The 56096-nt window shown below is 66.0% G+C and carries 56 protein-coding genes, 1 tRNA gene and 1 riboswitch (2 of these 58 cut by a window edge); of the genes, 15 read left to right on the top strand and 42 right to left on the bottom strand.

Features of this window, described 5'->3' with window-relative positions; genetic code table 11:
* The 13 genes from CP958_RS15115 to CP958_RS15055 all read right to left on the bottom strand — a co-directional run.
* Positions 1 to 654: the 5' portion of a transglutaminase-like domain-containing protein gene (locus tag CP958_RS15115; RefSeq protein ID WP_096702892.1), read on the bottom strand. The gene continues 15 nt to the left of window position 1, outside the view; 654 of the gene's 669 nt are visible here — the first part of the coding sequence; the start codon lies at positions 652 to 654; its stop codon lies off the left edge, out of view.
* A gap of 36 nt (positions 655 to 690) precedes the next feature.
* A complete protein-coding gene (locus CP958_RS15110; protein ID WP_096702890.1) occupies positions 691 to 1014 on the bottom strand; it encodes a hypothetical protein in 324 nt (107 codons plus the stop codon).
* Positions 1015 to 1058: 44 nt separating this feature from the next.
* Positions 1059 to 2231: a Na+/H+ antiporter NhaA gene (gene nhaA, locus CP958_RS15105; protein WP_096702888.1), complete on the bottom strand. Its 1173-nt coding sequence runs from the start codon at positions 2229 to 2231 to the stop codon at positions 1059 to 1061.
* A complete protein-coding gene (locus CP958_RS15100; RefSeq protein ID WP_096702886.1) occupies positions 2221 to 2994 on the bottom strand; it encodes an MBL fold metallo-hydrolase in 774 nt (257 codons plus the stop codon). Before CP958_RS15100 ends, nhaA begins: the two co-directional genes overlap by 11 nt.
* Positions 2991 to 3770 (bottom strand): TatD family hydrolase, encoded by a 780-nt coding sequence (locus CP958_RS15095; protein ID WP_096702884.1) that lies wholly within the window; start codon positions 3768 to 3770, stop codon positions 2991 to 2993. Before CP958_RS15095 ends, CP958_RS15100 begins: the two co-directional genes overlap by 4 nt.
* Positions 3771 to 5321, bottom strand: a complete 1551-nt coding sequence (gene metG / locus CP958_RS15090) for a methionine--tRNA ligase (RefSeq protein ID WP_096702882.1) — start codon at positions 5319 to 5321, stop codon at positions 3771 to 3773.
* A gap of 33 nt (positions 5322 to 5354) precedes the next feature.
* A complete protein-coding gene (locus CP958_RS15085) occupies positions 5355 to 6446 on the bottom strand; it encodes a DNA polymerase III subunit delta' (RefSeq protein WP_096702880.1) in 1092 nt (363 codons plus the stop codon).
* The gene (tmk, locus tag CP958_RS15080; protein WP_096702878.1) at positions 6443 to 7087 is read right to left on the bottom strand and encodes a dTMP kinase; all 645 of its coding nucleotides are present in this window, start codon (positions 7085 to 7087) and stop codon (positions 6443 to 6445) included. Before tmk ends, CP958_RS15085 begins: the two co-directional genes overlap by 4 nt.
* A 3-nt stretch (positions 7088 to 7090) precedes the next feature.
* Entirely contained in the window at positions 7091 to 8260 is a 1170-nt protein-coding gene (locus CP958_RS15075; protein ID WP_096702877.1) for a D-alanyl-D-alanine carboxypeptidase family protein, read from the bottom strand.
* Between the two features lie 19 nt (positions 8261 to 8279).
* Positions 8280 to 9251: a septal ring lytic transglycosylase RlpA family protein gene (locus CP958_RS15070; protein WP_096702876.1), complete on the bottom strand. Its 972-nt coding sequence runs from the start codon at positions 9249 to 9251 to the stop codon at positions 8280 to 8282.
* Positions 9252 to 9291: 40 nt separating this feature from the next.
* A complete protein-coding gene (locus CP958_RS15065) occupies positions 9292 to 10293 on the bottom strand; it encodes a lytic murein transglycosylase (RefSeq protein ID WP_242442914.1) in 1002 nt (333 codons plus the stop codon).
* Positions 10294 to 10382: 89 nt separating this feature from the next.
* Positions 10383 to 11183, bottom strand: coding sequence for a YdcF family protein (locus tag CP958_RS15060; protein ID WP_096702874.1), 801 nt, complete (start codon positions 11181 to 11183; stop codon positions 10383 to 10385).
* 90 nt (positions 11184 to 11273) lie between these two features.
* On the bottom strand, positions 11274 to 12491 hold the full coding sequence (locus CP958_RS15055) for an ABC transporter substrate-binding protein (RefSeq protein ID WP_096702872.1): 1218 nt from the start codon (positions 12489 to 12491) through the stop codon (positions 11274 to 11276).
* Between the two features lie 167 nt (positions 12492 to 12658).
* Here CP958_RS15055 and CP958_RS15050 point away from each other — a divergent pair.
* Positions 12659 to 12746: transfer RNA gene (locus tag CP958_RS15050), tRNA-Ser, on the top strand.
* Here the strand turns inward: CP958_RS15050 and CP958_RS15045 are convergent.
* From CP958_RS15045 to CP958_RS15020, 6 genes are all read right to left on the bottom strand, one after another.
* Positions 12747 to 13598: an aldo/keto reductase gene (locus CP958_RS15045; protein WP_096702870.1), complete on the bottom strand. Its 852-nt coding sequence runs from the start codon at positions 13596 to 13598 to the stop codon at positions 12747 to 12749.
* Between the two features lie 66 nt (positions 13599 to 13664).
* The gene (locus CP958_RS15040; RefSeq protein WP_096702868.1) at positions 13665 to 14369 is read right to left on the bottom strand and encodes an ABC transporter ATP-binding protein; all 705 of its coding nucleotides are present in this window, start codon (positions 14367 to 14369) and stop codon (positions 13665 to 13667) included.
* Positions 14369 to 15100: an ABC transporter ATP-binding protein gene (locus CP958_RS15035; protein ID WP_096702866.1), complete on the bottom strand. Its 732-nt coding sequence runs from the start codon at positions 15098 to 15100 to the stop codon at positions 14369 to 14371. Before CP958_RS15035 ends, CP958_RS15040 begins: the two co-directional genes overlap by 1 nt.
* The gene (locus CP958_RS15030) at positions 15097 to 16089 is read right to left on the bottom strand and encodes a branched-chain amino acid ABC transporter permease (protein ID WP_096702864.1); all 993 of its coding nucleotides are present in this window, start codon (positions 16087 to 16089) and stop codon (positions 15097 to 15099) included. Before CP958_RS15030 ends, CP958_RS15035 begins: the two co-directional genes overlap by 4 nt.
* Positions 16086 to 16952, bottom strand: a complete 867-nt coding sequence (locus tag CP958_RS15025) for a branched-chain amino acid ABC transporter permease (protein ID WP_096702862.1) — start codon at positions 16950 to 16952, stop codon at positions 16086 to 16088. The genes CP958_RS15030 and CP958_RS15025 overlap by 4 nt, the downstream gene beginning before the upstream one ends.
* A gap of 55 nt (positions 16953 to 17007) precedes the next feature.
* Positions 17008 to 18252 carry an ABC transporter substrate-binding protein gene (locus CP958_RS15020; RefSeq protein ID WP_096702860.1) on the bottom strand — a complete coding sequence of 415 codons (1245 nt, stop codon included), beginning with the start codon at positions 18250 to 18252 and terminating at the stop codon, positions 17008 to 17010.
* Positions 18253 to 18391: 139 nt separating this feature from the next.
* On the opposite strand from CP958_RS15020, the gene CP958_RS15015 reads away from it, so the two are divergent.
* Together CP958_RS15015 and CP958_RS15010 are read left to right on the top strand one after the other, a co-directional pair.
* A complete protein-coding gene (locus CP958_RS15015) occupies positions 18392 to 19699 on the top strand; it encodes a diguanylate cyclase (RefSeq protein ID WP_096703085.1) in 1308 nt (435 codons plus the stop codon).
* Positions 19700 to 19718: 19 nt separating this feature from the next.
* Positions 19719 to 20366 (top strand): DsbA family oxidoreductase, encoded by a 648-nt coding sequence (locus tag CP958_RS15010; protein WP_096702858.1) that lies wholly within the window; start codon positions 19719 to 19721, stop codon positions 20364 to 20366.
* 250 nt (positions 20367 to 20616) lie between these two features.
* Here CP958_RS15010 and CP958_RS15005 read toward each other — a convergent pair whose 3' ends face one another.
* The 4 genes from CP958_RS15005 to CP958_RS14990 form a co-directional block, all read right to left on the bottom strand.
* Positions 20617 to 20811 (bottom strand): hypothetical protein, encoded by a 195-nt coding sequence (locus tag CP958_RS15005; RefSeq protein WP_096702856.1) that lies wholly within the window; start codon positions 20809 to 20811, stop codon positions 20617 to 20619.
* 156 nt (positions 20812 to 20967) lie between these two features.
* Entirely contained in the window at positions 20968 to 22170 is a 1203-nt protein-coding gene (locus tag CP958_RS15000) for an alanine--glyoxylate aminotransferase family protein (RefSeq protein ID WP_096702854.1), read from the bottom strand.
* Between the two features lie 38 nt (positions 22171 to 22208).
* Positions 22209 to 25682, bottom strand: coding sequence for a transcription-repair coupling factor (gene mfd / locus CP958_RS14995; RefSeq protein WP_170958984.1), 3474 nt, complete (start codon positions 25680 to 25682; stop codon positions 22209 to 22211).
* A complete protein-coding gene (locus tag CP958_RS14990) occupies positions 25679 to 25945 on the bottom strand; it encodes a succinate dehydrogenase assembly factor 2 (protein ID WP_242442913.1) in 267 nt (88 codons plus the stop codon). The genes mfd and CP958_RS14990 overlap by 4 nt, the downstream gene beginning before the upstream one ends.
* A gap of 71 nt (positions 25946 to 26016) precedes the next feature.
* Here CP958_RS14990 and recG point away from each other — a divergent pair, with 71 nt between their 5' ends.
* Positions 26017 to 28098, top strand: coding sequence for an ATP-dependent DNA helicase RecG (gene recG / locus CP958_RS14985; protein WP_096702850.1), 2082 nt, complete (start codon positions 26017 to 26019; stop codon positions 28096 to 28098).
* A 107-nt stretch (positions 28099 to 28205) separates the two neighbouring features.
* Here the strand turns inward: recG and CP958_RS14980 are convergent, their stop codons facing one another.
* Positions 28206 to 28787, bottom strand: coding sequence for a TMEM165/GDT1 family protein (locus CP958_RS14980; RefSeq protein WP_096702848.1), 582 nt, complete (start codon positions 28785 to 28787; stop codon positions 28206 to 28208).
* A gap of 23 nt (positions 28788 to 28810) precedes the next feature.
* Positions 28811 to 28982, bottom strand: a riboswitch (yybP-ykoY riboswitch).
* 99 nt (positions 28983 to 29081) lie between these two features.
* Here CP958_RS14980 and uvrA point away from each other — a divergent pair.
* The 4 genes from uvrA (at position 29082) to rocD (ending at position 35176) form a co-directional block, all read left to right on the top strand.
* Positions 29082 to 31925: an excinuclease ABC subunit UvrA gene (gene uvrA / locus CP958_RS14975; RefSeq protein ID WP_096702846.1), complete on the top strand. Its 2844-nt coding sequence runs from the start codon at positions 29082 to 29084 to the stop codon at positions 31923 to 31925.
* 208 nt (positions 31926 to 32133) lie between these two features.
* On the top strand, positions 32134 to 32838 hold the full coding sequence (locus CP958_RS14970; RefSeq protein ID WP_096702844.1) for an OmpA family protein: 705 nt from the start codon (positions 32134 to 32136) through the stop codon (positions 32836 to 32838).
* A gap of 278 nt (positions 32839 to 33116) precedes the next feature.
* Positions 33117 to 33980 (top strand): arginase, encoded by an 864-nt coding sequence (locus CP958_RS14965; protein ID WP_170958983.1) that lies wholly within the window; start codon positions 33117 to 33119, stop codon positions 33978 to 33980.
* Positions 33977 to 35176, top strand: a complete 1200-nt coding sequence (gene rocD / locus CP958_RS14960; RefSeq protein WP_096702840.1) for an ornithine--oxo-acid transaminase — start codon at positions 33977 to 33979, stop codon at positions 35174 to 35176. The genes CP958_RS14965 and rocD overlap by 4 nt, the downstream gene beginning before the upstream one ends.
* Here rocD and CP958_RS14955 read toward each other — a convergent pair.
* Positions 35112 to 35711: an rRNA large subunit pseudouridine synthase E gene (locus tag CP958_RS14955; protein ID WP_096703081.1), complete on the bottom strand. Its 600-nt coding sequence runs from the start codon at positions 35709 to 35711 to the stop codon at positions 35112 to 35114. The genes rocD and CP958_RS14955 overlap by 65 nt on opposite strands.
* Before the next feature lie 35 nt (positions 35712 to 35746).
* Here CP958_RS14955 and CP958_RS14950 point away from each other — a divergent pair, with 35 nt between their 5' ends.
* The 4 genes from CP958_RS14950 (at position 35747) to CP958_RS14935 (ending at position 38497) form a co-directional block, all read left to right on the top strand.
* A complete protein-coding gene (locus CP958_RS14950) occupies positions 35747 to 36550 on the top strand; it encodes an RNA methyltransferase (protein ID WP_096702837.1) in 804 nt (267 codons plus the stop codon).
* 36 nt (positions 36551 to 36586) lie between these two features.
* Positions 36587 to 36907, top strand: coding sequence for a peptidylprolyl isomerase (locus CP958_RS14945; RefSeq protein ID WP_096702834.1), 321 nt, complete (start codon positions 36587 to 36589; stop codon positions 36905 to 36907).
* 157 nt (positions 36908 to 37064) lie between these two features.
* Complete coding sequence (ppk2, locus tag CP958_RS14940; protein ID WP_096702832.1) at positions 37065 to 38066, top strand: polyphosphate kinase 2; 1002 nt, start codon at positions 37065 to 37067, stop codon at positions 38064 to 38066.
* Positions 38067 to 38110: 44 nt separating this feature from the next.
* Positions 38111 to 38497 carry a cereblon family protein gene (locus CP958_RS14935; RefSeq protein ID WP_096702830.1) on the top strand — a complete coding sequence of 129 codons (387 nt, stop codon included), beginning with the start codon at positions 38111 to 38113 and terminating at the stop codon, positions 38495 to 38497.
* On the opposite strand, the gene CP958_RS14930 is transcribed toward CP958_RS14935, so the two are convergent.
* Together CP958_RS14930 and CP958_RS14925 are read right to left on the bottom strand one after the other, a co-directional pair.
* Positions 38460 to 39161 (bottom strand): pseudouridine synthase, encoded by a 702-nt coding sequence (locus tag CP958_RS14930; RefSeq protein WP_096702828.1) that lies wholly within the window; start codon positions 39159 to 39161, stop codon positions 38460 to 38462. The two genes, CP958_RS14935 and CP958_RS14930, sit on opposite strands and share 38 nt — an antisense overlap.
* A 51-nt stretch (positions 39162 to 39212) precedes the next feature.
* The gene (locus CP958_RS14925) at positions 39213 to 40253 is read right to left on the bottom strand and encodes a methyltransferase (protein WP_242442912.1); all 1041 of its coding nucleotides are present in this window, start codon (positions 40251 to 40253) and stop codon (positions 39213 to 39215) included.
* 50 nt (positions 40254 to 40303) lie between these two features.
* Here CP958_RS14925 and CP958_RS14920 point away from each other — a divergent pair, with 50 nt between their 5' ends.
* Positions 40304 to 40663 carry a hypothetical protein gene (locus tag CP958_RS14920; protein ID WP_242442911.1) on the top strand — a complete coding sequence of 120 codons (360 nt, stop codon included), beginning with the start codon at positions 40304 to 40306 and terminating at the stop codon, positions 40661 to 40663.
* A gap of 41 nt (positions 40664 to 40704) precedes the next feature.
* On the opposite strand, the gene CP958_RS14915 is transcribed toward CP958_RS14920, so the two are convergent.
* The gene (locus CP958_RS14915; protein ID WP_096702826.1) at positions 40705 to 41040 is read right to left on the bottom strand and encodes a (2Fe-2S) ferredoxin domain-containing protein; all 336 of its coding nucleotides are present in this window, start codon (positions 41038 to 41040) and stop codon (positions 40705 to 40707) included.
* A gap of 79 nt (positions 41041 to 41119) precedes the next feature.
* A complete protein-coding gene (locus tag CP958_RS14910) occupies positions 41120 to 41527 on the bottom strand; it encodes a DUF4170 domain-containing protein (protein ID WP_096702824.1) in 408 nt (135 codons plus the stop codon).
* A gap of 201 nt (positions 41528 to 41728) precedes the next feature.
* Between CP958_RS14910 and CP958_RS14905 the strand changes: the two genes are divergently transcribed.
* Positions 41729 to 41995 (top strand): hypothetical protein, encoded by a 267-nt coding sequence (locus CP958_RS14905; protein WP_096702821.1) that lies wholly within the window; start codon positions 41729 to 41731, stop codon positions 41993 to 41995.
* Positions 41996 to 42051: 56 nt separating this feature from the next.
* A complete protein-coding gene (gene trmFO, locus CP958_RS14900) occupies positions 42052 to 43395 on the top strand; it encodes a methylenetetrahydrofolate--tRNA-(uracil(54)-C(5))-methyltransferase (FADH(2)-oxidizing) TrmFO (RefSeq protein ID WP_096702819.1) in 1344 nt (447 codons plus the stop codon).
* Between the two features lie 399 nt (positions 43396 to 43794).
* Here the strand turns inward: trmFO and CP958_RS14895 are convergent.
* The 13 genes from CP958_RS14895 to CP958_RS14835 all read right to left on the bottom strand — a co-directional run.
* Positions 43795 to 44555, bottom strand: a protein-coding gene (locus CP958_RS14895) for an IS5 family transposase (protein ID WP_096700057.1) whose coding sequence is annotated in 2 segments (ribosomal slippage) — positions 43795 to 44228 and positions 44228 to 44555 — 762 coding nt in all. Because the reading frame shifts where the segments join, the coding sequence is not laid out codon by codon here.
* A 214-nt stretch (positions 44556 to 44769) separates the two neighbouring features.
* Complete coding sequence (gloA, locus tag CP958_RS14890; protein ID WP_096702817.1) at positions 44770 to 45162, bottom strand: lactoylglutathione lyase; 393 nt, start codon at positions 45160 to 45162, stop codon at positions 44770 to 44772.
* Positions 45155 to 46342: a lipid-A-disaccharide synthase gene (lpxB, locus tag CP958_RS14885; protein ID WP_242442910.1), complete on the bottom strand. Its 1188-nt coding sequence runs from the start codon at positions 46340 to 46342 to the stop codon at positions 45155 to 45157. Before lpxB ends, gloA begins: the two co-directional genes overlap by 8 nt.
* Before the next feature lie 3 nt (positions 46343 to 46345).
* Complete coding sequence (lpxI, locus tag CP958_RS14880; RefSeq protein WP_096702815.1) at positions 46346 to 47164, bottom strand: UDP-2,3-diacylglucosamine diphosphatase LpxI; 819 nt, start codon at positions 47162 to 47164, stop codon at positions 46346 to 46348.
* Positions 47154 to 47945, bottom strand: coding sequence for an acyl-ACP--UDP-N-acetylglucosamine O-acyltransferase (lpxA, locus tag CP958_RS14875; RefSeq protein ID WP_096702813.1), 792 nt, complete (start codon positions 47943 to 47945; stop codon positions 47154 to 47156). Before lpxA ends, lpxI begins: the two co-directional genes overlap by 11 nt.
* A complete protein-coding gene (gene fabZ / locus CP958_RS14870) occupies positions 47942 to 48421 on the bottom strand; it encodes a 3-hydroxyacyl-ACP dehydratase FabZ (RefSeq protein ID WP_096702811.1) in 480 nt (159 codons plus the stop codon). Before fabZ ends, lpxA begins: the two co-directional genes overlap by 4 nt.
* Before the next feature lie 22 nt (positions 48422 to 48443).
* Positions 48444 to 49463, bottom strand: coding sequence for a UDP-3-O-(3-hydroxymyristoyl)glucosamine N-acyltransferase (lpxD, locus tag CP958_RS14865; protein WP_096702809.1), 1020 nt, complete (start codon positions 49461 to 49463; stop codon positions 48444 to 48446).
* 4 nt (positions 49464 to 49467) lie between these two features.
* Complete coding sequence (locus tag CP958_RS14860) at positions 49468 to 50100, bottom strand: OmpH family outer membrane protein (RefSeq protein WP_096702807.1); 633 nt, start codon at positions 50098 to 50100, stop codon at positions 49468 to 49470.
* 43 nt (positions 50101 to 50143) lie between these two features.
* Complete coding sequence (gene bamA, locus CP958_RS14855; protein WP_096702805.1) at positions 50144 to 52411, bottom strand: outer membrane protein assembly factor BamA; 2268 nt, start codon at positions 52409 to 52411, stop codon at positions 50144 to 50146.
* 44 nt (positions 52412 to 52455) lie between these two features.
* Entirely contained in the window at positions 52456 to 53613 is a 1158-nt protein-coding gene (gene rseP / locus CP958_RS14850; RefSeq protein WP_096702803.1) for an RIP metalloprotease RseP, read from the bottom strand.
* Between the two features lie 3 nt (positions 53614 to 53616).
* Complete coding sequence (locus CP958_RS14845) at positions 53617 to 54780, bottom strand: 1-deoxy-D-xylulose-5-phosphate reductoisomerase (RefSeq protein WP_096702801.1); 1164 nt, start codon at positions 54778 to 54780, stop codon at positions 53617 to 53619.
* 10 nt (positions 54781 to 54790) lie between these two features.
* Complete coding sequence (locus CP958_RS14840) at positions 54791 to 55615, bottom strand: phosphatidate cytidylyltransferase (RefSeq protein ID WP_242442909.1); 825 nt, start codon at positions 55613 to 55615, stop codon at positions 54791 to 54793.
* Positions 55587 to 56096, bottom strand: the 3' portion of a protein-coding gene (locus tag CP958_RS14835; RefSeq protein ID WP_096702799.1) for an isoprenyl transferase. The gene runs 222 nt beyond the window's last position; only the last 510 of its 732 coding nucleotides appear in the window; its start codon lies off the right edge, out of view; its stop codon occupies positions 55587 to 55589. The genes CP958_RS14840 and CP958_RS14835 overlap by 29 nt, the downstream gene beginning before the upstream one ends.

The following is a 56096-nucleotide window of genomic DNA, read 5'->3' as shown; positions in this document are numbered from 1 at the left end:
CTCGGCGGCGAAGTCGGCGCCAGTCCCCCAGGGATCGTCCACCATCATCAGCGGGCAACGCTCGCGATAGGTGGCGGTGATCTCATCGTAGGGCACGTCATAATAGCTGCCGCGCTCCTGGACATATTCCATGTGCCGGCGGTCCTGCTTGTCGAACGGATGAAAGACCGAGTCGGTTTTTCCATCCCATTCAAGGGGATGGACGCCGAACTTCTCGCATAGAGCAAGGTTGAAGGCGGGGGTGGCCTTGACCCATCGGTCCTCGGCCCTGATCTCGGCGAAGGAATGCCAGCAGAAGACGTCGCCGCCGTTCTTTTCGATCAGCTTGGGAGTGGCGAGGTGGTTACGCACATCGGCGAAGCCCAGGCGGGCGGGAATGCCGACCGCCCTGGCGCAGGCGGTGAGCAGGGCGGCCTTGGGGATGCAGAAGCCGCGTCCCCGGGCCAGGATATCGGCGGCGGAATAGGTTTCCGGCGCGTTGAAGCGCACATAGGGATCATAGATCACCGTGTCGCGGACGGCGTAATAAAGGCGGATGGCGGCATCCAGGCGGTCGGCGGCGCCGGCGGCGGCGGCCTTGGCGAAGGCGACGATGGCCGGGTTGTCGCTTTGGATGAACTTGGCGGGCTGCAAGGCGCGGGGATCGATGATCATGATGCTTCCGGTTGGTTGGGCCGCGCCAGCATAGAGCTAATCCTGCCTGGGGGGAACGCTGCAGCACTGGTGAACGATGGCCGCCTGATCTCGGCGATTGTCGTCCTTGAACGCCAGCCAGCGCCGCCGCAGGCGGGCGAAGACGGAGGCCGAGAGAGGCAGGCGGTTGGCGGCCAGCCAGCTTTCGATGGCAAAGATCGTCACGCGGCGCAGGTCATAGGTGACGGCGATACGGCCTTGGCCCGTGGCCCGCAGGTCCAGGATTCCTTCCGGGCGGACCAGGGACACGATTGCGGCGGCATCGGCCGCAGGGGCGAGGGAGAGGCTCAGTGTGCGGATCAGGCGGTCGGTTTGGCTCATCTTATCCTCCAAACACCCTATACCCATTTGTCGCATAATGTATATTATGACGATGAATATCGACACCTCAGAAGTACGATCGAACCCAGGATGGCGGAAAGCCCCGAGCCAGCCAAAACGCCGATTTTAACGGCGTCCGACGATTCGGCGTGTCCGCCGAAGGCCAGTCCGCCGATGAACAGGCTCATGGTGAAGCCGATGCCGCACAGGATGGCGATTCCGTAAAGCTGGGCCATGCTGGCGCCCTCGGGCCGCTCGGCGAAGCCCAGGCGGATGGCTGCCCAGGCGGCGCCGAACACGCCGATCTGCTTGCCGAAAAACAGGCCCAGCGCGATGCCCAGCGGCAATTGCCCGAGAACGACCCGGGGCTCCAAGCCGGCGAACGACACGCCGGCATTGGCGAAGCCGAAGATCGGCACGATGCCGTAGGCCACCCATTTGGCAAGGGCATGCTCCAGGTGATGAAGCGGCGAATGCGGATCGTCGCCATTCTCGCCGCCGGCACGCATGGGAATGGTCATGGCCAGGGCAACGCCGGCGATGGTGGCATGGATGCCCGATTGCAGCGTGGCCGCCCACAGCCCCGCCCCCAGCAGCAGATAGGGCCACACCTTTCCGACCCCAAGCCGGTTGAGGGCCACCAGCCCAGCCAGCAGGGCCGCCGCCGCGCCCAGGGCCGGCAGCGACAGGTCGGCCGTGTAGAACAGCGCGATGATCAGAACCGCGCCGAGATCGTCGATAATGGCCAGCGCGGTCAGAAAGACCTTGAGCGAGACCGGCACCCTTGATCCCAGCAGGGCCAGCACCCCAAGGGCGAAGGCGATGTCGGTGGCGGTGGGAATGGCCCAGCCCCGCACGCTTTCCGGCGATTGGGCATTGAGGGCCAGATAGACCAGGGCCGGCATCGCCATGCCGCCCAGGGCCCCAAGCCCAGGCAGGACGCGCCGCGACCAGCTGGACAATTGCCCGTCCAGAACCTCGCGCTTGATCTCCAGGCCCACCAGCAGGAAAAACACCGCCATCAGCCCGTCATTGATCCAGTGCTCGACGGACAGTCCGAAGCCCTTGGCCCGCAGGGTGGAGAAATAGGCGCCGGACAGCGGCGAATTGGCGACGGCCAACGCCAGGGCGGCGGCAATCATCAGGATGATGCCGCCTGCCGCCTCGCTTTCCAGGAAGTCGCGCAGGACGGAAAAAGGCTTCTTCTCAGCGGTCATGCTCGATCACCAGCCCGTCGTGGGCCGGTATCACGTGCGGCGGAACGGCCCGCCGCACCGCCTCGTAATCGAGCCGGGAGCCCATATGGGTGATATAGGCGCGTCTGGGCCTGACGCAATCGATCCACTCCAGAGCCTTGGCGATATGGGCGTGGGTCTGGTGGGGATAATCCACCAGGCAGCCGATGATCCAGGTATCAACCCCTTCCAGTGCCTTGAAGGCTTCCGGTGGCAACTCGACCACGTCGGTGCTGTAGGCGATCGGCCCGAAGCGCAGACCCAGCGTACGGCAATAGCCGTGGTCCTGGTCGAAGGGAATCACCTCAATATCGCCGATACGGAACGGTCCACTGATCTCGTGGGCCTCCAGCAGCGGGCGGTAGATAAACTCGCCCATCTCCACCATCGGCTCGAAGGCATAGGCGAAGCGGTTCCGGGCGGTGGCCAGCGTTCCGGCATCGCCCCATATGGGCAGCCACTTGCGGGTGGCGCGATTGATCTCGCGCAGGTCGTCGATGCCGTGCAGATGGTCGGCGTGGTCGTGGGTGTAGATCACCGCGTCGACGCTGCGCACCTTCGCCGCCAGCAACTGGTCGCGCAGGTCGGGCGAGGTGTCCACCAGGATACGGGTCTCCCCCTCCTCGACCAGGATGGAGGACCGCAGACGGCGGTTGCGCGGGTTGGCGGGGTCACAGGCTCCCCATCCCCCGGAGATGGTCGGAACGCCGGCGGCGCCGCCACAGCCGAGGAAGGTCACCTTCATGGCCGCGCCACTTTCTTGAACAGGCGGTGGAAGTTGCCGGTGGTGGCGGCTTCCACCTCGGCCATGGAGACGCCCTTGACCTCGGCCAGCCGGGCGGCGGTGTGAGCCACGTAGGCGGGTTCGTTGCGCTTGCCGCGATAAGGAATCGGCGCCAGATAGGGGGCGTCGGTCTCCACCAGCAGGCGGTCCAGCGGTACGCCCGCCAGGGTATCGCGCAAGATGTCGGCGGTCTTGAAGGTCATGATGCCGGACGCCGAGATGAAAAGGCCCAACTTCACAGCCTTTTCAGCGAAGTCGGGGCCGGAGCTGAAGCAATGGACCAGCCCGGTGAAGGCCCCCTTCCCCATCTCCTCGGCCAAAATCGCCCCGGTATCGTCGTCGGCGTCGCGGGTATGGACGATCACCGGCAATCCTGAGCGCCGCGCGGCCTCGATATGGATACGGAACGAATCTTGCTGCCGCTCGCGCGGGCTCTTGTCGTAGTAATAATCCAGCCCGGTTTCGCCGAACGCCACCACCTTGGGATGCTCGGCCAGACGCAACAGGGTGTCGAGGTCGGCATAGGGCGCCACGCCGGCCTCGTGCGGGTGGATACCCACCGTGGCCCAGACGTTGTCGAAGCGCTCGGCCACCCGGACCACCTGTTCATAGCGGGTGATATGGGTGCCGATGGTCAGCAGCACCCCTACCCCGGCATCCTTGGCCCGGCCGACCACGCCGTCCAGATCGTCGGCGAAGTCGGGGAAGTCCAGATGGCAGTGACTGTCGACCAGCATTTAGGCGGAGGCCTCTTCCACATAGCGCGGGAACACGCCCTGGGGCGCCGGCAGGGCGATCCCCGCCTTCAGCGCGTGGTCCGGACCGAAGAAAGCGAAGCTGCGCTCCGTGTCCGCCACCGCCAACTGGTCGAGGATTTTCCCCGAGGCGGCGGGCATGAACGGCTGGGTCAGCAGGGAAGCCGAACGGATGGTCTCGGCCAGCACCCACAGCACCGTGCCCATGCGGGCGGGATCGGTCTTCTTCAGCGCCCAGGGCGCCTGCTTATCCACATAGGCATTGGCGGCGCGGACGACCACCCAGATGGCCTCGATGGCCTCGTGATAGAGCTGGCGGTCGATGGCGTCGCGGACCTTGGGCAGCATGCCGTAGGCGGCGCCCAGCATTTCCCTGTCGTCGTCGGTGTCGGGGGAATGCTCGGGCGTCACGCCGCCGCAATTCTTGCCGATCATGGACAGCGAGCGCTGGACCAGATTGCCGTAATCGTTGGCCAGTTCGCTGTTCATGCGGCCCATCATGGCGCGCCGGGAGAAGTCGCCGTCATTGCCGAAGGGAACCTCGCGCAGCAGGAAATAGCGCACCTGGTCCAGGCCATAGGTCTCGATCAGCTCCAGCGGGTCGATGACGTTGCCCAGCGACTTGGAGATTTTCTGGCCTTCGTTGGTCCACCAGCCGTGGGCGAAGACCCGCCTGGGCGGGGCCAGATCGGCGGCCATCAGGAAGGCCGGCCAATAGACGGCATGGAAGCGGACGATATCCTTGCCCACCATATGGATGACGTTGGGCCAGTAGCGGGCGAAGTCGCCCGAGGTGTCGGGATAGCCGACGGCGGTGATGTAGTTGGTCAGCGCGTCCAGCCAGACATACATGATGTGGGCGTCGTCGCCGGGCACCGGAATGCCCCATTTGAAGCTGGTGCGCGACACCGACAGGTCCTGCAGCCCGCCCTTCACGAAGCTCATCACCTCGTTGCGCCGCGAGTTGGGCGCCACGCAATCGGGATTGTCCTCGTACCACTTGAGCAGACGGTCCTGCCAGGCCGACAGGCGGAAGAAGTAGCTGGGCTCCTTCACCCATTCCACCGGCGCGCCGGTCGGCGCCAGCTTGGCGCCGCCCTCGCCCTTGATCAGCTCGTCCTCGGCGTAGAACGCCTCGTCGCGCACCGAGTACCAGCCCTCGTAGGCGCCGAGATAGATGTCGCCCTTTTCCACCAGCTTGTCCCACAGCGCCTGGCAGGCGACCTTGTGGCGCGCCTCGGTGGTACGGATGAAATCGTCGTTGGTGCAGCCCAAAATCTTGGCCAATTCGCGGAAATTGGCCGAATTCTGGTCGGCCAGGGCCTGCGGCGTCATGCCGAAGGTCTCCGCCGACTTCTCCACCTTCTGGCCATGCTCGTCGGTGCCGGTCAGGAACTTGACGTCGAAGCCGTCCAGGCGCTTGAAGCGCGCCAGCACATCGCAGGCCAGCGTGGTATAGGCGTGGCCGATATGGGGCTTGTCATTGACATAATAGATCGGCGTGGTGACGTAGAAGGTCCCGGCCCCGGTCATGGGAAATGCTCCGCTAAATCAGGTTGTTGCCCGCTATCTTGAACCCTGGCGGGCGAGGCGTTCCACCGCCATGAAGGCGCCGAGAACGGCCTGCTTGCGGTCGAGGTGGACCGCTTCGGTGCGGGCGAACAGGGTGGTGATCTTTTCCCACACCTCCAGCCAATGTTCAAGGCTGGCCGCCGCCAGCAAGCGCTCCATCAGGGCGCCCTCGCCCGCCACCACCTCGGCCATGCCGTGGCCCTTGCGCCCGCCGGCCCGGATCAGGCGGGCCAGCCACCAGCCCAGCAATTCGGTAACGGTACGGAACGATCCATCGTTCTCGGGTCGCGCCACCTTGTCGCCAAAGGCATGCAGGGCCGGCACGTCCAGACGCGGCAAGCCGTGCAGCAGGTCGAGAAGCTCGCGGTAGAGATCGAGGCCGCCCTCGTCGGCCAGGGCCAGGGCCTTGCCGATGCTGCCCTCTCCCAGCTTGGCCAGGGCCGCCACTTCCGTCGGACCCAGCTCGGGCCGCTGGCGGGTCAGCAGGTCGGCGACCACGTCTTCCGCCAACGGCTGAAGCATCAGGCGGCGACAGCGCGAGCGGATAGTGGGCAGCAGACGGCCCGGCGAGTGGGATATCAGCAACATCAAGGCATTACGCGGCGGTTCTTCCAGGACCTTCAGCACCGCGTTGGCGGCGTTGCGGTTCATTTCGTCGGCGGAATCGATGATCACCACCCGCCAGCCGCCCTCGGCCGGGGTCAGCGACATGAAGTGGCCGATGCCGCGCACATCCTCGACGACAATCTCCGAGCGCAGCTTGCTTTTCTTGTCGTCGGCCCAGCCGCGCTCCACCGTCTCGAGATCGGCGTGCCCCTGGGAGGCGATGCGGCGGAACACCGGATGATCCGGGCGGATTTCCAGGTTGTCGGGCGCATCGCCGAACAGTCCGCCGCCCTCGCCGCCGCCGGCCAGTACGAAGCGGGCGAAGCGATAGGCCAGCGTCGCCTTGCCGATGCCCTTGGGGCCGCACAGCAGCCACGCATGGGCAAGGCGGCCCGAGTTCCAGGCATCCAGCAGCGCCGTCTCGGCGGCCGCATGGCCGAACAGGTCGGAAGTCTCGCGGGGATGGGGCGACTCGCTCATGGCACCGGCAGCCGGGCCCTTACCGTCGCCATGATGTCGCCGTGCACCTCGTCCGGGCTGTGGGTCGCGTCGATCACGGCGCAGCGGACGGGATTGGCGGCGGCGATCCCCAGGAAACCCTGGCGCAGGCGCTGGTGAAACCCCAGCCCCATGCGCTCGTAGCGGTCCTCGGCCCCGCCCCTCAGCCCGGCCCGCTCCAGCCCGTTTTCCACCGGCAGGTCGAGCACCAGGGTGAGGTCGGGGGCGAAATGACCCACGGCGACACGGTACAGATTGGCGATGACATCGGGGTCGAGGCCGTGGCCGAAGCCCTGATAGGCCAGGGTGGAATCGGCGAAACGGTCCGAGATCACCCAGGCGCCGCGCTCGAGCGCCGGCCACACCGTCTTGACCAGATGGTCGCGCCGCGCCGCGAAATGAAGCAGCGCCTCGGTCACTCCGTCCCAGCGATCGGGATCGCCCTCCACCAGCAGGGCGCGGATGGCCTCGGCCCCGCTCGAGCCGCCGGGCTCGCGGGTGGTGACCACCATCAGCCCTTCGTCGCGCAGGGAATCGGCCAGCAGCCGCACCTGGGTCGACTTGCCCGCCCCCTCGCCGCCCTCGAAGGTGATGAAACGTCCACGGGGCGGGCTGGCGATCATGGCTTAGCCCTTCTTGCCCCAGATGACGCGCTTGAAGGCGGTGGACATGCGGCCGGCAAAGCCCAGCTTCTCCACGTCGGCTCCGGCCACCATGGGCACCTCCACCGGCGTCATGCCCGGAGCGGTGATCACGACCTTGCCCACTTCCTGGCCGGCCTTGACCGGCGCGGCGATGGGGCCGTTATAGATGGTGGTGACCTTCATGTCGGGGCGGTTGCGCCGCTGCATGGTGACCTCGATGCCGGACTTGATGAGCAGCGGCACGGTCTCGGCCTGACCCAGCCAGACCTCGGCGTCGGGGATCACTTCCTCGCCGGCCTTGAACAGGGCGTAGGTCTCCCACTCGCGGAAGGCCCATTCGGTCAGGCGGCGCGATTCCTCGGCCCGCTCCTTCATGGAGGTCATGCCGTTCAGAATCATGACGATGCGGCGGTTACCCCGCTTGATGGAGGCGGTCAGGCCGTAGCCGGCGGCCTCGGTATGGCCGGTCTTCAGCCCGTCGGCGCCCGGCGTGTTGTAGAGCAGCGGGTTGCGGTTGCCCTGCTTGATGCCGTTGAACACGAACTCCATCTGGCTGAACAGCGGATAGTATTCCGGGAAGTCGGAAATCAGGTGGCGCGACAGCACCGCCAGATCGCGCGCCGTCATCAGGTGGCCGGGCTCGGGCCAGCCGCTGGCGTTCTTGAAGGTGGAGTGGGTCAGGCCGATCTGGCGGGCCTTGCGGGTTTCCTCCTCGGCGAAGGCTTCCTCGGTGCCGGAATGGGCCTCGGCCAGCACCGAACAGGCGTCGTTGCCCGACTGGATCACCACGCCCTTCAGCAATTCCTCGACGGAGGCCGTGGAGTTGACGGGCAGGAACATCAGCGAGCCTTCGGACTTGTAATGCTTCTTCCAGGCGGTCTCGCTGACCGGCAGGCGGTCGCTGGGCTTCCAGGCGCCGCTTTTGAGCTTGTCGAAGACCATGTAGACGGTCATCAGCTTGCTCATGGAGCTGGGGACCATCAGTTCGTCGGCGTTCTTTTCCATCAGCACCTGACCACTGGCGTGATCGATGATGATGGCCTGCTTGGCGGCGGTCTCGATGGACTGGGCCTGGGCCGGAAGCGACGAGAAGGCCGCCAGGGGAACGGCGGCCAGGGCCGCGACCAGCGAACGGCGGAAGAGAGCGAGCATCACATCGGCCTTTTCGTTGTTAATCGACGACCACGCGGGCGTCCTGCGCCCCCGCGGCGACCACGGAATCGAGAATGCGATCCGCCTCCTCGACACTGGCCACGGGGCCCAGACGGACCCGGAACAGGGTCTTGCCCTGGATGTTGACCTGCTGCAACTGGGCTTTGCCCACCCGCGACAGGCGCGCCACCATGCGGTTGGCGTTGTCGTGGCGGCCGTAGGAGCCGGCCTGGACATAGATGGAGGTGGGGTGCACCGGCACCGATTTCACCTCTTGGGTGGCGATTTCACGCTCCACCGCCTCGGCGGTCATGCCGCGCTGCTTGGGCTGGGCCGACGAGGCCACCACCACTTGGCCGTTGTCGCCGTTCTTGACGCCGGGAGGGGGCGGCAGGGATTCGGCCGAGACCGAGCCGCGCGGCGCGGCGCTCGCCACCTTGGGCTCGTTGCCGGCGGTGTCGGGCTTGAGCTTGCCGGCCAGGACCCGGCTTTCCTCGGTCAGGACCTGAACCCGCACCTTGGCGGTGCCCTTGCCCTCCATGCCCAGAAGCTGGGCCGAGCGGCGCGACAGATCGAGGATACGGCCGTTGACGAAGGGGCCGCGGTCGTTGACGCGCACGACGATCGACCGCCCGTTCTCCAGGTTGGTCACCCGGGCGATGGACGGCATCTGCAGCGTCTTGTGGGCGGCGGTGACGGCGTTCTGGTCGAAGACCTCGCCGTTGGCGGTCAGCTTGGCGTGGAAGTCGGGGCCGTACCACGAGGCGATGCCCGTCTCGTCATAGGCGAAGTCTTCCTGGGGATAGTACCAGACGCCGGCCACCTGATAGGGCTTGCCCACCTTGTAATTGGTGGCGGCCGAGGACGAGGGCGGCGGCGGATTGTCGCCGCCCACCGACTTGGCCACGTGGCCGAACAGATTCATCTCGGCGCAGCCCGTGAGCACGGTTCCGGACAGCAGCAGCATAGCCAAGCGCGTCTTCCGCGACATCTAGTCCCCTCCCCGCATGTCCGGCCAAAGATGTGGTAGTCTACTTGCCACCGATGCGGTCCGCAAGATGCCCTGCCGCCAGGGCGAAAAAGGTGGAGCGGTTCCACTTCATGATGGTCCGGAAATTGTCGTAGACCAGGAAGGCCGGTCCCTTGGTTCCTTCGGCCAGCACGATGGAGGCCGTGATGTCGCGGGCGGGCAGCGCCTTGCCGTCGGCGGCCTTGACGCCCAGCGCCGCCCATTCCTTCACCGTCTTGCGGGTCTCGACACCCAGCAGGGAGCGGGAGAAATCGGCGGGCAGCCTCACCGCCCGTCCCCAGGTCTGGTCGCCCCTCCAGCCTTCCGACGACAGGTAGTTGGCGGCCGAGGCCAGGGCGTCGGAGCGGTTGGTCCAGATGTTGCGTTTGCCGTCGCCGTCCCAGTCCACCGCGAATTTCAGGAAGGTCGACGGCATGAACTGGCACTGGCCCATGGCCCCGGCCCACGAGCCGATCATATTGGCGGGCGCGATGTGGCCCTGGTCGAGGATGGCGAGCGCATTCATCAGCTCGGTGCGGAAATACTTGGAGCGCCGCCCGTCATAGGCCAGGGTCGCCAGGGACGAGACCACCGACATGCCGCCGGTGTTCTTGCCGAAATTGGTCTCGATGCCCCACAGCGCCACTACGAAGCGCGGCTGCACGCCGTAGCGGCGCTCGATCTCGGTGAGCAGCGCCTTGTTCTCGGCCAGCTTGCGCCGCCCCTCCTCCACCCGGGCCGGAGAGACGATGCGGCTCAGATACTCGTTGAAGGTCAGGGTGAATTCCGGCTGCTTGCGGTCCAGTTCGATCACCCGGTCGATATGGGTGACGTTGGCCAGGGCCGCGTCCAGAATCTGGGGGCTGAGGCCCTTTTCCAGGCCTTCGGCGCGCACCCCGGCCAAAAAGGCGGTAAAGCCGCTTTCCGCCGTGGCGACCTGAGGCTCGGCCTGGGCGGCCGGCTCCTCGGCCGAGGCGGCGCAGCCGCCCAGCGACAGAGCGGCCACCGCCAATCCGGCCATCATCCAAGATTTCGTCGCCCTAGCCATGCGCCAAACCCCAAATCTGGTAAGCATCCGGGTGTTGTGCCACACTTTGACCGGCCACTGCAATCTCAAGGCTTCGGCAGCAGGGCGTCGGTCCAGCCCATCAGGCGGTATATCACCAATCCCAGACCCTCATGAATCAGTGACTGGAAGCCGGAAAATCCCTGCTGAGGGTCGAAGCGCAGTTCGGCCCACCAGGGCTTGCGCAGGCCGGTGGTGGCGTAATCCACCGGAATCGGGATCACCGGCCACCCCACCGCCCGGAAACAACCCACGGCACGCGGCATGTGCCCGGCCGAGGTGATCAGCAGCCAGGTTTCGCCTGACTTGGGCCGCATGAGGTCCTTGGAGAGGGTGGCATTCTCGCGGGTGTTGCGCGAATCCCGCTCGAAGACGATCCGGTCGGTATCGAACCCGATATCGCGGTAGAAGATCCTGGCGTAATCGGCTTCCCGGTATTCCTGCTCGAAGGCGCTCCCCGAACCGCCGGTGAAGACCAGCCGGGCCTCCGGATAGCGCCGCGCCAGGGGAATCAGGGTGGTCATGCGGGTCGCGCCGCCGCCCACCGCCACCTGTCCTCGCGCCGCGCTGAGGAGCGGGTTGATGGCTCCGCCCAGCACGATGATGCCGTCCACCTTGTCCGGCAGAGGATCGGGGGCGGTGAACCGTTCCTCCATCCGGGTCATGATCCATCGGTCCACCGGCACCACGGTGAGGACGCTCACCACCAGCAACGTGAGGCCGAGGATCGCCCGTCCCCGGCGCAGCCAGCGCCGCGACAGGGTCAGCAGCCAGCCGACCAGCAACAGCAGCAGGACGATGGTGGCCGGATCGGTGGCGATACCGAGCAGTTTGGACAGCAGGAACATGCAAGCCTACATGACACGCCGGATGCGGAGAGTCACGGGCCTTATCCGGGGAGAAGGCGGCACGGCGCCGCCCCCTCCCCGGTCTGAACGCTACTTCTTCACCGCGGGGCAGGCCGAGGTGGCCAGTGGCTTGAACGCCTCGGCCGCCGGAATGGTCGCCTGGATGGTGTAGAAGTCCCAGTCGCCCTTGGATTCGGCCGGGCTCTTCACCTTGACCAGCAGCATGTCGTGGATCACCCGCCCGTCGGGACGGATGGCGGCATGGCGCATCACCGCGTCCGAGATGGGCATCTCGCGCATCTTGGCCGATACCGCCTTGGCCTCGGTGGTCTTGGCCGCCGCCACGGCGCGCAGGTAATGCAGCACGCTGGAATAGGTGCCCGCCTGGACCATGGTCGGCTTGCGGTCCTTGAAGGCCTTCTGGAAGCGGGCGGCGAAGGCGCGGGCCTGATCGTCCTGGTCCCAGTAGAAGCCTTCGGTGAAGGTCAGTCCCTGGGCGACGTCGAGGCCCAGGCTGCGGATGTCGGTCAGGAAGATCAGCAGCGGCACCACCTGCTGACCGCCCTGGACGATGCCGAATTCGCGTGCCGTCTTGATGGCGTTGATGGTGTCGGCGGCGCCGTTGGCGAGCGCGATCACCTGGGCCTTGGAGCTTTGCGCCGACAGCAGGAACGACGACATGTCCGCCGAGTTGAGCGGGTGGCGGACGCTGCCCAGAACCTTGCCGCCCAACTGGTTGACCATGGCCATGGAATCGGCCTCCAGCGAATGGCCGAAGGCGTAGTCCACCGTCAGGAAGTACCAGCTCTTGCCGCCCATCTTGGTGATGGCCTGGGCCGAGCCCGCCGCCAGGGCATAGGTGTCGAACATCCAGTGGAAGCCGGTGGCCGAGCAATCCTCGTTGGTCAGCTTGGTGGTGGCCGGCCCGGAGTACATGGCGACGAAATCGTGGTCCAGCGTCAGCTTCTGCACGCCCAGCGCCACCGCCGAATTGGTCAGGTCGGCGATGGCGTTAACCTTGTTGACGTCAGCCCATTCACGGGCCTTCTGCACGCCGATATCCGGCTTGTTCTGATGGTCGATGGACAAAAGCTCGATCTTCATGCCCTTGCATTCCTTGGCCAGGCAATCGTCGATGGCCAACTGGGCCGCCGCCACCGAGCCGGGACCGCCCATGTCCGAATAAGGACCCGACATATCCGACAGAATGCCGATCTTGACGGTCTGCTCCGCCGCCACGGCCGGCAGGGCGGCAAGCGCAAGGGTCATGGCGCCGGCCAGGGCCGGAATCCGTACGTTCCTGATCATGAGAGCGTTTCCCCTTTTGTGAAGTCCGGCGGGGGCTTCGCCCCTCGTTGCCTTCATCAAATCACAGCACGGGCCCCCAAAGAAACGAATATATGTTCGTTTAAAAAGTAGGGCTGCTCCCCCATTGCGCCTCCGGCCCCGGTGCGCTAAATCTGCCTTTAGCCAGCGGATGGGTGGCAGAGTGGTCTATTGCACCGGTCTTGAAAACCGGAGGGGCGCAAGCCTCCGTGGGTTCGAATCCTACCCCATCCGCCATTAGCCCAGCAGGTTTGCCATTGATCGGCACTCCTCATCCGCCAGCGCGAAATCGACGATCTGCAAATCCTCGCGCATATGCTCGGCCGAACTTGTTCCGATCAGTGGGATGATCTCCATCTGACTGAGAAAGCGGAAGAAGATCTGCGCCGCAGTGCGCCGATGCCTGTCCATCAGCGTCTTGACCGTGTCATGGGCCAGGATGTCCGGATTGGCGGTCAGGGTCCAGAAGCTCTGGTAAAGAATGCCGTGCTGGCGGCAATAGGCGCGGATGGCGCGGTCATGGCCGGTGGCGGCGTAGAAGCGGTTCTGGACCACGGCGGGTTTCGCCCTGGATGTCTCGCAGAGATGGCGCAGAACCTCGGGATCATAGCAGTTGCTGATCCCCAGTTGCCGCACACCGCCGCTCTCGAAGAGGGCTTCCATGGCCCGCCACACCTCGGCGAAGTCGGACGGATCGGCCAGGGGGGAGTGGAGCACCAGACAGTCCAGGACATCCGTTCCCAGGTTCGCCCGCGACCGCTCGAAGGACTGCGCCACCTGCCGGGCCAGACTGGCTGTGGGGTCATAGGGAATGCGCTGGGGGTCCTGGCCGGCCAGGGGCGTGAACTTGGTTTGCAGGTAGATGTCCTGGCGGTGCAACCCCTTGGTCAGGGCTGCGGCCAATCCGGCACCCACGCCGGCTTCGTCGTAATGCTTGGGCTGGCAGGCGGTATCGATACCGCGAAAGCCGGTCGCCAGGGCGAGTTCGACCAGACCGGCCGTCCGCTCCTTCTTCCAGGCGGTGCCGTAGAGAATCCGGGGAAGCCTTACGCCGTGGATGGATGTCCAGGTGTCGTCGGCGGCAATCATCCGGTCCCCCCCCTGCCCTTGCGCCTTCCTTGCACAAGGTCGGGCCGCTGCCGCCCGGATTCAAGGCTACAGTCCCAGATAGGCGGCCCTGACGCGATCGTCGCCCAGCAGGTCGGCTCCCCTCCCCTCCATCACCACGTGGCCGTTCTCCAGCACGCAGGCGTGGTCGGCCATGTGCAGCGATACCGCCACGTTCTGCTCGACCAGGACGATGGTCATGCCGTCCTCGTGCAGGCGGCGGATGATGGCGAAGACCTCGTGGACCATGGCGGGCGACAGGCCGAGCGAGGGCTCGTCGAACATGATCATGCGGGGCATGCCCATCAGGCAGCGGCCGATGGCCAGCATCTGCTGCTCGCCACCCGACAGCGTTCCGGCCATTTGCTTGCGGCGTTCCAGCAGGCGGGGGAACATGGCCCACACCCGCTCCAGGCTTTCGGCCGCCTGTTTGCGGGCACGCGGTACCATGGCGCCCAGTTCCAGGTTGTCCTGCACGCTCATGGTCGGGAAGACCTGGCGGCCCTCGGCCACCTGCCCCAGGCCGAGATCGCAGATCTCGAAGCTTTCCCGGCCCGTGATGTCGTGGCCGTCGAAACGGATGGAGCCGGCGCGCGGCGTTTCCATGCCGGCGATGGCGCGGATCAGCGAGGTCTTGCCCGCCCCGTTGGCGCCGACGATGGCGGTGATGGAGCCGTCGGGCACGGTGAAGCTGACGCCCGCGAGGGCCTGGGCGTCGCCGTAGAACAGGTCGAGCTCCCGCACGTCGAGCATCAGAGCTTCTCCTGCCCCAAATAGCAGTCCAGCACCCGGGGGTCGCGCACCACCTCTTCCGGCGTGCCCTCGCAGACCGGCTTGCCGGTGTTGATCACCACCACCCGCTGGGAGAGCGCCATCACGGCGCGCATGACGTGCTCGATCAGCACGATGGTCAGGCCGGTCTCGCGGTTGAGCTTGCGGAAGATGTCCACCATGCGGTCGGTCTCGGCGGGACGCAGACCGGCCATGACCTCGTCCAGCAGCAACAGCTTCGGCGCGGTAGCCAGGGCGCGGGCCACCTCCAGGCACTTGCGGTCGGGCAGCGTCAGGCTGCGGGCCATCTGCCGGCGCTTGTCGGCCAGCCCCAGCAGGTCCAGCACCTCGCGGGCCCGGCGGCGCGCGGCGCCGAGGTCGTGGGTCCAGCGCAGGGCGCCGATCAGCACGTTTTCTTCCACCGAGATGTTGCCGAACGGCTTGACCAGTTGGAAGGTGCGGCCGATTCCCGCCCGGCAGACCTGATCGGGACGCAGGCCGACCAGCGAGGCCCCCGCCAGTTCGATCCGCCCGCCATCCGGTTCAAAGACCCCGGCGATCATGTTGAAAACCGTGGTCTTTCCCGCGCCGTTGGGACCAATCAGCGCGACGACCTCGCCGGCTTGGACGCTGAACGACACGCCGTCCACGGCACGCAGGCCGCGGAAATTCTTCACCAGCCCCTCGACCAGCAGCAGCGGCGCGGCGCTCAAGACTCGTCCTCCCCGTCCGGTCCCCGGTCCAGCCCCAGACGGCCGCGCAGCCACGGCCAGACGCCGTCGGGCAGGAACTTGACGATGGCCAGCAGCGACAGGCCGTAGCACAGCTGCTTGATGCCGGCCGCCTTGAAGCCCATGGCCTCGGTCACGGCGGTGATCAGCTCGCCCAGCGGGGTGAGGATCAGCGCTCCCAGGATCGGTCCGAACAGGGTCCCCAGCCCGCCGACGATAGGCGCCAGGATGATCTCGATGGACCGGTTCATGCCGAAGGCCTGATTGGGGAACAGGTTGTTGTAGTAGAAGGCGAAGAACACCCCGCCCAGCGCGGTCAGCCCCGCCGACAGCATCACGGCGGTGAGCTTGGCGCGAAAGACGTTGATGCCGAGAGCGGCGGCGGCCTCCTGATCTTCCCGCACCGCCAGCCAGGTGTAGCCGAGGCGCGAGCGCACCAGCCGGCGGCACAGCAGGAAGATGCCCGCCGTCATGGCGAGGATCAGGTAATAGAACATCAGCGGATGGCCGCGCAGGTGGATCAGGTCGAAGCTGTCGCGGCTGCCCACCGGCAGGAACAGTCCGGCCGGGCCGCCCAGGCCGGGGATGTGCTCGAACAGGATGCGGGTGAACTCGGCGAAGGCGATGGTCAGCAGGGCGAAGTAGACGCCCTTGACCCCGAAGCGGAAGCCCAGCGCCCCGACGATGCCGCCCACCGCCGCCGCCACCGCCACCGCGGCGAACAGGCCGAGGGCCGCCGGCACGCCCAGATGGACGAACAGCGCGGCCGCCGTATAGGCGCCGAGCCCCACATAGAGGGTATGGCCGAGCGACAGTTGGCCGGCGAAGCCCATCATGATGTTCCACGCCTGCCCCACATAGGCGAAGTACATCACCACCACCAGGACCGAGAGCAGGTAGGGCCCGGCCACCAGGGGCGCCAGGGCGAAGGCGGCGGCAAGCCCGCCGAGCAGGATGGCCTGGCGGCTCATTTGCGCGCCCCCATCAGCCCCTGGGGCCGCAGCACCAGGATCAGGATCAGGATGGCGAAGCTGAACATGCCCTTCATGGAGGGCATCAGGAAATAGCCGGCCAGCACCTCGGATACGCCGATCAGCATGCCGCCCAGCAGGGCGCCGCCCATGCTGCCCAGCCCGCCGACGATGACGATGATGAAGGCCAGCATGGTCAGTTCCGGCCCGGTCGAGGGCATGACGTCGATCAGCAGCGAGAGCAGCGCCCCGGCGGCGCCGACGCAGGCCGCGCCGATGCCGAAGGTAACGGCATAGAGTTGCTTGACGTTGAGCCCGATCACCTTGGCGCCCACCAGATTGTCGGCGCAGGCGCGGATGGCCTTGCCGGTCATGGTGCGGCGGAAGAACAGCATCAGCAGGCCGGAGATGCCGAGCGCGGCGGCGGCGGCCAGCAGGCGGACCTTGTCCACCAGCAGCGGCCCCACCTCATAGGTGTCGAAGCCGTAGGACACCTGGACGCCATGGGCGTCGGGACCGAAGGTCAGCAGCGAGCCGTTGACCATGATGATGGCGATGGCCACCAGCAGGATGAATTGGATGTGCTCGGGCTTGGACACGAAGGCGTCGATCAGGCCGCGCTGCATGATGTAGCCGAGGACGAACAGCATCAGGGCGATCAGCGGCATGCCGACCAGCGGGTCAAGCTCCAGCCAGGTAAACAGCGCCCAGGCGGCATACATGGCCAGCGCCGTCATCTCGCCGTGGGCGAAATTCACCACGCGGACGACGCCGAAGATGACCGACAGGCCGAGTGCCATCAGGCTGTAGACCAGCCCCGTCAGCAAGCCGGTGAGGATCTGGTTGGCGAGGTCAATGCTCATGCGAAAGAAACATCCGACGGCCGTCCTTAGGCGACGGCCGTCGGCTTGTACAACATCAGCCGCGCTGTTGCCAGCCCGGAGCGGGGAATACCGGCTTTGCCTCGGCCACATCGCTGGGCAGCACCACCAGCGGCTTGCCGCCGAAGTTCTGGATGGTGGCCGAGCGGGTATTGGTGTTCTGGCCCTTGGCGTCGAACACGATGGGGCCGCCGATCATCACGTGCTCGGCGATATTGGTGGCGGGCAGCGCCGCCAGGATCGCCTTGGGATCGGTGCTGCCGGCCCGCTTGGCGGCGTCGGCGGCGATCAGGATCGCCTCGAAGGTGTAGCCGATGTTCATCTCGAACAGCGCGTCGGGATAGGCCTTGGAGAAAGCCTTGAGCAGCGCCTGCGACATGGCGGTCTTGGGATTGATCCACGGCAGGTTGGTCATGCAGTAATCCGAATACTTGCCGAGCGTCTTGTAGAACTGGACCTCGTACATGCCGGGGCTGCCGGGCGACACCACCGCCTTGGGCTCGAAGCGCTGCTTGACCATCTCGCGGATGACGCGGATGCAGTCGTCGCCATGGGGCACCAGCAGCACCAGATCGGCGCCGGTGGCCTTGGCCTTGCCCACTTCCACCGCCAGATCGCGGGCGTTGCCGTCATAGGCGATGGTCTCCACCAGCGGGAACGGCATGTCGAGGGTGGGGAACAGCTTGTTGACCGCGCCGGCCATGGCGGTGCCGAAGGTGTCGTTGTTGTGCAGGAACACCGCCTTGGTGGGCGTGGTGCCGGTGATCTTGAACACATCCTTCATCAGGGCCAGGCCCTCGCTCACCAGCTTGGGCGCCGTGGGAAAGTTGCGGAAGACCGTCTTGAATCCCTGCTCGGTGATGTTGGGAGCGGCGGCGATGTTGATCACCAGCGGCACGCCGCGCTGCTCGCAGACCTGGGCCACCGCCAGGGTATGGGCGGAATCGAAGGCGCCGATCAGCACCTGGGCGCCGTCGGCGATCAGCTTCTCGGCCCGCGTCCGGGCGGTATCGATGTTGGTCTCGGTATCGGCGATCATCAGCTGCACCGGCATGCCCATGTCGGCCAGCAGGCCCGGCGTGACGTCGGCGCCGCGCTTGCAGCTTTGGCCTTCGCGGGCGAGACCGCCGGACAGCGGCAGCAGCAGGCCGATCTTCAGCGGTTGCGCGGCCTGGGCCCGTCCACCGAGCCCCCGATCACCCAGACCCAGGACGGCGGCACCGGCCGCGCCGGCGGCGAGAAAATCGCGGCGGTTGACCATCGGCGAGGAATGCCCGGACATGACTTGCTCCTTGCAGGAAATTGAGGGGCGCAAGACTAGCCTTTCGGCGCCAATGCGGCAATGAGGTCATACCCCCTTATGGCGGACGGCGATCCGTATTATGCTGGGCGGCAATTCCGTAATCGAAGGTTCATCTTCCATGATCCGTCTGGCCAACGTCATTGTAGCCCATGCCGACGCGGGCGCCGCCGAAGCGATTCTGGCGCGTCTGTCGCACAACGGCTATCACGCCATGCACGCCACCAGCCGCGAGCAGGTCCTGCAACTGGCCAAGGACGAACATCCCGACCTGATCCTGGTGGGGGACGTGGGCGAGGATGCCATCGGCCTGGGCGGCGTTTTGAAGCAAGAACCCCTGCTGGCCGACATTCCCATGGTCCTGCTGGTGGAGAAGGTCACGGCCGACGCGGCGGAAAAGGCCTGTACCGCCGGCATGGACGATACCATTTCCATCCATGACGACGACGTGGAGCTGCTGTCGCGGCTGCGCCCGCTGGTCCGCCTCGCCACCATGCATGCCGAATTGCGCCATCGCGCCTGCGCCGCCCGGCAATTCGGCGTCGCCGCCAGCGAGCGGGCTTCGGTGCAGGACGGTATCCGCCCCTGCATCCTGGTGGTTGGCCACGACCATGACGGGGTCGGCGCCATTCTCGGCGCCTCGGCCGAGGTGATCAGCAGCGCCAACCTCTACGATGCCGAAAGCCTGCTGGAGCACCGCAATTTCGACGCCGCCGTGGTCACCGCCGATGGAGATATCGAGGGTTATCTCGCTTTCGCCTCCCAGGTCCGCAACAATCCGCGCCTGTTCAACCTGCCCATGGTGGTGGTGGTGGACAAGGGCGTGCCGGCGGTGGACGTCTACCGCCGGGGCGCCAGCCGCGTGCTGCCGCGCCCCCTCGATTCCGGCATCCTGCGGGCCTCGGTGCTGAGCATGGTCCGCCGCCAGCAATTGCGCTGGTCCATCCGGGGCGCCCTGTTCGAGAGCCTGAAGGAACAGACCCGCGATGCCCTGACCGGGCTCTACAGCCGCGCCTACCTCGACGCCTATCTGGCTGAGCGCCTGGAAATCGCCAAGACCCATGACCGCCACTTGGCCGTGGTGTTCTTCTACATCCCCAATATCGAAGGGGTGCGCAGCCATTTCGGCGACGATGCCGCCGAACATCTGGCCCAGCAATTGGGCCAGTGGATCAGCGGCCTGCTGCGGGCCGAGGATCTGACCGCGCTCTACGCCAAGAATCAGTTCTGCGTGGTGCTGCCCGATACCCCCACCGTCGAGGCCGAGGTGGTGATGCACCGCATCGCCGGCGTGCTGGCCTATACGGATTTCGCGGTGCGGGAAGTCTATCAGCCCATCAAGGTCTGGGTTCAGGTGGCTTGCACCGATGCCAAGACAACCGATACGCTGGAATCGCTGCTGGCCCGGGTGCAGGCCAAGCTGGACTGATTTCCGGAAAGGAACGCCGGTGAGGATCGAGTACGTCTTCGACACCGTCTGCCCCTGGTGCTACGTGGGCAAGCGCCGCCTGGAGCGTGCCCTCGCCCAGCGTCCGGAGACCCGTGCCCGCATCGTCTGGCGCCCGTTCCTGCTCAATCCCGATCTGCCGCCCGAAGGGATCGACCGCCGGGTCTATCTCGACCGTAAGTTCGGCGGCAACGCCCGCGTCCAGCGGGTCCACGCCGCCGTGGCCGCCGCCGGCAAGAGCGAAGGCATCGAATTCGATTTCGAGTCCATCACCCGGATGCCCAATTCGCTCAATTCCCACCGGCTGATCCGCTATGCCAACGCCACCGGCCGCGAGGCCGAGGTGGTCGAGGCCCTGTACAAAGCCTATTTCTCCCAGGGGCTGGATATCGGCGACGTGGCGGTGCTGACCGATCTCGGCGCCTCGTTCGGGATCGAGCGGGAGGCGCTGGCCGCCTATCTGGCCTCCGACGACGACGCGGCCGGCGTACTCAACGACAACGCCCGCGCTCACCGCCTGGGGGTCAACGGCGTACCTTGCCTGATCCTCGACGGCTCTTACGCCCTGGCCGGCGCCCAGGAGCCCGACATCCTGCTGCGCCTGATCGACATCGTGCGCGAAAGCCAGCCGGAAGCGGCGTTCTCCTGAATCGTACCGGTTCGGGGGCACGGAAAAGTCGGTCCGACCACCAAGACACCAAGGACACCAAGAGGGCGGAGCCGAGGACGGGCCTCTCTCTCGCCGTCATGGCCGGGCTTGCCCCGGCCATCCATGCGGTTCCGCACGAATTTCCCTGAAACAATGCGTCGGGCTGACGGGCGTGGATGCCCGGAACAAGTCCGGGCATGACGAAATACGGAAATATCCTCTTGGTGTCCTTGGTGCCTTGGTGGTGAATTCACCGGGAGCCAAACTCTCTGCCGGCGCCGATGAGCGCTCCGACACCTATCTTCCAGGTGTCGGAGAACATCTGGATCAGAGAAGCGGCATGGGGCGACAGGCCAAGATCAGGGATCAGGGCAAGGGTTACCGACGCAGCCCCCGAGGCCAGCGTGATCAACCCTACCAGAACCATGAATCCCAAGTTCGGCATGGACGGAGTCCTCAACAAAAAATCCCTTCAGCGGCGAACCGTTGAAGGGATTTCTTGAAACCCAATGGGGTTATAGGGGCACAGTCCTTAGCGACTCGCAACGGGAAGCAAACGTGAACAGGAAAAATAATTTGCTTCGCGTTCCTGTTGACGCCCCTACCCCCTCACCTCCGACGCCAGACTGCGTTCCAGTTCGGCCATGCCGCCGGGCATGTCCACCTTGCCGCCGGCCGCCCGCATGGCGGAGCCCAGCGCGTGCAGGGTGCGGAACAGGTTGGGCGCGCGGCTTTGCTCGCCCATCTGGCCGATACGGACGATGGGCAGGCCGAAGGCGCCGGAGATTTCCACCTTGTGCACCTGACTCATGATGTGGCGGACCTGATCGGCCGAGATGTAATCGGGCAGTTCGATACCGACCACCGAGTTGAGGCGGGAATCCTCCTCGATCAGCAGTTTGAGGCCCATGGCCAGCACGCCCCGCTGCAGCGCAATCGAGCACTGGGCGTGGCGTCGGAAGCGGCCCGGCAGGGTCTCGTCGCCGATCAGGCGCAGCGCCTCGTGCAGCGCCAGGATGCCCGATACCGGAGCGGTGTAGTGGTAGGAGTGGTTGTGCCAGAACTGGTGGGCCAGCCGGGCGTCCAGGCACCAATGGGCCATGGGGGAATTACGCTTCTCGATGCGGGTGAAGGCCTCTTCCGAGAAGGCGATCAGCGATACGCCGGGGATGGAGGACAGGCCCTTCTGGCCGCCGGTGATGACGGCATCCACCATCCACTCGTCCATTTCCATGGGCATGGTGGACAGCGTGCACACCGCATCGACGATGTTGAGACAGCCGTATTTCTTGCCCAGGCCGCAGATTTCCACCAGATCGCGGTTCCACACCGTGTTGGAGGTCTCGCCCTGCACCACGGTCAGAATCTGGAAGTCGCCGGTCTTCAGCAGCTTTTCCACGTCCTCGGCGGCAACGGCGCGCTTATCCGGAGCGTTGAGAATGGTGACATCGCCGCCGACGCGGGTGGCCATCTCGGCCAGACGCTTGGAGAACAGGCCGTTGCAGATGGACAGGACACGGGTCCCCGGCTCCACCAGATTGGCGATGGCCATCTCCATGGCGGCCGAGGCCGGGCCGGCCACGCCCATGACGTGGGGCGAAGCGGTCTGGAAGACGTAGCGCCCCATGGTCTTCACCTGCTCGATCACCGCGTTCATGGTGTCGCCCAGGTGATTGATGATCAGCGAGTTGGCCATGGCCACCTTGGGCGGAATCGGCACGGGGCCGGCGCCCATCATCAGCAGGGGTTCGTCAGGCAGGATGTTGTCGAGAGGAATGACGGTGGGGGGCGTGGGGTATTTCATGTCGGTTCCTAAAGGCGGGATTCGCCTATACTCCATTTTCAGGCGGAAGCCAATTCCGCCAATTTACCGATAACGTTGCGCAATCCGGTTATGCGTTGTTTCGGGTCCTCCCAGGCGCGCAGGAAGACGATCTTGTGATCGGGTCGGATCTTGCACGAACCGGCCGACCGCGCGATGAACTGCACCAGGGCGCCGGGATTGGCGAAGACGTTGCCGCGCAGGGAGACCACGGCGCCCTTGGGCCCCGAATCCACCTTGTCGATACCGGCCAGCTTGCACAGGGCCTTGATGGCGACCACTTCCAGCAGGTTCTCCACCTCGGGCGGCAGCTTGCCGAAGCGGTCGATCAACTCGGCGGCCAGGGCCTCGATCTCCGCCTGATCGGCTAGTCCGCCGATGCGGCGATACAGCGACAGGCGCACCGACAGATCGGCCACATAGGTCTCGGGGATCAGCACCGGCGTGCCGACGGCGATCTGCGGCGACCATTCCTCGGCGGCCTCGCCCCCCTGCCCGCCCTTGGCGGCGGCCACCGCCTCCTCCAGAAGCTGCTGATAGAGTTCGATGCCCACCTCGCGGATGTGGCCCGACTGCTCCTCGCCCAGCAGATTGCCGGCGCCGCGAATGTCCAGGTCATGGCTGGCCAGTTGGAAGCCGGCGCCCAGGGTATCGAGCGCCTGCATCACCTGCAGCCGCTTTTCCGCCGCCTTGGACAGCACCTTGTCGTTGGGCAGCGTGAAATAGGCGTAGCCGCGCGTCTTGCTTCGCCCCACCCGGCCGCGCAGTTGATAGAGCTGGCCCAGGCCGAACATGTCGGCGCGGTGGATGATCAGGGTGTTGACCGACGGCATGTCGATGCCGGATTCGATGATGTTGGTGGACAGCAGCACGTCGTACTGCTTGTCGCCGAACGCCACCATCACCTCTTCCAGGTCGGCGGGGGCAAGGCGGCCATGGGCCACGGCGGTCTTGACCTCGGGCACCAGCTTGGCGAGGCGCTCGGCCACCCGGTCGATATCGGCGAGGCGCGGGCAGACATAGAACACCTGTCCGCCCCGGTAGCGCTCGCGCAGGATGGATTCGCGCAGCACCACCGGGTCGTAGGGCAGCACGAAGGTACGCACCGCCAGACGGTCCACCGGCGGCGTGGCGATGACGCTCATCTCCTTCACGCCCGACAGCGCCATCTGCAGGGTGCGGGGAATGGGCGTGGCGGTCAGCGTCAGCACATGGACGTCGGATTTCAGTTGCTTCAGGCGTTCCTTGTGGGCGACGCCGAAATGCTGCTCCTCGTCGATGATCAGCAGGCCCAGGCGCTTGAAGGAAATGCCCTTGGCCAGCAGCGCGTGGGTGCCGACCACGATGTCGACCGAGCCGTCGGCCACCCCGGCCTTGACCTCGGAGGCATGCTTGGCGGTGACGAGGCGCGAAAGCTGCTCCACCCGCACCGGCAGGCCGGCGAAGCGTTCCTTGAAGGTGCGGTAATGCTGGCGGGCCAGCAGCGTGGTCGGCACCACCACGGCGACCTGAAGCCCCTGGAGGGCCGCCACGAAGGCGACGCGCATGGCGACCTCGGTCTTGCCGAAACCGACATCGCCGCAGATCAGGCGGTCCATGGGCTTGCCCGAGGCCAGATCGGCGATGGAATCCTCGATGGCCCGAAGCTGGTCGTCGGTCTCGGCGAAGGGGAAGCGGGCGCAGAACTCGTCGTAGAGGCCTTCCGCCGGCACCAGCGCCTCGCCCTGGCGCATCTTGCGCTGGGCGGCGATACCGATCAACTGGTCGGCGATGTCCCTGATACGCTTCTTCAGCTTGGCCTTGCGGGCCTGCCACGCCGTGCCGCCCAGCTTGTCGAGCGACACGCCCGCCTGCTCCGAGCCGAAGCGGGTGAGCACATCGATGTTCTCCACCGGCACGAACAGCTTGTCGCCGCCGTCATAGATCACCCGCAGGCAATCGTGGGGCGCCCCCGACACTTCCAGGGCGACCAGCCCGTCATAGCGGCCGATGCCGTGCTCGACATGCACCACCAGGTCGCCTTCGGCCAGGGCCGAGGCCTCGGCGATGAACTGGGCGCCCTTCTTCTTCTTGCGGGCCGGCCGCGCCAGCCGGTCGCCCAGAATGTCCTGCTCGGTAACCACGGCCAGCTTGGGCGTGGTGAAGCCGTGGTCGAGGCCGAGAACGGCGACCGCCACCCGCCCCTTATCCAGGGCCTGGACGTCGCCCCAGCCCTCCACCGTCTCGATGCCCTTGATGCCGTGGTCCTTGAGAACTCCGGCCAGGCGGTCGCGCGACCCTTGCGTCCAGGCGGCGATCACCATGCGGCGTCCAGCCTTGGCCTGTTCCTCCGCATGCTCGCGTACGCAGTCATAGACGTTGATTCCGGGACGGGCCCGCATATCGGCGAAATCGCGCCCCAGGCGCCCGCCGGCATCCAGCGAACCGTCCTCGGCCGGATCGAAGGGCGACAGGTGCAGCACCGGACGCATGCCCAGCAGCCGGTCCCATTCCTGGCGCTCGAGATAGAGCCGCTCGGGCGGAATGGGGTGGTAGACCATGCCGGATTCGGTCAGGCCGGACCCGGCCAGACCGGCGCGGGCGTCGAAATATTCCAGTACCAGGGCATGGCGGGCGCTCAACGCCTCGTCCGACTGGTGGTCGAGCACCACCGCGGCCTCGGGCACATAGGCGAACAGCGTGTCGAGGCCGTCGTGGAACAGCGGCAGCCAGTGCTCCATGCCGTTGAACTTGATGCCCTCGGAAATGGCCTCGTACAGCGGGTCAGGCCCCTGCACCACCCCGAACATCTCGCGGTAGGCGGCGCGGAAGCGGGCGATGGAGGCCTCGTCCAGCCCGACCTCGCTGACCGGGCGGCAGACGAAGCCCGCCACGGTTCCGGTGGTGCGCTGGCTCATGGGATCGAAGGAGCGCACGCTGTCGATCTCGTCGCCGAAGAAGTCGAGGCGCAGCGGCTCGGCCGAGCCCGGCGGGAACAGATCGACGATGCCGCCCCTGACCGCGTATTCACCCGGCTCCATCACCGTATCGGCGCGCACGTAGCCGTTCTTGGACAAAAAGCCGATCAGCCTGTCCATGGAGAGCGCCGAGCCCTTGCGGGCGTCCAGCGTCGCCGAAGCCAGCGCCTCGCGCGGCGGCACCCTTTGCGCCAAGGCGGGCACGGTGGTCAACACCACGAAGGCGCCCTTCACCCCATCGGCCAGCCGGGCCAGCGTATCGATACGCCGCGCCACCATGTCCACATGGGGCGAGACGCGGTCATAGGGCACGCAATCCCAACCGGGGAATTCCAGTACGTGGAGCTCGGGGGCGAAGAAGGCCAGCGCCTCGGCCATGCGGGCCATGCGGCCCTCGTCGCGGGCCACGTGCAGGATGCCACCCGCCGCACCGGCACCGGCCGCCAACTCGGCCAGCAGCAGGGCGTCGCGCCCTTCCGGCGCACCGGCGACCTTGCGACGCCCAGGCTCGGCGATAAGATTATCCAGGTTTTTCAAATCGGTGCGGCTTCGCTCTGAACGAATTTCTTGAGCATGGCCATGACGTCGTGGTCGAGTTCGGCCGGGATGTCCGCCTTGCCGGTCACCCAGTTGAACAGGTCGGAATCGTTCTCGGCGATCAGCGATTCGAAACGCTCGGCCTGCTGGGAGGTCAGTGTTTCCAGATACTTGGCGGCGAAACCGCCGAACAGGATATCGTTCTCGTTGGAGCCCATGTGGTGGGCACGGAACATCAGGCGCTTCAGTCGATCTTGATCCATTGCATCCGGCATTGCGTCGGTTTCGGAGCCGACTAGGATATAGCCCCTCGTCGTCCGAATGTCAGCCCGCCATGCGCCCCCAGGTTCTGTTTCCTCTGTTCGTCCCGGTGACCAGCCTGCCCGGCATCGGTCCGCGCCTCGCGCCGCTCTACCAGCGACTGGTGGGGGAAAAGGTGCTGGATATGCTGTGGCACCTGCCCACCGGGGTGATCGACCGCCGCTTCGCCCCCAAGATCGCCGAGGCACCCCACGGCAAGGTGGCCACCCTGACGCTCCGGGTCGACGCCCATTTCCCCTCCTCGTCGCCGAAACGCCCCTACCGGGTGCGCATGGCCGACGAGACCGGCTTTTTGCATCTGGTGTTCTTCCACGGGCGCGAGGACTGGCTCAGGAAGCAGTTGCCCGAGGGTGAAATCCGCGTGGTCAGCGGCGTGGTCGAGCATTTCAACAACGAGATCCAGATCAGCCATCCCGACCATATGGTGCCGCTGGACCAGATCGCCGAGGTGATGGCCGTCGAGCCTATCTACGGCCTGACCGCCGGTCTGACCGGCCGGGCGGTGGCCAAGACCGTGGCCGCCGCCGTGGCCAAGGCCCCGGAACTGCCGGAATGGCAGGATGCGGCGTGGCTGGCCCGCCAGGGCTGGCCCACCTGGCACGAAGCCCTGACGGCCGTCCACCACCCCGCCGACGAGCACGCCGCCACCGGCGACACCGCGTCTCGCCGCCGCCTCGCCTTCGACGAATTGCTGGCCAATCAGTTGGCCCTTGCCATGGTTCGCGCCCAGATGAGGAGGCTCAAGGGCCGGGCCCTGGTCGGTGACGGTTCGCTCAGGGCCAAGGTGACGGCCGCCCTGCCCTACACCCTGACCGGGGCGCAGAGCCGCTCGCTCGCCGAGATCGACGCCGACATGGCCCAGCCCATGCGCATGCTCCGCCTGCTGCAGGGCGACGTGGGCAGCGGCAAGACGGTGGTGGCGCTGCTCGCCATGCTGACCGCCGTCGAGGCCGGCTGTCAGGCCGCCATGATGGCGCCCACCGAGATTCTCGCCCGCCAGCATTACGCCGGCATCGCGCCGCTGGCCGAGGCGGCCGGTCTCAGGGTTGCCCTGCTGACCGGACGCGACAAGGGAAAGGCGCGGGACGCGGTGCTGGCCGGGCTGGCCTCGGGCGAGATCCATATCCTGCTGGGGACCCATGCGCTGTTCCAGGAGGACGTGGCCTTCAAGGATCTGGCCCTGGCGGTGATCGACGAGCAGCACCGCTTCGGCGTGCATCAGCGCCTGGAACTGGCGGCCAAGGGCCTCGCGGTGGATATGCTGGTGATGACCGCCACCCCCATCCCGCGCACCCTGCTGCTCACCGCCTATGGCGACATGGACGCGTCGCGCCTGGACGAGAAGCCGCCGGGCAGGAAGCCCATCGACACCCGCGTGGTGCCCCTGGCCCGCATGGAAGAGATGGTGGCCGGAATCGGCCGGGCCATCGCCGGCGGGGCGCGGGCCTATTGGGTCTGCCCGCTGGTCGAGGAATCGGAAACCTCGGACCTTGCCGCCGCCGAGGAGCGTCACCGCCACCTCTCCCAGGTGTTCGGCGAAAGGGTCGGGCTGGTGCACGGCCGCATGAAGGGCGCCGCCAAGGACAAGGTGATGGCCGAGTTCGCCGCCGGCCAACTGGACATCCTGGTCGCCACCACGGTGATCGAGGTGGGCGTCGACGTGCCCGAGGCCAACATCATGGTGATCGAGCATGCCGAGCGTTTCGGTCTTGCCCAGTTGCACCAGTTGCGCGGCCGGGTGGGACGCGGCACCCTGGAATCCCGCTGTTTCCTGCTCTACGGCCATCCGCTGGGCGAGATCGCCAAGGCGCGGCTGGAAATCATGCGTGCCACCGAGGACGGTTTCCGTATCGCCGAGGAAGACCTGCGCCTGCGGGGCGGCGGCGAGATGCTGGGCACCCGCCAGAGCGGCCTGCCGGAATTCCGCCTCGCCGATCTCGCCATCCATGGGGAATTGCTGGCCGCCGCCCGCGACGACGCCCGCCTGATCCTGGAGCGCGACCCCGAACTGTCATCCCCCAGAGGCGAGGCGCTCCGCGTCCTGCTCTACCTGTTCGAGCGGGACGCGGCGGTGCGGACGTTGCGGTCTGGATGAACCACGAAGGCGCAGAGGCACGAAGGAACACGAAGAAGATATCCTTCACCTTTCCTTCGTGCCTTCGCGCCTTCGTGGTTCAAATTATTGTTTCCGCATGAAAATCCCTACCCCATCACCGTCTTGCCCACATCGGTCAGCGCCAGCACGCCCAGGATGGCGAACAAGGCGGCGGCGACCATGCGCACCAGCTTGAGCGGCAGCTTCTCGGCCATGGCGTTGCCCACGAATACGGCGGGCACGTCGGCGATCAGCATGCCCATGGTGGTGCCCATGGTGACGAACAGCAGGTCGCCGAAGCGCGCACCCAGGGCGATGGTGGCGATTTGCGTCTTGTCGCCGATTTCCACCAGGAAGAACGAGACGGCGGTGGCGACGAAGGGGCCGGCCTTCTCCCACATTTTCGGCTGATCGTTCTCGTCCATCTTGTCGGGAACCAGGGTCCAGGCGGCCATGGCGATAAAGGAAAGCCCAACGATCCAGCGCATCGTTTCGGGGCCGATCCAGCGGGCCACCTCGACGCCCAGCCACGCCGCCAGACCGTGATTGGCCAAAGTCGCTACCAGGATGCCGGCGACCACGGCCATGGGCTTCCTGAACTTGGCGGCCAGCAAAAGGGCGAGAAGCTGGGTCTTGTCGCCGATCTCGGCGGCCGTGACCACGGCGAGGGATACGAGCAGGGAGTCCATGAAGCACCGAATGGGGGATTGGGCGATGCACGACCGATGGCCCGGAGTCCCGCCCAATCCCTGGGTGATCAGGATTCCGAAGCCAAAGGTCTCGCCAAGCCTCGCGGGCCGGACGCGCCATGGGCCAAAAGGCCCAAGTCTGTTGACGCGCCCCCTTCTGATAGTCGAAGGCGGCTACTCCCCAATGACGGGGCGGACCATACCCATGCCAGCCATGCCGGGCAAGCCCTTTATCCGCCGCCCGAATCTCTCTAACATCCCCGCCCTGTTTCGGTGGAAGTGGATTGCCCAGATATGAGCGGCTTCATCCGGGTGCGTGGCGCCCGCGAGCATAACCTGAAGAACATCGACGTCGACCTGCCCCGCGACAAGCTGGTGGTGATCACCGGCCTGTCGGGCTCGGGCAAATCGTCGCTGGCCTTCGACACCATCTACGCCGAGGGACAGCGCCGCTATGTGGAATCGCTCTCGGCCTATGCCCGGCAATTCCTGGAGCTGATGCAAAAGCCCGACGTGGAGAGCATCGAGGGCCTGAGCCCGGCCATCTCCATCGAGCAGAAGACCACGTCCAAGAACCCGCGCTCGACGGTGGGCACCGTCACCGAGATCTACGACTACATGCGTCTGCTGTGGGCGCGGGTCGGCGTGCCCCATTCGCCCGCCACCGGCCTGCCCATCGAAAGCCAGACGGTCAGCCAGATGGTCGATCGCGTCGAGTCCATGGCCGAGGGGACCCGCCTTTACCTGCTGGCTCCCTTCGTGCGCGGCCGCAAGGGCGAGTACCGCAAGGACCTGCTGGACCTCCAGAAGAAGGGCTTTCAGCGCGTCAAGGTGGATGGCACCCTCTACGAGATCGACGAAGTCCCCACCCTGGACAAGAAGAAGAAGCACGACATCGAGGTGGTGGTCGACCGTCTGGTGGTGAAGCCGGGCCTTGGCAACCGGCTGGCCGATTCCATCGAGACGGCGCTGTCCCTGGCCGATGGCCTTGCCATCGCCGAGAACGCCGAAACCGGCGAGCGCACGGTGTTTTCCGCCAAGTTCGCCTGTCCGGTATCGGGCTTCACCATCGAGGAGATCGAGCCGCGCCTGTTCTCCTTCAACAACCCGTTCGGCGCCTGCCCGGCCTGCGACGGCTTGGGGGTGAAGCTTTATTTCGACCCCGAACTGGTCATTCCCAATCCTCAGCTCTCGCTGCGCGAGGGCGCCCTCGCGCCTTGGGCGGGCTCCACCTCGCAATACTACGTCCAGACCCTGCAGGGGCTGGCCGAGCATTACCGCTTCAGCCTGGAGACCCCGTGGGCAAAGCTGCCGGAGAGGGTCCGCGAGGTGATCCTGCACGGCTCGGGCTCCGAGGAAATCCGCATCGCTTACGAGGACGGCTTCCGGGGCTATCACACCGAGAAGTCGTTCGAGGGCGTTATCCCCAACATGGCGCGCCGCTACCGCGAGACGGATTCGTCCTATGTGCGGGAAGAGCTGTCGCGCTTCCAGGGCACCCAACCCTGCGAATCCTGTGGCGGGGCGCGGCTCAAGCCCGAGGCGCTGGCGGTCAAGATCCGTGGCCTGCACATCTCGGACTCCACCGAGTTCTCCATCATGACGGCGCGGGACTGGTTCGCCGACCTGCACAACCACCTGCGGCCCAAGGATCAGGAGATCGCAAGGCGCATCCTGCGCGAGATCAACGACCGCCTGGGCTTCCTGGTGGATGTGGGGCTGGAATACCTGACGCTGGGGCGCGGCTCCGGCTCGCTGTCGGGCGGCGAAAGCCAGCGTATCCGTCTGGCGAGTCAGATCGGCTCGGGGCTGACCGGCGTGCTCTATGTGCTGGACGAGCCGTCCATCGGCCTGCACCAGCGCGACAACGACCGCCTGCTGGCGACGCTGAAGCGCCTGCGCGATATCGGCAACACGGTGATCGTCGTCGAGCATGACGAGGATGCTATCCGCGCCGCCGATTACCTGGTCGACATGGGGCCGGGCGCCGGTATCCACGGCGGTCAGGTGGTGTCGGAAGGCACGCCGGAGCAGGTGATGGCCGATCCCAAGAGCATGACCGGGCGCTATCTCACCGGCCGGGACCATATTCCCCTGCCCGCCATCCGCCGTCCCGGCAACGGCAAGCGCCTGTCGCTGATCGGCGCGCGCGGCAACAATCTCAAGGATGTGGACGTCCACATCCCGCTGGGCACCCTGACCTGCATCACCGGCGTGTCGGGCGGCGGCAAGTCCACCCTGGTGATCGAGACCCTGTACAAGGCCCTGGCGCGGCGCCTGATGGGCGCGCGCGAGCAGCCCTCGCCCTATGAACGCATCGACGGTATCGAGCATCTGGACAAGATCATCGACATCGACCAGAGCCCCATCGGCCGCACGCCGCGTTCCAATCCGGCCACCTATACCGGCGCCTTCTCGCCCATCCGCGACTGGTTCACCGAACTGCCCGAGTCCAAGGTGCGCGGCTACAAGCCCGGCCGCTTCTCGTTCAACGTCAAGGGCGGCCGCTGCGAGGCCTGCCAGGGCGACGGTGTCATCAAGATCGAGATGCACTTCCTGCCCGACGTCTATGTGCAGTGCGACGTCTGCAAGGGCAAGCGCTACAACCGCGAAACCCTGGAAATTTCCTTCCGTGGCAAGAGCATAGCCGACGTTCTCGACATGACCGTCGAGGAGGCCGCCGACTTCTTCAAGGCGGTTCCCTCCATCCGTGACAAGATGGTCACCCTGCAGCGGGTGGGCCTCGACTACATCCACCTCGGCCAGCAGGCCACCACCTTGTCGGGCGGCGAGGCCCAGCGGGTCAAGCTGGCCAAGGAACTGTCCAAGCGCTCCACCGGCCGCACCCTCTACATTCTCGACGAGCCCACCACCGGCCTGCATTTCGAGGACGTGCGCAAGCTTCTGGAAGTGATTCAGGCCCTGGTGGATGCCGGCAATACCGTGCTGGTCATCGAACACAATCTGGAAGTCATCAAGACCGCCGACTGGATCGTCGATCTGGGACCCGAGGGCGGTGACGGTGGAGGTCGCATCGTGGCGGCGGGGACTCCCGAAGACGTGGCGGCCTGTGGGACAAGTTACACCGGTCGCTACCTTGCCCCCATTCTGGGGCGAAAATCGAGAAAGGTATCGTAACCCATTGGCGGGGGCGGATTTTCCGCCCCTTCTGAATCCTGCGTCGTAAAGACGTTACTTTAAGAAAAATCCCGGTTTTTCGATTCAGTTCACTGATGCAATGAATTCTGGACTGGAGTCGATCAGGCGCTTTACTTCAAAATCCCTGGACAGCCGATTCTTTTCTTGCGACATTGATCGCCTGGATCGCAAGAAGAGTCGTCGTGCCATGAGGTTTCTCCGCGTCATCACCGTGCTGTCCGCCCTTGCGGCGGTGTCGGCCTGTGCCGCGCCCGAACCCATGGCATCGTCCGCGCCTCCCGCTCCCGTCGTCGTCGCTCCGCCGCCCGCCGCCGCTCCGGTGGTGGTCGAGGAGGTGGCGGTTCCGCCCCAGCCCGTGGTCGTTCACTTCGATCATGGCAAGGCCGACGTCACCGGCTCGACCATGCAGGTGCTGTGGGGGCTGGCTCCTGTCCTCAAGGCTTCCGAGCCCGGCGTGATCCGCATCCAGGGCTTCACCGATGCCTCGGGCAAGGCGGCCTACAACAAGGTCCTGTCCGAGAAGCGGGCTCAGGCGGTCGCCGACCAGCTGCGCAAGCTGGGCGTTGCCGCCAGGATCGAGGTGGTGGGTCAGGGGATCGTCAAGGGCGGCAAGAAGGGGCACAAGGATCAGGGCGCCCGGCGCGTCGAGATCAGCTGGGAGCCTGCGGCCGCGGCCAAGACCTCCGCCGCCGTTCCGGTTTCGCCCGATACCGTGAAGGCCATGTCCGATGCGCCCGACCTGGGCGTTGCCGGAATTGCCGGCGCCGCTCCGGCGGCTCCTGCGGCCGAAGCGGTGTCTTACGCCGGTTTCATGCCGGTATCCGGGTCGCCCCTGGTCACGGATTGGGCCGTGTCCTTCGAGGCGACCGGTCCTCCGGCCACTCTTTCCTAAATATACGCGGCGATCTGAGCCCGCCGGCGCCGCAGGGCCTCGGCATCCTCCACCTTGACCACCGTCTTCTGGGCGGGAGCGGTCTGGGTCTCGGTGGTCTGCTTGGTGCTCTTCATGATGGGGTCCGTCCTTGAGATGGAGGCCAACTGCCTTCGAGAAAGGACAATGGCCCCCAATCGTGGCGGCAAACGGGTCGCAATCTGGGCATTTTCAAGGCAGCCCTTCCCAAGCCCCTCCCGCACCCTCACATGATTAAGGGACAGGCCCAGGAGGGCGTCATGGATCGTCATTGCGCGATCATCGCCGTCGGAGTTGGACAAGGCGCCCGCGATCCGGGATGCGCCGAGGGGCCGAGAATTCTCAAGGAATCCGGCGTGTTCGGGCGGCTGGCCGCCCACACGCCCTCGCTGGTCTGGCACGACGTGCCGGTGACCGTCTCCCTCGCCTCGCCCGCCTTGGCGGTGGCCCAGGCCTGCGATGCCCTGGCCGGGGCGGTGGCCAGCGTGAAAGCCGCAGGCCGCTTTCCCATCGTCATCGGCGGTGACCATTCCATCGCCATGGGCACCTGGAGCGGCCTGCGCCGCGCCCTGGCGCCGCCGGGCCTGTTCGACCTGCTGTGGATCGACGCCCACATGGATTGCCACGATCCGTCCACCAGCCCGTCGGGGGCGCTGCACGGCATGCCGCTGGCCTGCCTCCTGGGGCGCTGCCATCCCCAACTGGCCGGGGTGGCCTGCCCCGCCCCGCCGCTCAGGCCTGAGCGGGTCACCCTGGTCGGAGTGCGCAGCTTCGAGCCGGAGGAGGATTCCTTCACCCGCCGGTCTGGCCTGCGCGTCATCCACATGGAAGAGATCGCCGCGCGCGGTCTGGCCGCCCTGATACCCCTGCCGGTCGGAGCCTTCGGCATCACGCTTGATCTCGACGCCATCGACCCCGAGGACGCGCCGGCGGTGGGCTCGCCGGTGCCGGGCGGCATCCGCGCCGCCGAGTTGCTGGAGAGCTTGCGGCCACTGCTGGCCTCGCCCCTCTGCCTTGCCCTGGAAATCGCCGAATACAGCCCGCCGCACGACGTGGCGGGCAAGACCGCCGCCCTGGTGGAAACCATCATGCGGGCGGCGGTACAACCGGGAGAACCGCCATGACCGCCACCATCGACCTCGAGGACACATGGTGCGCCCACAACTACCACCCGCTGCCGGTGGTGCTGGTCAGGGGCGAAGGCGCCCTGGTCTGGGACGAGGTGGGCCGGCGCTACATCGACATGATGGGAGCCTATTCCGCCGTCAGCCACGGCCATTGCCATCCCCGCATGGTCAGGGCGCTGACCGAGCAGGCCGGCAAGCTGGCGGTGATCTCGCGGGCCTTCCATACGGCGCCGCTGGGCCGCTTCGCCGAACTGGCCTGCACTCTCACCGGCATGGACCGGGCCCTGCCCATGAACACCGGGGCCGAGGCGGTGGAGACGGCGCTCAAGGCGGCGCGCAAATGGGCCTACACGGTCAAGGGCGTCCCGGCCGGCCAAGCCCGCATCATCGCGGCCAAGGGCAATTTCCACGGCCGCACCATCGCCATTGTCGGCATGTCCACGGTGGAGCAGTACCGCGACGCCTTCGGCCCCTTCCCCGGCGGCTTCGATCTGGTGCCGTTCGGCGATGCGGAAGCCCTGGAGCGCACCATCACCCGCGACACCGCCGCCTTCCTGGTGGAGCCCATCCAGGGCGAAGGCGGGATCATCGTGCCGCCTCCCGGCTATCTGGCCCGTTGCCGCGAGCTGTGCGACCGCCGCCGGGTGCTGCTGATCGCCGACGAGATCCAGACCGGGTTGGGCCGGACCGGCCGCCTGTTGGCCTGCGAGCACGAAGGGGTCAAGCCCGATGCCGTGACCCTGGGCAAGGCGCTGGGCGGCGGCATGCTGCCGGTCTCGCTGCTGCTGGGCAAGGCCGAGATGATGGATGTCTTCCGGCCCGGCGACCACGGTTCCACCTTCGGCGGCAATCCGCTGGCGGCGGCGGTAGGCTACGAGGCCCTGCAGGTCCTGCTGGACGAGGGGCTGATCGAGCGCGCCGCCCAACTGGGCGATTGGCTGATGGGCCGCCTGCGGACGCTGGAAAGCCCGTTGATCAAGGATATCCGGGGCCGCGGCCTGTTCATCGGTATCGAGTTCGACCCGGACCGCGTCCAGGCCCGCGACATCTGCGACCGGCTGGCGGCCAAGGGCATCCTCACCAAGGACACCCACCGCAACACCATCCGCTTCGCGCCCCCCCTGGTGATCAGCCGCGAGCTTTTGGATGAGGCCGTGGGATGCCTGGGCGCCGTGCTGGCGGAGGTGGGCTGACCTCGCGCCACTCCCCCGGCGCCAGGCCTTGCAGACTCCACTCTCCTACCGCCCAGCGGATGAGGCGGAGGGTGGGAAAGCCGATGGCGGCGGTCATGCGGCGGACCTGGCGGTTGCGGCCTTCCTTCAGCGTCAGTTCGATCCATGAGGTGGGAATGGCGGCGCGATAGCGGATGGGCGGATCACGCGGCCACAGGTTCTCGGGCTCGGCCATGGCCCGCGCTCCGGCCGGCAGGGTCGGGCCGTCGTTCAGCACCACGCCGCGCCGCAGCTTCTCCAGATCGTCCTCGGCGGGAATACCCTCCACCTGGGCCCAGTAGGTCTTGGCCAGCTTGTGCTTCGGATCGCTGATGCGGGCCGCCAGCGGGCCGGAATCGGTCAGGACCAGCAGCCCTTCCGAGTCGCGGTCCAGCCGTCCGGCGGCGTATACCCCCGGAACGTCGATGAAATCCTTGAGCGTCGCCCGCCCGCCTTCGCGGTCGGTGAACTGGGTCAGCACGTCATAGGGCTTGTTGAAGACGATCAGCCGAGTCACAACACGCATTCCACCTTTGCCCGAAAGGCCCAGCAATGGCACGAGCGCCGTTTCCACACAAGAAGCAGCCGCCGAGACGCCCCGATACCACGCCGATCCGTCCCGACAGCGACAAGGTGGCGGGTCTGCCGGCGGTCAAGGCGCTGTTCGCCCACGATCCGGCCCGTATCGAGCGGCTGTTCTACGACGAGCGCATGAAGGACGCGGCCAACGAGATGTGCAAGGTCATGGCGGCGGCCCACAAGCCCTACCGCATGGCGCCCACCGAGGAGCTGACCAAGATTCTCGGCTCGCCGCTCCACGGCGGTATCCTGGCGGTGACCCGGCCCAAGCCCATCCGCATCTTCGACCCGGCCGAGGCCCATCTGTGGGCCAAGGAGGGCAAGCCGCTGCTGGTGCTGGACGGCGTGGGCAATCCCCACAATCTGGGCGCCATCGCCCGGACCATGGCCTTCTTCGGCCTGGAGCGCCTGCTGCTCTCCGATCATCCGGGGCAGGCCGGTCCGTCCGAGGCGGCGTTGCGCGTTTCCGAGGGCGGCCTGGAATGGGTCGAGGTCATCCGCGCCCAGAAATTCGTTGCGGCTCTCAAACGGCTGAGGGATTCCCACCGTGTCGTCGGCACCGCGCTCGGCTCGGGCAAACCGCTGGCCGAGGTGCTGAACCGTCCCGGCAAGCCGGTGGCCCTGATCCTCGGCAACGAGGAGGACGGCCTGCCCCCCGCCACCCTGGCCGCCTGCGACGACATCGTCACCCTGCCCGGCTCGGGCCGCGTCCAATCCCTCAACGTGGCCGCCACCGCCGCCATCCTGATCCATGAACTGGCGAAGCCGCGCCGCTAAGCCTATATTCAGCATTCACCTTTTTTGGAGAGTTTCATGTCTTCCACTGTCCGCGCCTCTCACATCCTCCTGATGTACAAGGGCTCCATGCGCTCCCAGGCCACCCGTTCCAAGGACGAGGCCCTGGCCGAGATCAACAACATCAAGGAAGAGATCAATCAGGGTGCCGATTTCGGCCAGATGGCCCGCCAGTACTCCGACTGTCCGTCGGGCGAGGACGGCGGCGATCTGGGCGAGTTCCCCATGGGCGCCATGGTGCCGGAATTCGAGGTGGCGGCCTTCGCGCTCAAGTCGGGCGAGGTCAGCGGTGTGGTCGAGACGCCGTTCGGCTTCCACCTGATTCAGCGCACCGACTAAGGAAATCCACCCGCGTCGGCCATGACCGGCCCCCTTGACGGCTCCTTCCCGGCCCCTGTCTTTTGGCGAGTGACCATGTCCCGAGTGGCGGCATGGACATGACAACCATAAAGCGCTTAGGATTTCCGGGGATGAGCTGAAGTCAGAGGGAGCGGACATGGCCGACGACGGGAACAATATCAAAACCGAAACCATCGAGATTTTGGCGCCGGCGGCCGAGCCCGCCCCGCCGCCGGCCCGGCCCAGCCGGAAAAAGGCTCCGCCCGCGCCCAAGCCGCTTACTCCCGCCGGTCAGGCCCGCCACGAACTGGCGGAAATGCGCCACGACCCCGAAGCGGTCCGCCACGCCTTCGAGACCGGCGAGTATCCCTACAAGAGCCACATGGGCCGCGCCGAGTACGAGACCAAGAAGGCGGCCCTGCAGGCCGAGCTCCTCAAGGTCCAATTGTGGGCCCGCGACACCGGCCAGAAATTCGTTCTGCTGTTCGAGGGCCGCGACGCCGCCGGCAAGGGTGGCACCATCAAGCGCTTCATGGAGCATCTCAACCCCCGGGCCGCGCGGGTCGTCGCCCTGGAAAAGCCCAGCGAGATGGAACGGGGCCAGTGGTTCTTCCAGCGTTACGTCCAGCACCTGCCCACCTCCGGCGAAATGGTCTTCTTCGACCGCTCCTGGTACAACCGGGCCGGTGTCGAGCGGGTGATGGGCTTTTGCTCCCCCGCCGAATACCTGGAATTCATGCGCCAGACCCCCGAGGTGGAGCGCATGCTGGTCCGCTCTGGGATCAAGCTCTACAAATACTGGTTCTCGGTGACCCAGGATGAGCAACTGCGGCGCTTCAAGTCGCGGGAGCGCGATCCGCTGAAGCAGTGGAAGCTGTCCCCCATCGACAAGGCGTCGCTCGGCAAGTGGGCCGATTATACCGACGCCAAGGAGGCGATGTTCTTCTATACCGACACCGCCGATGCGCCGTGGACCATCGTCAAGTCGGACGACAAGAAGCGCGCCCGCCTCAACTGCATGCTCCACTTCCTCAACTCGCTGGATTATCCCGGCAAGGACGAGGGACTGGTCCACATCCCCGACCCGCTGATCGTCGGCAAGGGTGCCCATGTGGTCCACAAGAGCGAACGCATGCTGGGAGCCACGCTGAGCCCCTGATTGGGAGCCCCTGATTGGGAGCCCGTGATTGGGAGATATCCCGGATGCCCCGTGACGCCCCGGCGGGCCAGATGGAAACCATGTCATGGGACCATGACATCGAGTACTTCTGTGTCCGCTGTGGGGCCCCGGTGACCAAGGGGCGCTGGGAAATGTCCATGAACGGCGGGTTCGAACACGTCTTCTTCAACCCGGCCGGCATGGTTTTCCGCGTGCAATGCTTCAAGGAGGCCCCCGGCGCCATCGCGCTGGGCGCCGCCAGCGGCCAGTTCACCTGGTTCCGGGGCTATCTCTGGCGCCTAAGCGCCTGCCGCGCCTGCGATCTGCATCTGGGCTGGCGCTACGAGGGCGCGGACGAGCCCCGCATCTTTTTCGGCCTGATCAAGGACAGCCTTACGACCCAAGCACCTGGGCGATCTCGTCCTGCGTAAGCGGCCGCCATTGCCCTTGGGGCAGGTCGCCCAGGGACAGGCCGCCGATGGCGGCACGGTGCAGATGTTCCACGTGATTGCCCACCGCCGCGAACATGCGCTTGACCTGATGGTAGCGGCCCTCGGTGATGGTGATGCGCGCCGTGTCGGGGCCGGTCACCACCAGCTGGGCCGGGGCCAGCGGGGTGTTCTCCGAACGCAGCATCAAGGTGCCCGAGGCGAAGACCGCCCCCTCTTCCCCGCTCAGCGTCCGGGCCAGCCTGACGTCGTAGGTCTTGGGCACGTGGTGCTTGGGCGACGTGATGCGGTGAGCCAGCGGCCCGTCATCGGTCAGCAGCAGCAGGCCGGAACTGTCGCGGTCCAGGCGCCCCACCGGCGCCACGATGGGGTTGCGGTGCATGAAGCGCTCGGGCAGCAGTTCATAGACGATCCGCCCGGGGTCCGAGGTGGAACAGGTGTAATCCTCGGGCTTGTTGAGCATCAGCACCAGCCCGGCCGGAGGGTCCAGGGGCTCGCCATCCACCCGGATATCCTCGTGCGCCGCCTTGGCGCCGTCCTCCAGCACGGTGCCGTCGGCCAGGGTGACGCGCCCGGCCTTGAGCATGGCCTTGACGTCCCGTTGGCTGCCGTAGCCCAGATTGGCGATGAGGCGGATCAGTCTCATTGGTGTATGCCCCTCAGGCGCCAGAAGCCCGCGGCTTGTCGATACTCATCATTATTTGTCATGGCGATTGCTGGCCAGATAGACCTTGAAACCCTCGGCCTCGCGCAGCAGGGTCACCTCGCGGAAGCGGCGGCGCAGTTCGGCCTCGTAGGGCAGGCTGCGGTTGGCGACCAGCACGAACTTGCCGCGCCGCCGGATGGCCTTCCAGGCGGCGGTGATGAAGCCCTGGCCGATGGCGGGATCGGCCTTGCGCCCCTCGTGAAAGGGCGGATTGCTGACGATCCAGTCGTAGGGCTCGAACTTCTGCGGCTCCACCTTGGGCAATCCGGCCCCCACGTCCAGCCAGTGGAAGGCGGCCCGGCCATCGTCGCCCAGATTGCTCCGCGCGTCCTCCAGGGCCAGGGCTTCGGCCTCGTAGAGGTCGATGCCCGTCACCGCCGGAAAGCGCCGCAGAATTTCGGCGGAGAGATACCCCCACCCCGCCCCCAGGTCGGCGACCCGCCCGGCCACGCCCTCGGGCAGGCACTCCATCAGCAGCCGCGAGCCCTTGTCCACGTGATCGCTGCTGAAGCATCCCGCCCGCGCCACCAGACCGCAACCTTCCACCGGCCTGGGTTCGGCCCCGGCCAGCCATTCGGCGCATTCGGCCGGGGCGGCACCGGTGCCGCGCACTATCCAGAAGGTACGGGCCTGATGCTTGGACAGCGACCCGGCCAGACCGAACACCCGCTCCGCCTCGCGCTCGTGGCTGGCGGCTCCCAGGGCGTTGGCGCCGCAGCACACCAGCACGCCGCCTGGCTCCAGCAGGATCCAGGCCCGCGCCATATTGGCCCGGTTCTCCGCCTTGTGCTTGGTCAGCAGCACCAGACCGGCGGCGAAGCGCCCGTCCAGGCGGGGCACGGTCTCGAACCCGGCCTGGACCAGACGGTCATAGGCCGGCTTGAAGCCCTGTTCGCAGACCAGACGGGATCGCCAGTCCTCGCGCAGGGCCTCATGGGGTTCGGCACGCATCAGGAAGGCGCGCTCGGGGGTCTGCAGCAGGTCGCGTTCGAAGGGCAGCAGCAGGGCGTCGATGATCTTGGAATCGTTCATGGCAGGCGGTTTAGCATGACCGGCATGTGGGCGTCGAGGCGCCGCGAACATTGACTCGGGCCCGGCAGCGGGCCAAGGTGCGGGCCATGGCCCGCCACGACACAATCGACGATGAGGACAAGGTTCGCGTGCTGCGCGCCCTGGCCTTCCAAATCCATCGCAAGCGCCCCGCCGAGGAAGCGCTTGCCGAGTTGCTGGAACACGAGTCCAAGGGTGGCCGGCGCCGCGCCTTCCGCGCCGGCACCGATGCCCTGGCCGCTGACGGCTTCACCGCCGCCATGGATGCCCTGGGCCTGTTCAACGACGACGCCCTGGTGCTGCTGGGGGTGCTGGCCGAATCGGGCGATCACCGCCTGCTGTCCAGCGCGCTGGCCAAGCTCGCCGACCTTCTGGAATCGAAAAGCTCCTGATCCGCAAGGATCAAGAGCTTCACGCAATCCTTTGAAATCGCTTACGCCTTGGATGGCGTGACGATCAGACGCTCGACCGGCTTGTCGTTGGCGAAGTGCGAGGAAACGATCTCGTCGATGTCCTCCACCGTCTCGGCCTTGTACCAGATGCCCTGGGGATAGACCACCATCAGCGGGCCGAACTTGCAGAAGCCCAGGCAGCTGGACGAGGCGACGCTGACGCCCTTCTCCCACAGATTCATCTCGGTCACCTTCTCGGCCAGCCGGTTGAACAGCGGCTGACCGCCGCCCTTGCTGGTGCAGCAGCCGCGCGGATGACCGTCGGGGCGACGCTGGGTGCAGATGAAGGCGTGGTACTTGTTGGGGTAATGGGACACGTGCGACCTCCCTTTCGTCTGAATTCGGTAAGGAAATACCGCTTTCTTCGGTTCGTGACCAGAGGCGAATACGCCCCCATCACCCCTTGACGTTGCGACGCTTCAGTTCCTCGCCGGTGAAAAGGTCGTAGCGGGTCAGCGCGTTGTCCACCGACTTGCCGGTCAGTTCGCGCCACTTTTCCAGCGCTTCCTTGCGGGAGAACGGGCCGTGCACCTCGAGGGTGCGGCCCTCGGTGACTTCCTGGAAGGTGGTGTCGGCGTATTCGCCGCCCATCACGTACCACTGGTCGGCGGCGGCGTCCTCGGTGCTGCGGATGAAGTAGCGGACCATGGCATTGTCCACCGACTTGCCGGTCAGCGCCCGCCAGCAGATATGTGCCTCCTGCTCCTCGAAGGGGCCGAAGCGTTCCTCGGCATGGCCGGGGGCGATGACGGTAAAGGAGGTATCGGCATATTCGCCGCCGACGACGTAATAGGTCTTGGCCATGGGTGTCTCTCTTCCCACTCGAAGGGGTGGCTTCGCGCAAGCTTATACCCCATCCCCGGCCCGGAAGGAATGTCCTTCGTAACATGCCGCCCCGGCAGATTCTGCCGCCCCATATCGGCGAGAAGTGGCGGAAATCCGCGATTTTAAGTTTGGCACGGTCAATGCATCGAGAAGGGCGAACTCTCTCCTCGGAGAACGAACATGGTCTCTCTCAGCGTCGCCTCCTCCAGCCTTCTGCTCAACAAGAAGGACGAAGGGGCCAGCCATTCCATCGAGAAGTCGGGCGCCGCCTCGGCCTTCAGTACCTACGGCTACGGCCCGCTCGATCTTCCCGATGCCGACAAGGAAGTGACGCAAGACGGCAGCGGCGCCAAGCCGGTGTCGGGCACCGCTTCCATCTCGGCGGTATCCGGCGGGGCCAGCGCCCAATTCATGGCCCATCTGGTTGCCTCGATGAATCCTCGGTAGAGCTTCTGGGGTAAAGCTTCTGGACAAGAGGCCCCGGAGCCTCTATCTCCCTCGGCATGACCCGCACCGTCCATGTGATCGGCGGCGGGCTTGCCGGGTCGGAAGCCGCCTGGCAGCTCGCTCAGGCCGACATCCCCGTCATCCTCCACGAAATGCGCCCTGTGCGCACCACTCCGGCCCATCAGACCGATGGCTTGGCCGAGTTGGTGTGCTCCAACTCGTTGCGCTCGGACGATGCGGATTACAACGCCGTCGGACTGCTGCACGAAGAGATGCGCCGTGCCGGCTCGCTGATCCTGGCCCAGGCCGACGCCCACAAGGTTCCCGCCGGCGGTGCCCTGGCGGTGGACCGCGACGGCTTTTCCCAAGGCGTCCAGGCGGCGCTATCCAGCCATCCCCGCATCACCATCGTCCGCGAGGAAGTTGCCGGCCTGCCGCCCGAGGATTGGGAGCAGGTGGTCATCGCCACCGGACCGCTGACCTCGCCCGCCATGGCCGAGGCGCTGAAGGGCGTGACCGGCGAGGATTCGCTGGCCTTCTTCGACGCCATCGCCCCCATCGTCACCAAGGACAGCATCGATTTCAAAAGCGCGTGGTTCCAGTCGCGCTACGACAAGGGAACCGGCTCGGACTACATCAACTGTCCGCTGGACAAGGAACAGTACTACGCCTTCATCGACGCGCTGATCACCGGCGAGAAGGTACCGTTCCACGAGTGGGAGAAGGACACCCCCTATTTCGAGGGTTGCCTGCCCATCGAGGTGATGGCCGAACGCGGCAAGGATACCCTGGCCTTCGGCCCCATGAAGCCGGTGGGCCTGACCAATCCCAATGGCCCCAAGCCGTTCGCCGTGGTGCAGTTGCGCCAGGATAACGCGCTGGGGACCCTTTACAATCTGGTGGGGTTCCAGACCAAGCTGCGCCATGGCGAGCAGGCCCGTATCTTCCGCGCCATTCCCGGCCTGGAGAATGCCGAGTTCGCCCGCCTGGGCGGCCTGCACCGCAACACCTTCGTCAACGGTCCGCGTGTCCTCGACCGCACCTTGCGGCTCAAGGCTCAGCCGAGGCTGCGTCTGGCCGGACAGGTCACCGGCTGCGAAGGCTATGTGGAAAGCTCGGCCATCGGCCTGCTGGCCGGGCTGTTCGCCGCCGCCGAGGCCCAGGGCCGCGAGATGTTCCGCCCGCCGGCCATCACCGCGCTGGGCGCCTTGCTCAATCACGTCACCGGCGGGGCCGAGGCCGAGACCTATCAGCCCATGAACATCAATTTCGGCCTGTTCCCGCCGCCGCCCGAGCGCGACGAGCGGGGCCGCCGCGTCAAGGGCCGCGATCGCAAGAAGCTTTACGCCGATCGGGCACGGGACGCTCTGACTCCCTGGATCGATACGCTTCGGAAATAGAATCCGAAGGGAAAACCAGAGTTTAAGCTGAAGCGCTCCATCCACTCGTCACGGCCGGGCCTCGCCCCCTTGGGCTTGACTGTATTCCCCCCGTGCGGGGACGCGGAAAAGACGGACAAACCACCAAGACACCAAGGGCACCGAGAGGGCGGAGTACGTGACAAGGCCGTCTTGGCTGGACTTGTTCCGGCCATCCACGCTGCTCCACCGGAATACCGGGCCAGACCATGAGGCAGGCGACTGGGCGTGGTTACCCGGAACAAGTCCGGGCACGACGAGATAAGGGAAAGCCCTCTTGGTGCCCTTGGTGTCTTGGTGGTGAAGCAGCCTATCCCCCGGCACCTGGAAACTTAAACCGGACAGCAGTGGGCCAGGCCCTAGGCTGTAGTGACATTTTAGTCATTTGAGCCAGAACATGATGCTGGCGAGCTTTACGAAGCCCAGGAAATTGGCGGCGATCTTGTCGTATCGGGTTGCGACGCGGCGCCATTGCTTGAGTTTTGCGAAGAAGCCCTCGATGCCCCATCGCTGCTTGTAGGCGATCCGATCGTAGGCGTGCTGGTAGTTGCGATGGCGGCGCGGCGGAATGACCGGCTCGCCGCCTTGGTCGAGGATGAGGTCATGCAATCGGTCGGCGTCATAGGCGCGGTCGGCGAGGACTTGATCGGCCTTCAATCCCCGGATCAGATCGCAGGCTGGTGCCATGTCATTCTGCTGGCCGGGGCCAAGTTCGAAGCGAACCGGCAAGCCCAGCGCATCGACTACGGCGTGGAGTTTGGTTCCGAAGCCGCCCCGAGAACGCCCAAGAGCCTGGGCTTGCGGTCCCCCCTTTTACGCCGTGCCCCGGCGGCTTGCGCGTTGGCTCGGATGACGGTGGCGTCGATCATCATCCATTCAAGGTCTGGATCAACCGACACAGCCTCGAATATCCGGTCGAAGACGCCCTGCTCGATCCAGCGGTAATAGCGGCGTTTGGCCGTCTGATAGGGGCCAAACTTCTCCGGCAAATCTCGCCATCGCGCACCAGACCGTGCCACCCACAGGATGGCGTCGAAGAAGCGGCGGCCATCGCTACGCGGGCCACGCTTTCCCTTCCGGCCTCCGGGCACAAACTCCCGCAGCCGCTCCCACTGATCATCGCGCAGAACTTCGCCGTCCAAGACCGACCTCCAAAAATCAGTCTTGAATCACATCTCGGGCGCCAAGGGAATCCTAAATTGTCACTACAGCCTAGAGTTTGTCAGGTTCAGGTTGAAGCGCCGTCACCCCCGGACTTGATCCGGGGGTCCATGGATGGCCGGGTCAAGCCCGGCCATGACGAGGCGATGGAATGCTCCAGTTAAAGTCGGACAGACTCTAAAAAACCTCTTTGGGCTATTTCGCCTGAATCAGCTCGATCTTGTAGCCGTCGGGGTCTTCGACGAAGGCGATGATGGTCGAGCCGTGCTTCATGGGGCCCGGCGGGCGGGGGATCTTGGCCCCGGCCGCTTCCAGATCGGCACAGGCCTTGTAGATGTCGGGCACGCCCAGCGCCAGATGGCCGAAACCACCGCCCAATTCATAGGATTCGGTATCCCAATTGTGGGTCAGTTCCACAACCGTGCTGGAGGCTTCCTCGCCATAGCCGACGAAGGCCAGGGTGAAGCGTCCTTCGGGGAAATCGGTGCGCCGCAGCAGCTTCATCCCCAGCAGGCGGGTATAAAAGTCGATGGAGCGATCCAGATTGCCCACCCGAATCATGGTGTGAAGAAAGCGCCAGTCAGCCATTTCCCAGCTCCTTGCGTTGCCGAATGAAGTCAATTACCGCGTCGGCGGCCCGCCGGCTGGGGCTTTCGCCGCCCAGGCCGAGCTTTTCCAGGGCGCGCCGGGCACCGGCCCGCTGAGCCGCCCTCGCCGCCTCGTCGGTCAGCAGGTGCTCCACCGCCGCCGCCAGCTTATCGGGGCGGCAATCGTCTTGCAGCAATTCCGGCATCACCGATTCGTCAACCAGGATGTTGACGAGGGTGACGAATTTGAGGCTGAGTCCCAGGAAACGGGTGGCCACGAAGGCCGACAGCGGCGACACCTTGTAGGTGATCACCGCCGGCAGGCCGGCCATGGCCAGTTCCAGGGCGACGGTGCCCGAGGCCGCCAGGGCGGCGTCGCAGGCGGCGAAGGCGTCGTATTTCTCCGGCCCCCGCACCAAGAGGGTCGGCAGCGGCCACGACTTGACGGTCCGCGCCACCTCGTCGGCCACCGTCTCCACGGTGGGCACCACCACGGCGAGATCGGGAAAGCGCCGGGCCAGCAGCGCCATGGTTTCCTCGAACGGCCGCAGCAGCTTGGCGGTCTCGGAATGGCGGCTGCCGGGCAGCACGCACAGTAATTTTCGGTCGGGCGCGAAGCCGTGCCGGGTCCGGAAGGCCGCGCCGTCACCCTTGGCCGCCGCGCCCTCCACCACCGGATGGCCGACATGCAGGGTTCGCAAGCCCTCCTTCTCGAACCATGCCGGCTCGTTGGGCAGCAAGGTGAGCAGCAGGTCGAGGACGCGGGCCAGGGTCTTGGTCCGTCCCGACTTCCAGGCCCACACCATGGGCGCCACGTAGTGAATGCGCGGGACATTCGAGCCCCGCTTCTTCAGACCGTTGTGAATGCGGCCGTTGAAACCCCAGGAATCGATGGTGATCAGGGCATCCGGACGCTTTGTTTCGATGTCGCAAAGGGTCTCGCCCACCCGGCGCAGGATGCGGGGAATGCGTGGCAGCACCTCGACCAGCCCCATCACCGATAATTCGGTCATGGGGAACAGGGAATTCAGCCCCTCTTCCCGCATGCTCTCGCCACCGATACCGGCGAAGGTGATGCCCTGGCCAAGGCGTGCCTTCAGCGCCGCCATCAGCCGGCCGCCCAGCAGGTCGCCCGACGGCTCGCCAGCGATGAGGTAAACGAGCAGCGGCGCGTTGCTCATGGGCTAGGGCTCGATGCCGATGACGAACAGGCCAAGGCGATCGGCTTCGGTGGCCATGGCGTCGCGGCCCAGCACCAGGGCGCCTCCCGCCTCTACCGCGATACCGCGCAAACCGGCGGCGGCGGCCTCGCGGAGCGTGGTAAGGCCGATGGTGGGCAGATCGATGCGGCGGTCCTGGCCCGGCTTCTTCAGCTTGACCAACACGCCGCCTACGCCTTCGCGGGCCAGCGGGCCACAGCGGCGGAGGAGATTGTCGGTGCCTTCGATGGCTTCCACGCCCAGCACGATGCCCTGCTGCACCACCACGGCCTGCCCCACGTCCAGGGCGCCCAGGCCGCGCGCCACCTCGATGCCGCGCGTGATATCGGCTTGGGCCTGTTGGTCGGGAGAAAGGCTGCCATAGTCACCGGGGACCGCCAGACAGTCGGAGAGGACCTCGTCGACGCCCACCACGCGGAAACCTTCGCTTTCCAGTTCGGCGGCCACGGCGCGCAGCAGGCCGTCATCTCCCAGGGCCTTGAGCCCGACGCGGGCAAAGAAACGGGCGGTGCGGAAATCGGGGGCCAGTTCCAGAATGGTCGGGCGGCGGACCGGGCCGATCATCACCACCTCGGCGACCCCGGCCTGGCGCAGGCGTTCGAAGCCGGTACCGGCCTCGCCCAGGCGGACCCAGTCCTGCGGGGCATCGCCACCGATTACCTGGGGGTCGGCATGGCCGGACAGGGCAAGGAAGTGAAAGGGGCGCCCCTGGGCGCGACAGGCGGCGGCGACCAGTCCCGGCAGGTCGCCGCCGCCCGCGATGATGCCGAGCTTAGGCGCCATTCGGCGTGCTGAGCGATCGCGACGAATCCGAGCGGATGAAGGCGACGATCTCCATCACCACCGGATGGTCCTTGAACTGCTCCTCCACGTCGGAGAGGCGCTCCTGCAGCGTGCCTTCCGGCGCGAACATCAGGCGGTAGGCGTTGCGGAGCGTATGGATGTCATCGCGCGAGAAGCCGCGGCGCTTGAGGCCCACGATGTTCAGCCCGTTGAGATAGGCGCGGTTGCCGATCACCATGCCGAAGGGGATCACGTCGGCCTCGACGCCCGACATGCCGCCGATCATGGCGTGGCGGCCGATGCGCACGAACTGGTGCACCGCCGACAGACCACCCAGGAAGGCATACTCGCCCACCGTCACATGACCGGCCAGGGTGGCGTTGTTGGCCATGATCACGCTGTCGCCCAGGATGCAGTCGTGGGCCACGTGGGCACTGGCCATGAACAGACAGTTGTCGCCGACCTTGGTCACCATGCCGCCACCCTCGGTGCCGGGATTCATGGTGACGTGCTCGCGGATCTGGTTGTTGCTGCCGATCTCCAGCGTCGAGGGCTCGCCCTTGTACTTGAGGTCCTGGGGACGATGGCCGATGGAGGCGAAGGGGAAGATGCGGGTGCCGGCACCGATGGAGGTGCGCCCCGCCACCGCCACATGGGACACCAGTTCCACGGACTCGCCCAGCTTGACGTCGGGGCCGACCACGCAGAACGGGCCGATGATCGCCGAGGAGGCGATCTCCGCCTTGGGATCGATGACGGCCGAAGGATGAATGTTGGTCATTTTTCGTCCAGGATCATGGCGGCATAGGTGGCTTCGGCGACAAGGGTACCGTCGACCTTGGCTTCACCCCGGAACTTCCAGACGTTGCCGCGCGAGCGTTCCTTGAAGACATGGATCATCAACTGGTCGCCGGGGCCGACCGGTTTACGGAATCGGCAATTCTCGACGCTCATGAAATAGACCAGCTTGCCCTCGGCCGATTCGCCCAGGGTCTCGACCACCAGCACGGCCGCCGTCTGGGCCATGGATTCGATGATCAGCACACCGGGAAAAACCGGGCGCGACGGGAAATGGCCCTGGAAGAACGGCTCGTTGATGGTGACGTTCTTGATGCCCACGGCGCTTTCATTGGCCACCACCTGCACTACCCGGTCCACCATGAGGAAGGGGTAACGGTGCGGAATCATCTGGATGATCCGGCTGATATCGATGACCTTGCCCAGGTGGGTCCCCTGGTCGTTGTTGGCGGTATCCATGACTCGCGTCCTGCCTTTGGCCTTAACTCTTTTTCCGCGCCATCTTGCCCAGGATGGCCGACTGGCGCAGCCAATCCGCCATGGGCACGGCGGGCGCACCGCCGACGGTCTCGCCGGGAGCGATGTCGCGCATCACTCCCGCCTGGGCGGCGATGCGCGCGCCCGATCCGATCTTCAAGTGGCCGGTGATACCGGCCTGGCCGCCCGCCGCGACAAAATCGCCCATGCGGGTCGAGCCCGAGATTCCCACCTGCGCCACGATGACGCAGCCGCGTCCCAGCTGGACGTTGTGCCCAATCTGGACGAGGTTGTCTATCATGCTGCCGTCGCCGATCACCGTATCCGGCCCGGCACCCCGGTCGATGGTGGTGTTGGCGCCGATCTCGACATTGTTGCCGATCACCACGCGGCCCAATTGCGGCACCTTCAGGTGGCCCTGCGGCCCCATGGCGAAGCCGAAGCCGTCCTGGCCGATACGGGCGCCGGGATAGATGTTGACGCGATTGCCCACCAGAGCATGGGAAACGGTGGCATTGGCCCCGATGGTGCAATCGTCGCCCAGAACCACCCCCTGCCCAACCACCACATTGGCGCCGATACGACAGCGCGCGCCGACCTGGGCCTTGGGGCCGATCACGGCGCCGGGTTCGATGCGGCAGCCCTCTCCCACGCTTGCGGTCGGATCGACCCAGGCGGTCGGCGCCACCCACGGCTCGGGGGCCGGGTTGGGATAGAACGCCTGGGCGATGTGGGCATAGGCGCGATAGGGATCGGGCGACAGCAGCAGAGCCATGCCGGCAGGGGCCTTTTCCGCCATTTCGGGCGCCACCACGCACAGCCCGGCCTTGCTGGCCTGGAAGGCGGCGACGTATTTGCGGTTGTCCAGGAAGGACACGTTGTCCGCCCCCGCCTGCTCCAGCGGCGCCACATCCACGAAGACGGCCCCCTGATCGCAGCCCTCGGCCAAGGCGGCACCGGAGATTTCCGCCAGTTGGGCGAGGGTGAAAGGACCGGCATTGGTAAAGAAACGGGGATCGGCCATGGTGTCACTTCTTGCCGGACTTGGAGGGCGAAAGGTCCGAAGGCGGAGGGGCATCCACTTCGGGAACGGGGAAATTGACGGTCGGCAGCTTGCGGTTCAACCGCTCGATCACCTGGACGGTGACATCCATGCGCGGCTCGTGCAGGACCACCTGCTGCTTGGGCAGCACCAGATTGGCGCCCATCTCGGCGGCGATTTCTCCGGTGATGGTCAGGATGGCGTTCATCAGTTCCGCCATGGCCGCATCCGTCGATTTCTCGAGAGCGCGCACCGCCATCTGGGTGCGGTTCTGGAAGGCCACCACCCGTAGTTCCAGGGCCTTGACCTTCTGGTCGTAGGCCTCCTGCGGCATGGTGCCCTTCTGCTTGGCCAGTTCCTGGTCGCTACGCTGAAGGGACTGGCGGGCGTTATTGAACTCGGTCTGAAAGTTCTGCTGGTACTTGTCACGCTGGGTGGCCAGTGCCTTTCCCGGCATGGACTCGCGCTGAGCCTGCTGGATATCGACGATGATCACGCTCATGGACGTGCCGGATGCCCTCTGGGCCAAGGCGGCGGTACCACTCAGGATCAATGCCGATATCAGCAGCGACACCAGTCGGGCGGCCAGGGCAAGGCGGCGTGACACGCTGTTCTTCACGACATCTCTTCCACTTGGAGCCGCGACTCGTCTACGAGCACGGTCAGAACTTGGTTCCGAAGTTGAACCGGAAGAATTCCTTCTTGTCGAACTTCTCTTTGACGATCGGATAGCCGATATCGGCGGAAACCGGCCCCATGGGCGACTTCCAGGAGACACCGATACCGGGAGCCACGCGGATCGAGGAGGACTGGTTGACCGTGGTGGTATCCTGGGTATCGGTCGGGCCGACGGTGCCGATATCGGTGAAGGCCTGACCGGCGACACCGAATTCCTCGGGCAAACCGATGGGGAACTTGACCTGCGCCGAGCCGACCGCCTGCCACAGACCACCCAGCGCGTCACCGGTAACGCTGTCGCGCGGGCTGATGCCGCCATTGGCGAAGCCACGCAGATTGTCGCCGCCGACGAAGAACCGGTCGGTGATGCGCACCCGCTGATCCAAGCCGTGAATATAGCCGAGGGTGCTCGTCACGCCGAGGATCACCTTGTCGGTCAGGGTGAAGTACTGGCCCCCGCTCAGGCTGCCGCGCAGATAGCGGATATCGCCGCCGAGACCGGCACCCTCCGTACCCAGGCGGATGAAATAGCCCTCGGTCGGATCGACGCGGGAATCACGCCGGTCGTAGGTCAGACTCTGCCCCACGGACGAGGTGATCTTCGAACCGATCTGTTCCTGCACGTAGATGGAGGTGCTGTTGACGCCCTTCACCGTGTCCTGCTTCACGGTGTACATCCAATCCTGGCGCAGATTTTCGGACAAGCGGTAGCCCGCCCGGAGGTCGGCGCCGATGGACGAGGCATCGTACGAGCTTTCACGCTGCATCTTACGGTCGATGATGAAGGCATCGAAGCCGGCGGCCACCTCACGGTCCATGAAATAGGGCTCGGTGAACGACAGATCCAGGCTGCTCCGCTTGGTACCGAGACCGGCACCAAGGCGCAGGTCCTGGCCGCGGCCCAGCAGGTTGCGCTCGCGCAGGCTCGCCTCGATGATCGGTCCGGCCGACGATGCCCAGCCGACACCGAACATCAGCTCGCCCGTCGACTTCTCCTGCACGTCCACCTTGATGATGGTGCGATCCGGGGCCGAATCCGAAGGAACGTTGTTGACTTCGGCCTTCTCGAAGAAGTTGAGGTCCTTCAGGCGCTGGCGGGAGCGGCGCAGCTTGGCCGAGTTGAAGGCATCGCCCTCCACCAGCCGGAATTCGCGCCGGATCACCCGGTCCAGAGTCCGGACATTGCCGGAAATATCGATACGTTCGACGAAGACGCGCGGGCCTTCCTTGACGTCATAGGTGATGTCGATGGTCTGGGTTTCGCGGTTGCGGCGCACCTGGGGCTTCACATCCACGAAGGCGTAACCCTTGGTGCCGACCGCATCGACCAGCTTCTGGACGATGTCCTCCACCTGATCGGCGTTGTACCAATCGCCGGGCTGGCTGACCAGCAGGGGCTGCAGGTCCTCGGGCTTCAGGTCGCGCAACTCGGCATTGATGGTCGAGGTCCCGAACTTGTAACGCTCGCCCTCGTCGATGGTATAGGTGATGAAGAAGCCTTCGCGCGACGGCGTCAGTTCCGCGATGGCCGAACTCACCCGGAAGTCGGCGAAGCCATGCTTCAGGAAGAAGCGGCGCAGCAATTCCCGGTCATAGGTGACCCGGTCGGGGTCGTAGGTGTCGTCGGTCGTGAGGAACCGGTACCAGCGCTCCTCCTTGGTCTGCAGGACCTCCCGCAGACGGTCCTGGTCGTAGCGCTTGTTGCCGACGAAGGCGATGCGCCGCACATAGGTGGGCTGGCCTTCGCTGATCTCATAGACCAGATCGACACGGTTCTGTTCCAGCTGGATGATCTTGGGCTCGACCGTGGCGGCGAACCGGCCGCCACGGCGGTACAATTCCAGCATGCGCTTGACGTCGGCCTGGACCTTGGATCGGGTGTAGACGGTACGCGGGCGCAACTGCACCTCGGCGTTCAACTGATCGTCCTTGATGCGGTTGTTACCCTCGAAGGCGATCCGGTTGATGATCGGATTTTCCACCACGCGGACCACCAGTTGATCGCCTTCACGGCGGATGGTCACGTCCTGGAACAGCCCGGTATTGAACAGCGCCTTCAGTGAACGGTTGACGCGATCGGAATCATACAGGTCGCCCTCGGCGATGGTCATGTACGATTTGACCGTCTCGATCTCGATGCGTTGGGTGCCCAGGATGGAAATGGAGCGGATTCGCCCGCCTTCCTGGGCGGATGCCGGCATCATACCGGCGAGAATGCCCAGCAGCACAGCGGTCCACAGCACGAAACGCATCCAGGCCCCCCTTACGTCCGCAAGACCGTCCCCTTGGACCCGGCTCACGAAAACAGCCGCTTCAACATATCCCAAACCGGCAGCGACACAAGGTCGTTGCGGGTCGCAAAGACCATCAAGGCCAATACCAGAAACAACCCGATTCGGAAACCATATTCTTGGGCCTTCTCCCCCAGGGGGCGGCCAAGAATCGCCTCGAAGGCGTAAAACATTAGATGGCCGCCGTCTAGAACCGGAATAGGGAAGAGATTGATCAGGCCAAGATTGAGCGACAGCAAAATCGTATAGAAGACTACGCTGGCCAGCCCAAGCTGTGCCGCCTCCCCTGCTCCCTTGGCGATCCGGATCGGTCCGCCCAGTTCATCGGTGTCGCGGGTGCCGTTGATCATCTGGCCGATGCCGATGAAGGTCGAACGCACCATGTTCTCGGTTTCGGCCAGGGCCTCGCCCAGGGCCGAGATGGGGCCGAGTTTGATCACCGCGGTGCTGGAGGGATCGGCGGAAATGCCCAGCACCGGCACCTTTTCCATGTCGCCGAACACGCCCTTGCGCGAGATGATGCGCGGGCGGGCGGTCACCTCGAAAGCCTTGTCGCTCCGCTTGACCGACAGCCGCAGGTCCTGCTCGATCTCCAGACGGACGATGCGCTGGATATCCTGGAAACGCTCGACGCCGCGGCCGTTGATGGCGGTGATGCGGTCGCCGGCCAGCAAGCCGGCCGCCTCGGCGGCGGTCCCCGGATGGACCGTGCCGATCACCGGCTGGGTCACCGGCTGGCCCAGCACCATGAACATGCCGGCCAGGCCAAGGATGGCGAAGATGAAGTTGGCGGCCGGCCCGGCCACCACGATGGCGGCGCGCTGCCCCACCCGCTTGTGGCAGAAGGCCTGGGCCTTCTCCGCCTCGGTCATGGGCTGGTCGCTGGCCGTGGCCGACGCCGCGTCGGCGTCGCCGAACATCTTCACGTAGCCGCCCAAGGGCAACAGGCCGATGCGCCAGCGGGTGCCGTCAGCCGCCACACGCCCCCAGACCTCCGGCCCGAAGCCGATGGAGAACACCTCCACCCGGACCCCGTTCCAGCGGGCCACCAGAAAGTGCCCCAACTCGTGGACGAAGACCACGACGGTCAGGATGACCAGGAAGATCACCACATAGTACCAGACGCCGTGCAGGACGCTGTTGAGCAGGCTGGCGAGATCCATGGCCTAACGGCCGCCGTCGATGAGGCCGGAGGCGAAGCGGCGCGCCTCGGCATCCTGGGCAAGGACATCGTCGATGCAGGTCAACTCACAATGCTTCACGCCGGCCATGGTGCGCTCGACGATGGAGGCGATATCAAGGAAACCGACGCGCCGGCCCAGGAAGGCGGCCACCGCCACCTCGTTGGCGGCGTTCATCACGGCGGCGGCCGACCCGCCGGCCCGCAGCGCCTCGCGCGCCAGCCGCAAGGACGGGAAGCGCACCGGATCGGGAGCCTCGAAGGTCAGGGTGGCGATGGCGGCCAGATCCAGCTTGGGTACCGGCGCCTCGATGCGGTTGGGCCAGCCCAGGGCATAGGCGATGGGCGTCCGCATGTCGGGCGAGCCCAACTGGGCCAGCACCGAGCCGTCCACATAGGCCACCAGCGAATGGATCACCGATTGGGGGTGAACGACGATATCGATCTTGTCCTCGGGCATGGCGAACAGATGGTGCGCTTCGATCAGCTCCAGCCCCTTGTTGAACATGGAGGCGGAATCCACCGAAATCTTGGCCCCCATGGACCAGTTGGGGTGAGCCACCGCCTGCTCCGGCGTCACGTCGGCCATGAATTCGCGGGTCTTGGTGCGGAACGGCCCGCCCGAGGCGGTCAGGATGATCTTGTCGATCTTGTCGTGCTGATCGGCCTCGAACACCTGGAAAATGGCCGAATGCTCGGAATCCACCGGCAGCAGGGTGGCACCGTGCCTTTCCACCTCGGCCATCATCAGCTGTCCGGCACAGACCAGACATTCCTTGTTGGCGAGACCGACCACCGCGCCACGGCGCACCGCCGCCAGGGTGGGGGCCAGACCGGCGGCGCCGACGATGGCGGCCATCACCCAGTCGGCGGGCAATTCGGCGGCGGCGACCACCGCCTGGGCACCGGCGGCGACCTCGATGCCGGTACCGGCCAGGGCGGCCTTCAGGGCACCATAGGCGCTCTCGTCGGCGACCACGGCCAGCTTGGCCTTAAGCTTCTTGGCCTGCTCGGCAAGGATGTCCACCCGCGAGTTGGCGACCAGCGCCTCGACCCGGTAGAGATCGGGACGCCTCTCGACCAGATCCACCGTGTTGCAGCCGATGGACCCCGTCGAGCCCAGAATGGTGACACCGCGCCGCCCGCTCATCGCATTTCCTTCATTGCCAGTCCAGGACCGTTCTGCCGGTCGCCAGAGAGAGTGCCGCCACCGCCAGGGCCGCTGTCAACAGGCCATCGACGCGATCAAGCACGCCGCCATGGCCTGGGATGATATTGCTTGAATCCTTGACGTTGCAACGCCGCTTGATCCACGACTCGAACAGATCGCCCACCTGGGCGACCACGGCGACCATCGCGCCGGCCGCGAAAACCACTGTTCCGGCGGCGGCTCCCACCGCCAGAGCCACCAACAGCGCCGCCAACCCCGCCGAGATCATGCCGCCGACCAGACCGGCCCAGGTCTTCTTGGGGCTGACCGCGGGCAGCAATTTCGGTCCGCCGATCAGCCGGCCGAAGGCATAGGCGCCGATATCGGTGGACCACACCACCAGCAGCAGCCACCAGATCACCGCATTGCCGGCGGCCACGTCGCCGCGCAGCCAGACCAGGGTCACGGACGGCAGGCCGGCATAGACGGCCCCGAACGCCGCCCAGCCCCGCCCGGAGCGATCGCTCCCCGCCAGCCCGGCCGAAGCCAGGGCGGCCAGCGTCACCATGGCCAATCCGATATCGGGCCGGGCCACCGCCAGAAGCGACGCCGCGGCGCAGCCCACCGAGGCGACCCGCCCCGACAGGGTGAATCCGCCGTTCAGCATGCGGTGCCATTCCCAGCACATCAGGCCGGCGGCCAGGGCGATCAGGGTGGCGAAGGCGTAGCCACCGGCCCAGGCGGCCAGCAGAGCAGGCGGAGCCATCACCAGGGCGGACAGGGCGCGGGTTTTCAGCACCGAACCGTTACCCGGCCGTTCCGAAACGGCGGTCACGGCCATGGAACTCGCGGATGGCGGCCTCCAGCTCGGTCCGCCCGAAATCGGGCCACAGGGTATCCATGAACACCAGTTCGGCATAGGCGCCCTGCCAGAGCAGGAAATTGCTGATGCGCTGCTCGCCGCTGGTGCGGATGATCAGGTCGGGATCGGGAATGCCCGCCGTGGACAGGCGGGCGTTGATGGCGTCCTCGTCCACCGCCTCCGGGGAAAGCCTTCCCTCGGCCACGTCGCGGGCCAGATGCCTGGCCGCCGCGACCAGTTCCTGCCGGCCGCCGTAGGACAGTGCCAACAGCAGGGTCAGCGCCGTATTGCCGGCGGTCTTGGCCTCGGAATCCTCGATCAGGCGGACGATGTCGGCGCCCAGGCGGCTCCGGTCGCCGATCACCTTGAGGCGGATGCCGTTCTTGTGGAGATTGTTAACCTCGTTGCGCAGATAGAGGCGCAGCAGGCCCATGAGGTCGGTGACCTCGCCGGC

This window comes from Magnetospirillum sp. 15-1, from assembly GCF_900184795.1.
Lineage (GTDB): Bacteria > Pseudomonadota > Alphaproteobacteria > Rhodospirillales > Magnetospirillaceae > Phaeospirillum.
This window is presented reverse-complemented; position numbering and strand designations above follow the sequence as displayed.

Coding starts and splice junctions, on each gene's coding strand:
- CP958_RS15110 (WP_096702890.1), bottom strand. CDS start 1,014: ATGAGCCAAACCGACCGCCTGATCCGCACACTGAGCCTCTCCCTCGCC.
- nhaA (WP_096702888.1), bottom strand. CDS start 2,231: ATGACCGCTGAGAAGAAGCCTTTTTCCGTCCTGCGCGACTTCCTGGAA.
- CP958_RS15100 (WP_096702886.1), bottom strand. CDS start 2,994: ATGAAGGTGACCTTCCTCGGCTGTGGCGGCGCCGCCGGCGTTCCGACC.
- CP958_RS15095 (WP_096702884.1), bottom strand. CDS start 3,770: ATGCTGGTCGACAGTCACTGCCATCTGGACTTCCCCGACTTCGCCGAC.
- metG (WP_096702882.1), bottom strand. CDS start 5,321: ATGACCGGGGCCGGGACCTTCTACGTCACCACGCCGATCTATTATGTC.
- CP958_RS15085 (WP_096702880.1), bottom strand. CDS start 6,446: ATGAGCGAGTCGCCCCATCCCCGCGAGACTTCCGACCTGTTCGGCCAT.
- tmk (WP_096702878.1), bottom strand. CDS start 7,087: ATGATCGCCAGCCCGCCCCGTGGACGTTTCATCACCTTCGAGGGCGGC.
- CP958_RS15075 (WP_096702877.1), bottom strand. CDS start 8,260: ATGCTCGCTCTCTTCCGCCGTTCGCTGGTCGCGGCCCTGGCCGCCGTT.
- CP958_RS15070 (WP_096702876.1), bottom strand. CDS start 9,251: ATGTCGCGGAAGACGCGCTTGGCTATGCTGCTGCTGTCCGGAACCGTG.
- CP958_RS15065 (WP_242442914.1), bottom strand. CDS start 10,293: ATGATGGCCGGATTGGCGGTGGCCGCTCTGTCGCTGGGCGGCTGCGCC.
- CP958_RS15060 (WP_096702874.1), bottom strand. CDS start 11,183: ATGTTCCTGCTGTCCAAACTGCTCGGTATCGCCACCGATCCGGCCACC.
- CP958_RS15055 (WP_096702872.1), bottom strand. CDS start 12,491: ATGATCAGGAACGTACGGATTCCGGCCCTGGCCGGCGCCATGACCCTT.
- CP958_RS15045 (WP_096702870.1), bottom strand. CDS start 13,598: ATGATTGCCGCCGACGACACCTGGACATCCATCCACGGCGTAAGGCTT.
- CP958_RS15040 (WP_096702868.1), bottom strand. CDS start 14,369: ATGCTCGACGTGCGGGAGCTCGACCTGTTCTACGGCGACGCCCAGGCC.
- CP958_RS15030 (WP_096702864.1), bottom strand. CDS start 16,089: ATGAGCCGCCAGGCCATCCTGCTCGGCGGGCTTGCCGCCGCCTTCGCC.
- CP958_RS15025 (WP_096702862.1), bottom strand. CDS start 16,952: ATGAGCATTGACCTCGCCAACCAGATCCTCACCGGCTTGCTGACGGGG.
- CP958_RS15020 (WP_096702860.1), bottom strand. CDS start 18,252: ATGTCCGGGCATTCCTCGCCGATGGTCAACCGCCGCGATTTTCTCGCC.
- CP958_RS15015 (WP_096703085.1), top strand. CDS start 18,392: ATGATCCGTCTGGCCAACGTCATTGTAGCCCATGCCGACGCGGGCGCC.
- CP958_RS15005 (WP_096702856.1), bottom strand. CDS start 20,811: ATGCCGAACTTGGGATTCATGGTTCTGGTAGGGTTGATCACGCTGGCC.
- CP958_RS15000 (WP_096702854.1), bottom strand. CDS start 22,170: ATGAAATACCCCACGCCCCCCACCGTCATTCCTCTCGACAACATCCTG.
- CP958_RS14990 (WP_242442913.1), bottom strand. CDS start 25,945: ATGGATCAAGATCGACTGAAGCGCCTGATGTTCCGTGCCCACCACATG.
- recG (WP_096702850.1), top strand. CDS start 26,017: ATGCGCCCCCAGGTTCTGTTTCCTCTGTTCGTCCCGGTGACCAGCCTG.
- CP958_RS14980 (WP_096702848.1), bottom strand. CDS start 28,787: ATGGACTCCCTGCTCGTATCCCTCGCCGTGGTCACGGCCGCCGAGATC.
- uvrA (WP_096702846.1), top strand. CDS start 29,082: ATGAGCGGCTTCATCCGGGTGCGTGGCGCCCGCGAGCATAACCTGAAG.
- CP958_RS14970 (WP_096702844.1), top strand. CDS start 32,134: ATGAGGTTTCTCCGCGTCATCACCGTGCTGTCCGCCCTTGCGGCGGTG.
- CP958_RS14965 (WP_170958983.1), top strand. CDS start 33,117: ATGGATCGTCATTGCGCGATCATCGCCGTCGGAGTTGGACAAGGCGCC.
- rocD (WP_096702840.1), top strand. CDS start 33,977: ATGACCGCCACCATCGACCTCGAGGACACATGGTGCGCCCACAACTAC.
- CP958_RS14950 (WP_096702837.1), top strand. CDS start 35,747: ATGGCACGAGCGCCGTTTCCACACAAGAAGCAGCCGCCGAGACGCCCC.
- CP958_RS14945 (WP_096702834.1), top strand. CDS start 36,587: ATGTCTTCCACTGTCCGCGCCTCTCACATCCTCCTGATGTACAAGGGC.
- ppk2 (WP_096702832.1), top strand. CDS start 37,065: ATGGCCGACGACGGGAACAATATCAAAACCGAAACCATCGAGATTTTG.
- CP958_RS14935 (WP_096702830.1), top strand. CDS start 38,111: ATGCCCCGTGACGCCCCGGCGGGCCAGATGGAAACCATGTCATGGGAC.
- CP958_RS14930 (WP_096702828.1), bottom strand. CDS start 39,161: ATGAGACTGATCCGCCTCATCGCCAATCTGGGCTACGGCAGCCAACGG.
- CP958_RS14925 (WP_242442912.1), bottom strand. CDS start 40,253: ATGAACGATTCCAAGATCATCGACGCCCTGCTGCTGCCCTTCGAACGC.
- CP958_RS14910 (WP_096702824.1), bottom strand. CDS start 41,527: ATGGCCAAGACCTATTACGTCGTCGGCGGCGAATATGCCGATACCTCC.
- CP958_RS14905 (WP_096702821.1), top strand. CDS start 41,729: ATGGTCTCTCTCAGCGTCGCCTCCTCCAGCCTTCTGCTCAACAAGAAG.
- trmFO (WP_096702819.1), top strand. CDS start 42,052: ATGACCCGCACCGTCCATGTGATCGGCGGCGGGCTTGCCGGGTCGGAA.
- gloA (WP_096702817.1), bottom strand. CDS start 45,162: ATGGCTGACTGGCGCTTTCTTCACACCATGATTCGGGTGGGCAATCTG.
- lpxB (WP_242442910.1), bottom strand. CDS start 46,342: ATGAGCAACGCGCCGCTGCTCGTTTACCTCATCGCTGGCGAGCCGTCG.
- lpxI (WP_096702815.1), bottom strand. CDS start 47,164: ATGGCGCCTAAGCTCGGCATCATCGCGGGCGGCGGCGACCTGCCGGGA.
- lpxA (WP_096702813.1), bottom strand. CDS start 47,945: ATGACCAACATTCATCCTTCGGCCGTCATCGATCCCAAGGCGGAGATC.
- fabZ (WP_096702811.1), bottom strand. CDS start 48,421: ATGGATACCGCCAACAACGACCAGGGGACCCACCTGGGCAAGGTCATC.
- lpxD (WP_096702809.1), bottom strand. CDS start 49,463: ATGGCCGATCCCCGTTTCTTTACCAATGCCGGTCCTTTCACCCTCGCC.
- bamA (WP_096702805.1), bottom strand. CDS start 52,411: ATGCGTTTCGTGCTGTGGACCGCTGTGCTGCTGGGCATTCTCGCCGGT.
- rseP (WP_096702803.1), bottom strand. CDS start 53,613: ATGGATCTCGCCAGCCTGCTCAACAGCGTCCTGCACGGCGTCTGGTAC.
- CP958_RS14845 (WP_096702801.1), bottom strand. CDS start 54,780: ATGAGCGGGCGGCGCGGTGTCACCATTCTGGGCTCGACGGGGTCCATC.